General features: G+C 69.1%; 52 protein-coding genes and 1 tRNA gene (1 of these 53 running past the window's edge). 16 read left to right on the top strand and 37 right to left on the bottom strand.

The window, feature by feature from the left end; genetic code table 11:
• Positions 1-39 precede the first annotated feature (39 nt).
• The 3 genes from BM144_RS15740 to BM144_RS15730 form a co-directional block, all read right to left on the bottom strand.
• On the bottom strand, positions 40-714 hold the full coding sequence (locus tag BM144_RS15740; protein ID WP_092954098.1) for a secreted signal peptide protein: 675 nt from the start codon (positions 712-714) through the stop codon (positions 40-42).
• 47 nt (positions 715-761) lie between these two features.
• Positions 762-1,091: a hypothetical protein gene (locus BM144_RS15735; RefSeq protein ID WP_092954095.1), complete on the bottom strand. Its 330-nt coding sequence runs from the start codon at positions 1,089-1,091 to the stop codon at positions 762-764.
• 126 nt (positions 1,092-1,217) lie between these two features.
• Positions 1,218-1,700 carry an Lrp/AsnC ligand binding domain-containing protein gene (locus tag BM144_RS15730; RefSeq protein ID WP_092954092.1) on the bottom strand — a complete coding sequence of 161 codons (483 nt, stop codon included), beginning with the start codon at positions 1,698-1,700 and terminating at the stop codon, positions 1,218-1,220.
• Between the two features lie 140 nt (positions 1,701-1,840).
• Here BM144_RS15730 and putA point away from each other — a divergent pair, with 140 nt between their 5' ends.
• Positions 1,841-5,587 (top strand): trifunctional transcriptional regulator/proline dehydrogenase/L-glutamate gamma-semialdehyde dehydrogenase, encoded by a 3,747-nt coding sequence (putA, locus tag BM144_RS15725; RefSeq protein WP_217644347.1) that lies wholly within the window; start codon positions 1,841-1,843, stop codon positions 5,585-5,587.
• Positions 5,588-5,704: 117 nt separating this feature from the next.
• Here putA and BM144_RS15720 read toward each other — a convergent pair whose 3' ends face one another.
• The 9 genes from BM144_RS15720 to guaB form a co-directional block, all read right to left on the bottom strand.
• The gene (locus tag BM144_RS15720; protein ID WP_092954086.1) at positions 5,705-6,409 is read right to left on the bottom strand and encodes a DUF2325 domain-containing protein; all 705 of its coding nucleotides are present in this window, start codon (positions 6,407-6,409) and stop codon (positions 5,705-5,707) included.
• A 332-nt stretch (positions 6,410-6,741) separates the two neighbouring features.
• A complete protein-coding gene (locus BM144_RS15715; protein WP_245783687.1) occupies positions 6,742-7,827 on the bottom strand; it encodes a FecCD family ABC transporter permease in 1,086 nt (361 codons plus the stop codon).
• Positions 7,824-8,795 (bottom strand): ABC transporter substrate-binding protein, encoded by a 972-nt coding sequence (locus BM144_RS15710; RefSeq protein WP_092954083.1) that lies wholly within the window; start codon positions 8,793-8,795, stop codon positions 7,824-7,826. The genes BM144_RS15715 and BM144_RS15710 overlap by 4 nt, the downstream gene beginning before the upstream one ends.
• Positions 8,792-9,565, bottom strand: a complete 774-nt coding sequence (locus BM144_RS15705; protein ID WP_092954080.1) for an ABC transporter ATP-binding protein — start codon at positions 9,563-9,565, stop codon at positions 8,792-8,794. Before BM144_RS15705 ends, BM144_RS15710 begins: the two co-directional genes overlap by 4 nt.
• Positions 9,565-11,778: a TonB-dependent receptor gene (locus tag BM144_RS15700; protein ID WP_092954077.1), complete on the bottom strand. Its 2,214-nt coding sequence runs from the start codon at positions 11,776-11,778 to the stop codon at positions 9,565-9,567. The genes BM144_RS15705 and BM144_RS15700 overlap by 1 nt, the downstream gene beginning before the upstream one ends.
• A gap of 200 nt (positions 11,779-11,978) precedes the next feature.
• Complete coding sequence (gene guaA, locus BM144_RS15695; protein WP_092954074.1) at positions 11,979-13,598, bottom strand: glutamine-hydrolyzing GMP synthase; 1,620 nt, start codon at positions 13,596-13,598, stop codon at positions 11,979-11,981.
• A 40-nt stretch (positions 13,599-13,638) separates the two neighbouring features.
• On the bottom strand, positions 13,639-14,073 hold the full coding sequence (locus BM144_RS15690) for a type II toxin-antitoxin system VapC family toxin (RefSeq protein ID WP_092954071.1): 435 nt from the start codon (positions 14,071-14,073) through the stop codon (positions 13,639-13,641).
• Entirely contained in the window at positions 14,070-14,333 is a 264-nt protein-coding gene (locus tag BM144_RS15685; protein ID WP_092954068.1) for a type II toxin-antitoxin system Phd/YefM family antitoxin, read from the bottom strand. The genes BM144_RS15690 and BM144_RS15685 overlap by 4 nt, the downstream gene beginning before the upstream one ends.
• 113 nt (positions 14,334-14,446) lie before the next feature.
• Positions 14,447-15,916: an IMP dehydrogenase gene (guaB, locus tag BM144_RS15680; RefSeq protein WP_092954065.1), complete on the bottom strand. Its 1,470-nt coding sequence runs from the start codon at positions 15,914-15,916 to the stop codon at positions 14,447-14,449.
• A gap of 107 nt (positions 15,917-16,023) precedes the next feature.
• Between guaB and BM144_RS15675 the strand changes: the two genes are divergently transcribed.
• Both BM144_RS15675 and BM144_RS15670 read left to right on the top strand, forming a co-directional pair.
• The gene (locus tag BM144_RS15675) at positions 16,024-16,539 is read left to right on the top strand and encodes a DUF4124 domain-containing protein (RefSeq protein ID WP_092954213.1); all 516 of its coding nucleotides are present in this window, start codon (positions 16,024-16,026) and stop codon (positions 16,537-16,539) included.
• Between the two features lie 364 nt (positions 16,540-16,903).
• Positions 16,904-18,535, top strand: coding sequence for a hypothetical protein (locus tag BM144_RS15670; protein WP_092954062.1), 1,632 nt, complete (start codon positions 16,904-16,906; stop codon positions 18,533-18,535).
• A gap of 114 nt (positions 18,536-18,649) precedes the next feature.
• Here the strand turns inward: BM144_RS15670 and BM144_RS15665 are convergent, their stop codons facing one another.
• Both BM144_RS15665 and BM144_RS15660 read right to left on the bottom strand, forming a co-directional pair.
• A complete protein-coding gene (locus BM144_RS15665; protein WP_092954059.1) occupies positions 18,650-18,988 on the bottom strand; it encodes an RnfH family protein in 339 nt (112 codons plus the stop codon).
• Complete coding sequence (locus BM144_RS15660; protein ID WP_092954056.1) at positions 18,981-19,421, bottom strand: type II toxin-antitoxin system RatA family toxin; 441 nt, start codon at positions 19,419-19,421, stop codon at positions 18,981-18,983. The genes BM144_RS15665 and BM144_RS15660 overlap by 8 nt, the downstream gene beginning before the upstream one ends.
• Before the next feature lie 121 nt (positions 19,422-19,542).
• Between BM144_RS15660 and smpB the strand changes: the two genes are divergently transcribed.
• From smpB to BM144_RS15640, 4 genes are all read left to right on the top strand, one after another.
• Complete coding sequence (smpB, locus tag BM144_RS15655) at positions 19,543-20,016, top strand: SsrA-binding protein SmpB (protein WP_092954053.1); 474 nt, start codon at positions 19,543-19,545, stop codon at positions 20,014-20,016.
• 103 nt (positions 20,017-20,119) lie between these two features.
• The gene (locus BM144_RS15650; protein WP_092954051.1) at positions 20,120-20,500 is read left to right on the top strand and encodes a COG4315 family predicted lipoprotein; all 381 of its coding nucleotides are present in this window, start codon (positions 20,120-20,122) and stop codon (positions 20,498-20,500) included.
• A 45-nt stretch (positions 20,501-20,545) separates the two neighbouring features.
• Positions 20,546-21,082 carry an RNA polymerase sigma factor gene (locus BM144_RS15645; RefSeq protein WP_092954048.1) on the top strand — a complete coding sequence of 179 codons (537 nt, stop codon included), beginning with the start codon at positions 20,546-20,548 and terminating at the stop codon, positions 21,080-21,082.
• Between the two features lie 13 nt (positions 21,083-21,095).
• On the top strand, positions 21,096-21,959 hold the full coding sequence (locus tag BM144_RS15640; RefSeq protein WP_092954045.1) for an anti-sigma factor family protein: 864 nt from the start codon (positions 21,096-21,098) through the stop codon (positions 21,957-21,959).
• Between the two features lie 57 nt (positions 21,960-22,016).
• On the opposite strand, the gene BM144_RS15635 is transcribed toward BM144_RS15640, so the two are convergent.
• Entirely contained in the window at positions 22,017-23,108 is a 1,092-nt protein-coding gene (locus tag BM144_RS15635; RefSeq protein WP_092954042.1) for an enoyl-CoA hydratase/isomerase family protein, read from the bottom strand.
• A gap of 248 nt (positions 23,109-23,356) precedes the next feature.
• On the opposite strand from BM144_RS15635, the gene BM144_RS15630 reads away from it, so the two are divergent.
• On the top strand, positions 23,357-24,943 hold the full coding sequence (locus BM144_RS15630) for a TerC family protein (protein ID WP_092954209.1): 1,587 nt from the start codon (positions 23,357-23,359) through the stop codon (positions 24,941-24,943).
• 98 nt (positions 24,944-25,041) lie between these two features.
• Here the strand turns inward: BM144_RS15630 and typA are convergent, their stop codons facing one another.
• The 13 genes from typA to BM144_RS15565 all read right to left on the bottom strand — a co-directional run bounded on the left by typA (position 25,042) and on the right by BM144_RS15565 (position 41,979).
• The gene (gene typA / locus BM144_RS15625) at positions 25,042-26,871 is read right to left on the bottom strand and encodes a translational GTPase TypA (protein ID WP_092954039.1); all 1,830 of its coding nucleotides are present in this window, start codon (positions 26,869-26,871) and stop codon (positions 25,042-25,044) included.
• A complete protein-coding gene (gene truB / locus BM144_RS15620) occupies positions 26,868-27,866 on the bottom strand; it encodes a tRNA pseudouridine(55) synthase TruB (protein ID WP_092954036.1) in 999 nt (332 codons plus the stop codon). Before truB ends, typA begins: the two co-directional genes overlap by 4 nt.
• Complete coding sequence (gene rbfA, locus BM144_RS15615; protein WP_092954033.1) at positions 27,863-28,240, bottom strand: 30S ribosome-binding factor RbfA; 378 nt, start codon at positions 28,238-28,240, stop codon at positions 27,863-27,865. Before rbfA ends, truB begins: the two co-directional genes overlap by 4 nt.
• 163 nt (positions 28,241-28,403) lie before the next feature.
• Complete coding sequence (gene infB / locus BM144_RS15610; RefSeq protein WP_092954030.1) at positions 28,404-31,244, bottom strand: translation initiation factor IF-2; 2,841 nt, start codon at positions 31,242-31,244, stop codon at positions 28,404-28,406.
• 25 nt (positions 31,245-31,269) lie between these two features.
• On the bottom strand, positions 31,270-32,754 hold the full coding sequence (gene nusA / locus BM144_RS15605) for a transcription termination factor NusA (RefSeq protein WP_092954027.1): 1,485 nt from the start codon (positions 32,752-32,754) through the stop codon (positions 31,270-31,272).
• Between the two features lie 77 nt (positions 32,755-32,831).
• A complete protein-coding gene (rimP, locus tag BM144_RS15600; protein ID WP_092954023.1) occupies positions 32,832-33,449 on the bottom strand; it encodes a ribosome maturation factor RimP in 618 nt (205 codons plus the stop codon).
• 211 nt (positions 33,450-33,660) lie between these two features.
• Positions 33,661-34,071: a thioredoxin family protein gene (locus BM144_RS15595; RefSeq protein WP_092954020.1), complete on the bottom strand. Its 411-nt coding sequence runs from the start codon at positions 34,069-34,071 to the stop codon at positions 33,661-33,663.
• Between the two features lie 63 nt (positions 34,072-34,134).
• A complete protein-coding gene (locus BM144_RS15590; protein WP_092954017.1) occupies positions 34,135-35,460 on the bottom strand; it encodes a c-type cytochrome in 1,326 nt (441 codons plus the stop codon).
• A complete protein-coding gene (locus BM144_RS15585; protein ID WP_245783686.1) occupies positions 35,457-36,338 on the bottom strand; it encodes a c-type cytochrome in 882 nt (293 codons plus the stop codon). The genes BM144_RS15590 and BM144_RS15585 overlap by 4 nt, the downstream gene beginning before the upstream one ends.
• Positions 36,339-36,780: 442 nt before the next feature.
• Positions 36,781-38,958, bottom strand: coding sequence for an alpha/beta hydrolase domain-containing protein (locus BM144_RS15580; RefSeq protein WP_245783685.1), 2,178 nt, complete (start codon positions 38,956-38,958; stop codon positions 36,781-36,783).
• Positions 38,959-39,096: 138 nt separating this feature from the next.
• Complete coding sequence (locus BM144_RS15575) at positions 39,097-40,086, bottom strand: Bug family tripartite tricarboxylate transporter substrate binding protein (RefSeq protein WP_092954014.1); 990 nt, start codon at positions 40,084-40,086, stop codon at positions 39,097-39,099.
• Positions 40,087-40,150: 64 nt separating this feature from the next.
• Positions 40,151-40,555 carry an AtuA-related protein gene (locus tag BM144_RS15570; RefSeq protein ID WP_092954200.1) on the bottom strand — a complete coding sequence of 135 codons (405 nt, stop codon included), beginning with the start codon at positions 40,553-40,555 and terminating at the stop codon, positions 40,151-40,153.
• Positions 40,556-40,587: 32 nt separating this feature from the next.
• A complete protein-coding gene (locus tag BM144_RS15565; protein WP_092954011.1) occupies positions 40,588-41,979 on the bottom strand; it encodes an acyclic terpene utilization AtuA family protein in 1,392 nt (463 codons plus the stop codon).
• A 116-nt stretch (positions 41,980-42,095) separates the two neighbouring features.
• On the opposite strand from BM144_RS15565, the gene BM144_RS15560 reads away from it, so the two are divergent.
• Positions 42,096-42,992, top strand: coding sequence for a LysR family transcriptional regulator (locus BM144_RS15560; RefSeq protein WP_092954007.1), 897 nt, complete (start codon positions 42,096-42,098; stop codon positions 42,990-42,992).
• A gap of 61 nt (positions 42,993-43,053) precedes the next feature.
• Positions 43,054-44,694 (top strand): sensor domain-containing diguanylate cyclase, encoded by a 1,641-nt coding sequence (locus tag BM144_RS15555; RefSeq protein ID WP_092954197.1) that lies wholly within the window; start codon positions 43,054-43,056, stop codon positions 44,692-44,694.
• 48 nt (positions 44,695-44,742) lie between these two features.
• On the opposite strand, the gene BM144_RS15550 is transcribed toward BM144_RS15555, so the two are convergent.
• The 6 genes from BM144_RS15550 to BM144_RS15530 all read right to left on the bottom strand — a co-directional run bounded on the left by BM144_RS15550 (position 44,743) and on the right by BM144_RS15530 (position 49,076).
• Positions 44,743-45,108 carry a hypothetical protein gene (locus tag BM144_RS15550; protein ID WP_092954194.1) on the bottom strand — a complete coding sequence of 122 codons (366 nt, stop codon included), beginning with the start codon at positions 45,106-45,108 and terminating at the stop codon, positions 44,743-44,745.
• A gap of 186 nt (positions 45,109-45,294) precedes the next feature.
• On the bottom strand, positions 45,295-46,170 hold the full coding sequence (locus BM144_RS15545; RefSeq protein ID WP_245783684.1) for an expansin EXLX1 family cellulose-binding protein: 876 nt from the start codon (positions 46,168-46,170) through the stop codon (positions 45,295-45,297).
• 190 nt (positions 46,171-46,360) lie between these two features.
• Entirely contained in the window at positions 46,361-46,495 is a 135-nt protein-coding gene (locus BM144_RS23620) for a hypothetical protein (protein ID WP_271462652.1), read from the bottom strand.
• Between the two features lie 109 nt (positions 46,496-46,604).
• Positions 46,605-47,648 (bottom strand): phytanoyl-CoA dioxygenase family protein, encoded by a 1,044-nt coding sequence (locus tag BM144_RS15540; protein ID WP_245783683.1) that lies wholly within the window; start codon positions 47,646-47,648, stop codon positions 46,605-46,607.
• A 132-nt stretch (positions 47,649-47,780) separates the two neighbouring features.
• The gene (locus BM144_RS15535) at positions 47,781-48,065 is read right to left on the bottom strand and encodes a DUF2789 domain-containing protein (protein ID WP_092954001.1); all 285 of its coding nucleotides are present in this window, start codon (positions 48,063-48,065) and stop codon (positions 47,781-47,783) included.
• 120 nt (positions 48,066-48,185) lie between these two features.
• Entirely contained in the window at positions 48,186-49,076 is an 891-nt protein-coding gene (locus tag BM144_RS15530; RefSeq protein WP_092953998.1) for a LysR substrate-binding domain-containing protein, read from the bottom strand.
• A 114-nt stretch (positions 49,077-49,190) separates the two neighbouring features.
• Between BM144_RS15530 and BM144_RS15525 the strand changes: the two genes are divergently transcribed.
• The 6 genes from BM144_RS15525 to BM144_RS15500 all read left to right on the top strand — a co-directional run bounded on the left by BM144_RS15525 (position 49,191) and on the right by BM144_RS15500 (position 54,765).
• Positions 49,191-49,940, top strand: a complete 750-nt coding sequence (locus BM144_RS15525; RefSeq protein WP_092953995.1) for an SDR family NAD(P)-dependent oxidoreductase — start codon at positions 49,191-49,193, stop codon at positions 49,938-49,940.
• A gap of 67 nt (positions 49,941-50,007) precedes the next feature.
• Positions 50,008-51,000 (top strand): TRAP transporter substrate-binding protein, encoded by a 993-nt coding sequence (locus BM144_RS15520; protein WP_175526046.1) that lies wholly within the window; start codon positions 50,008-50,010, stop codon positions 50,998-51,000.
• Between the two features lie 55 nt (positions 51,001-51,055).
• A complete protein-coding gene (locus tag BM144_RS15515) occupies positions 51,056-51,580 on the top strand; it encodes a TRAP transporter small permease (RefSeq protein ID WP_092953992.1) in 525 nt (174 codons plus the stop codon).
• 14 nt (positions 51,581-51,594) lie between these two features.
• Positions 51,595-52,854, top strand: a complete 1,260-nt coding sequence (locus tag BM144_RS15510; RefSeq protein WP_092953989.1) for a TRAP transporter large permease — start codon at positions 51,595-51,597, stop codon at positions 52,852-52,854.
• 43 nt (positions 52,855-52,897) lie between these two features.
• Positions 52,898-53,761, top strand: coding sequence for a transketolase (locus BM144_RS15505; protein ID WP_092953986.1), 864 nt, complete (start codon positions 52,898-52,900; stop codon positions 53,759-53,761).
• Complete coding sequence (locus tag BM144_RS15500) at positions 53,758-54,765, top strand: transketolase family protein (protein ID WP_092953983.1); 1,008 nt, start codon at positions 53,758-53,760, stop codon at positions 54,763-54,765. The genes BM144_RS15505 and BM144_RS15500 overlap by 4 nt, the downstream gene beginning before the upstream one ends.
• A gap of 203 nt (positions 54,766-54,968) precedes the next feature.
• On the opposite strand, the gene BM144_RS15495 is transcribed toward BM144_RS15500, so the two are convergent.
• The 3 genes from BM144_RS15495 to BM144_RS15485 all read right to left on the bottom strand — a co-directional run.
• Positions 54,969-55,148, bottom strand: coding sequence for a CsbD family protein (locus BM144_RS15495; protein WP_092953980.1), 180 nt, complete (start codon positions 55,146-55,148; stop codon positions 54,969-54,971).
• Positions 55,149-55,474: 326 nt separating this feature from the next.
• Positions 55,475-55,550, bottom strand: a tRNA-Lys gene (locus BM144_RS15490).
• Between the two features lie 52 nt (positions 55,551-55,602).
• Positions 55,603-55,980, bottom strand: the end of a protein-coding gene (locus BM144_RS15485) for a tRNA threonylcarbamoyladenosine dehydratase (protein WP_092954186.1). Its footprint extends 459 nt past the window's final position; only the last 378 of its 837 coding nucleotides appear in the window; its start codon lies beyond the right edge, outside the window; its stop codon occupies positions 55,603-55,605.

Here is a 55,980-nt window from a genome sequence, read left to right as displayed (position 1 = left end):
TCCGGCCGCGCCCGCAAAAAGAAGGCGCGCGGGTTGGATTCAGTGCACGCCGCTCACGAGGCCGGTGTGCGCGTCCCTCGTCAGGCGCAGCGCGGGCAGGCCGAAGGTGTACAGGTCCTGCTTGCTGTCGGCGACGCCCAGCCCGATCACGCGCGAGGTGGCTGGATCGATGTCGATGCCCACCGGCATGGCGGCGAACTGCACGTAATCGCGGCTGGCGTTCCATTGCGGCTGGCCGCCGATCGCCTGTAGCACGGCACCGACCTGCGCGCCCGCAGCGTCGCCCAGCAGATCGAAGGGAAACGCCACTCCGGGAGGGGCGTAGGCCATGGCGTTCGTGACCCGGCCATCGCGGAAACGCAATGCCAGCTCGCCGTACCGGAACGCACCGGCCGGGCGGGGCCGGGCCGCCAGTTGCGCGTTGAGCCCGCGCGGGTATAGGTAGACCACCCTGACCGTGCCGGGGTGCGCGGCATCCGTGCGCACCACGTCCGGCGGGCCGAGCGCGGCAGACACCTCCTGGCGGCCCATGCCAAGCGCGACCGGGCCGATGTGCCGGCAGGTGGCGGGCAGGACGGACGCATCGCCGGACACGGCGAAGGCCGCGTGCAGGGCACCCGGACACGCGGCAGCATCGGCGCCTGCCGCGCAGGCCGGATTCAGGACCATGCCGAAGGCGAGCGTGCCGAACAGCGGAAGCGATCGAAAAAGCATCGGAATCCCCTCCATCGGCCGGCAGGGGCCGGCCTGTGCGGACCGGATCAGCTGCGCGCAGGGCGCACGAGGCGCGGCACGTTGTCGGACGGGGCCAGGCCCACGCGGGAGCCGGGCACCGAGGCGCCGGCGGGCAGCCGGTTGATCTCCAGCTGGCATTCGCTGGTGTCGAGCGAGAAGACCAGCGTCGCGCCGGGCGCGACGCGCGGCAGGGTCTGGTGCAGGGGCTGCGCCAGATCGACGGGCGGCGTCTGCGAGCGGTAGACCACCTGCTGGTTGGCCCCGTAGACGACATAGCAGGCGGCCGAAGCGGTGGAACTCCACAGGCCGCCGAACAGCGCGGCGGCGACGAACAGGGCAGGACGGCATGCAGGCATCGGCGGGGCTCCTGGGAAGGCGGACGTTACGGGTGGCCGCGGAGAGAAAGAACCCGGGCCCGGACTGGAAAGCCGCGGGCGGGCAACGGGACGGATTATTGCGGACTTTGCCCCGAAAAAGGCGCCTCAGCCGCGCCCGCCCCGCTCATCCAGCGCGAGGTGGAACGAGTGCTTGACCTCCTCCATCACCGCGTAGGTGCGGGTTTCGCGCACGCCCGGCAGCTGCCACAGCACCTCGCCCGCGAACTGCCGGTAGGCGTTCATGTCGGCCTGGCGGGTCTTGACCAGGTAGTCGAAACCGCCCGCGACCATGTGGCATTCCATGATGGAGGGATGCACCTGCACGGCCGCCTTGAACTGGTCGAACACGTTGGGCGTGGTGCGGTCGAGCAGCACTTCGACGAAGACCAGCATGCCGGCGCCCAGCTTCTGGGGATTGAGGCGGGCCTCGTAGCCGAGGATGTAGCCCTCGCGCGTGAGCCGCTGCACGCGCGCCAGCACAGCCGTGGGCGACAGCGCGACGCTCTCGGCGAGCTTCAGATTGGAAATGCGCCCGTCGTCCTGCAGGATCGCCAGGATCTTGCGGTCGATCCGATCCAGATCATCCATGGATTGCACCTTTCATGGCGAAAAACTCGCCGTCACCGCCAATTTTTACGCATTTATTCTTCACTGCTCGCGGGATGATCGCAGGCATTGCCGTTCTTTCCTCTCTCCTCTCTCTCTCTCTTCGCAGCGACCACACCGCCATGAACGCCCCCCTCCCCCACCTGCCCTTCGCGGCCTTCGCCCCCCGTGCCGGCGCTCCGGCCGACACCCCCCTGCGCGCCGCGATCACGGCGGCCTGCCGCGTGCCGGAGCCGGAGGCCATCGCCCCGCTGCTGGAGGAGGCGCGCATCGACGGCGCCATCGCGCAGCGCGTGCAGGCGCTGGCGCTGCGGCTGGCGGGCGGGCTGCGGCAGCGCAAGAGCGCCGGAGGGCGCGCGGGTCTCGTGCAGGGGCTGTTGCAGGAGTTCGCGCTGTCGTCGCAGGAGGGCGTGGCCCTCATGTGCCTGGCGGAAGCGCTGCTGCGCATCCCCGACAACGCCACGCGCGATGCGCTCATCCGCGACAAGATCGCCCGCGGCGACTGGGAGCCGCACCTGGGCAAGAGCCCGTCGCTGTTCGTGAACGCGGCCACCTGGGGCCTGCTGCTCACGGGCCGCCTCGTGGCCACGCACAGCGAGCAGGGCCTGGGCGCCGCGCTGCGCCGCATCACCGCGCGCGGGGGCGAACCGCTGGTGCGCAAGGGCGTCGATGTGGCGATGCGCATGATGGGCGAGCAATTCGTGACGGGCGAGACCATCGCGCAGGCACTGGCCAATGCCCGCCCGCGCGAGGCGCAGGGCTTCCGCTACTCCTACGACATGCTCGGCGAGGCCGCCCTCACCGCGGCCGATGCCGAGCGCTACCTGCAGTCGTACGTGGACGCGATCCATGCCATCGGCGCGGCATCGGCGGGGCGCGGCGTGTACGAGGGCCCGGGCATCTCGATCAAGCTCTCGGCGCTGCACCCGCGCTACAGCCGCGCACAGCATGCGCGGGTGATGCAGGAGCTGTTCCCCCGCGTGCTGCACCTGGCCGAACTGGCGCGGGGCCACGACATCGGGCTGAACATCGACGCCGAGGAAGCCGACCGGCTGGAGATCTCGCTCGACCTGCTCGAGGCGCTCTGCGAGGCACCGTCGCTCGCGGGCTGGAACGGCATCGGCTTCGTGATCCAGGCGTACCAGAAGCGCTGCCCCTTCGTGATCGACCACGTGATCGACCTGGGCCGCCGCACCGGCCACCGGCTGATGGTGCGCCTCGTCAAGGGCGCCTACTGGGACAGCGAGATCAAGCGCGCGCAGATCGACGGCCTCGAGGATTACCCCGTCTACACCCGCAAGGCCCACACCGACGTGTCGTACATCGCCTGCGCCCGGCGCCTGCTCGCGGCGCCGGACGCCGTGTACCCGCAGTTCGCGACCCACAACGCGCACACGCTGGCGGCCATCCACGAGCTGGCGGTGCCGGAGCGCTATACGCCCGGGCAGTACGAGTTCCAGTGCCTGCATGGCATGGGCGAGCCGCTGTACGAGCAGGTGGTGGGCGCGGCGGGGCTGAACCGGCCGTGCCGCGTGTACGCCCCCGTGGGCACGCACGAGACGCTGCTGGCCTACCTGGTGCGGCGCCTGCTGGAGAACGGCGCCAACACCTCGTTCGTCAATCGCGTGGCGGATGCCACCCTGCCCCTCGAAACGTTGGTGGCCGACCCCGTGGCCGCCGTGGCGGCCGAAACACCCCCCGGCCGGCCGCACCCGGGCATCGCGCTGCCGCCGGCGCTCTATGGCGCTGCACGCCGCAATTCCGCCGGGCTGGACCTGGCGAGCGACGCCGTCCTGGCGCCGCTGGCCGATGCCCTGCAGCAGCACGCGCACCAGCCCTGGGAGGCCGCCCCGCTGCTGGCCGGGTCGGTCCCTGACGGGCCGCGCGCGCCGGTGCGCAACCCCGCGTGGCATGCCGACACCGTGGGCAGCGTGCAGGAAGCCACCGAGGCCGACGCCGACAGCGCCCTGCGGTGGGCCTGCGAGGCCGCGCCCGCATGGGCCGCCACGCCTGCCGCGGAGCGGGCCGCCATCCTTTGCCGGGCCGCCGATGCGCTGGAAGCCCGCACGCCCGCCCTGCTCTCGCTGCTGATGCGCGAAGCGGGCAAGACCTGCGCGAATGCCGTGGCCGAGGTGCGCGAGGCGGTGGATTTCCTGCGCTTCTACGCGGCCCAGGTGGAAGCGCAGTGTTCCGCCGCAGGCTGGGCGCCGCTCGGCCCGGTGGTCTGCATCAGCCCCTGGAACTTCCCGCTCGCGATCTTCGCGGGCCAGGTGGCGGCCGCGCTCGCGGCCGGCAACACGGTGCTGGCCAAGCCCGCCGAACAGACGCCGCTGGTGGCCGCCGAGGCCGTGCGCATCCTGCACGGCGCGGGCGTGCCGCGCGGCGCGCTGCAACTGCTGCCGGGGCGCGGCGAGACCGTGGGCGCGCGGCTGGTGGGCGATGCGCGCGTGATGGGCGTGCTGTTCACCGGCTCCACCGAGGTCGCGCGCATCCTGCAGCGCAGCGTGGCGGGCCGGCTCGATCCCGCGGGGCGCCCGGTGCCCCTGATCGCCGAAACCGGCGGGCAGAACGCGATGGTGGTGGACTCATCGGCGCTGGTCGAGCAGGTGGTGACCGATGCGATCGCCTCGGCCTTCGACAGCGCCGGCCAGCGCTGCTCCGCGCTGCGCGTGCTCTGCGTGCAGGAAGACGTGGCGGACCGCGTACTGCAGATGCTGCGCGGCGCGATGGCGGAACTGCACGTGGGCCGGCCCGACCGCCTCGCGACGGACGTGGGCCCGGTCATCGACGCGGAGGCGCGCGAGGGCATCGTGCGCCACATCGCGGCGCTGCGCGAGCGCGGACGCGCCGTGCACCAGGGGCCGGTGCCGGCCGGCACCCAGGCCGAGGGCACCTACGTGCCGCCCACGCTCATCGAACTGCAAAGCCTGTCGGAGCTGCAGCGCGAGGTCTTCGGGCCGGTGCTGCACGTGGTGCGCTACGCGCGCTCCGACCTGGACAAGATGCTCGACCAGATCGCCGCCACCGGCTATGGGCTCACCCAGGGCCTGCACACGCGCATCGACGAAACGGTGGAGCGCGTGCTGCGCCGCGCACGCGCGGGCAACGTCTATGTGAACCGCAACATGGTGGGCGCGGTGGTCGGCGTCCAGCCGTTCGGCGGCGAGGGTCTCTCGGGCACCGGACCGAAGGCCGGCGGGCCGCTTTACCTGCTGCGGCTGGCCTCGCAGGCACCGTCCGGGGCGGCGCTGGCGGCCATCGCAGCGGCCGCCGAAGGCGCCACTGCGGCAATGGCCGAACCCGCCGCCCGCGGCACCGCCCCCTCGCCCGCCCTGCGCGCGCTGGCCGACTGGGCGCGTGCGGCCGGCAACGCGCCGCTGGAAGACGCCTGCGGCCAGTTCGCGCGGCTGTCACCGGCCGGGCGCTCGGCCACTCTGCCCGGCCCCACGGGCGAGCGCAACCAGTACACCGTGCTCGCGCGCGAACACGTCCTGTGCCTGGCGGATGCCGATGCCGACCGGCTGGTGCAGCTGGCCGCGGTGCTGGCCGTGGGCGGGCAGGCGCTCTGGCCGGCCACGGCGGCGCCTCTGCGCGCCACGCTGCCCGGTGCCGTGCAGGAGCGCATCGTGCTGGCGGCGGATTGGCAGGCCCCCGGCACGCCGCTCGACGCCGTGCTGCACCACGGCCCCGCCGACGCGCTGCGCGAGGTCTGCCGGGTGCTGGCGGCGCGGCCGGGTCCCATCGTGGGCGTCTCCGGGCACGCGCCCGGCGACACCCGCGTGGCGCTCGAACGGCTGGTGATCGAGCGCGCGGTCAGCATCAACACGGCCGCGGCGGGCGGCAACGCGAGCCTGATGACCATGGATTGACGGCACGGCGCGCCACAGGGGCCTCTGGGAGAGATTCGGTGCCCCAGGGGCTCCATGCCGCCGATTTCATTCAATAGTTTGCTATTAAAAACATAGCAAACTATTCAATTAGCCAGGTCAACCCGCCGGCTCCTGGACGGCCGTGCGGGCCAGGCCGCGCATGACATGCACCACCTGGGGCTGATCGACCAGCACGCAGGGCTTGCCCGTGCGGCGGCAGTGGTCCTGCACGCGCCAGTAATCGTCGTGGCCCACGCAGCCGGTCTGGCAGATCACGAAATCGGCGGCGCGCAGGCTCGCCTCGAAGGCGGCCGGATCGTCGTGCGAGCCCCCGGTTTCCGGCGGCGCCGGCACGATCCCGGACGGCGTCGCCGCCAAGGGCTCCGGCGCACCCAGTGCCCGCGCCACCAGCGCACCGCGCGGCCCCCGGGCAATGCACACCACCGACCGGGGCAGTTCGGGCAGCACCTGTGCGGCAACTGCGTCCGGAACGGCACGCGTGGCCGCACGCCACTGCCAGTGCAGCACCTCGCGCATCAGGCCCTGCAGCCGCTGCGTGAGGCCCTCGACCTGCCGCGCGAGCGCGCGGCGGCGGCGCAGCCCGGGAACGGCTTCCTCCTGCCGCTGGCGGTCTTCGCGCGAATAGGCCAGTGCCGTCTCGGCCACGATGGCGCGCGCGCGCAGCCGCACGGCTTCGGCCTGCAGGTCCTGGATGCGCCGCGCCTGCGCGGCCAGGTCGCGGCTGCAGCGCAGTTGCGCGCGGCCGTACTCGGCCAGCAGTGCGCAGTGCTCGTCCAGCAAAGGTTCCGGCAAACCTCTCATGCGATGTCCCTCCAGGTGGCTGCGGCGGTGCCCTGCGTCAGGCCTTGCCTGCCGGCAAAGTGCAGCGCCGATGCAAATTTACAATCCAATTGATTGATAACTATTCTCATTTAATGCTACACTGGCGTCAATCGCTGGTCACCGACGCCTCCCGACGAGGCAGCGTTGGCTCCAGAGAGGTTTCAGTTTCATCGTGGGGCGACTCAGGACCTGCTGCAGGTCCCGGGGTCGTTTTTGCCAGCCAACGGTTTTCCCGCGTAGCCAGGCTTTTTTTGCGATGCACTGACGCCCTCTTCCCTCCGGCCCGCCCTGCGTGCGGTCCGCCCGGGGGGTCAGGCGCCGCTGTCGCCGCGGCGCAGCAAGGCGATCACGAAGCACGCCCCCAGCCCCGACGTCACGATGCCCACGGGCAATTCCTGCGCGCCCAGCAGTGTGCGCGCGGCCAGGTCGCTGCCCAGCAGGAGCACCGCGCCGATCACCGCCGCCGCGGCGGTCGAAGCGCCATGCAGAGGCCCGGTCCAGCGCCGCGCGAGGTGCGGCACCATCAAGCCGACGAATCCGATCAGGCCGGTGAGCGCCACGCAGCACGCGGTGGCGAAGGCCGCCACCACGAAGGTCTGCGTGCGCAGCCGCCGCGGGTCCACGCCCAGGCTGTGGGCCGTGTCGTCACCGGCCAGCAGCGCATCGAGCGCGCGGTGGCGGCGCGCCACGAACAGTGCCGGCACCAGCAGGCCCGCCAGGGCGAGCCACAGGTTGTCCCAGCGCGCCAGGCCCAGCCCCCCGAGCGACCAGAAGACCACCGAATGCGCGGCGCGCTGGTCGCCCGCGAAGATGAGCGCATGCGTGAACGCGCCGAACAGGAACGACACCGATACGCCCGCCAGCACGATCCGGGCGGCGCCCTGCCCCTCGCCGCCGCGCACGATCAGCAGCACGGCGGCGGCCGCCACCAGCGCGCCGGCAAAGGTGGCCAGCGGCAGCGTCCAGGTGCCCAGCGCGGTCCCGGCGAGCGTGATCACCGCCACCGCGCCGGCCGAGGCACCCGAGGACAGGCCGAAGAGGAACGGATCCGCCAGGTCGTTGCGCGTGGTGGTCTGCAGCAGGCTGCCCACCATGGCGAGCGTGGCGCCCACCGCCAATGCCAACAGCACGCGGGGCAGCCGCAGGTCGCGCACGATGGCGGCGGCCATGGCGGGCGCGCCATCGGCCGGCGCGCCGCCTCCCGGGCCCGCCAGCGCAGCGATCACGTCCCGCCAACCGATGTCGGTGCTGCCGGCCAGCAACGAGAGCGCCACCAGCGCCGCCAGCAACCCGGCCAGCGCCCAGGGCAAGGCCCTGCGCAGCCGCCCCCACCCGCTCCACCGGCGACCTCCGTGCGCGGGGTGCGGCGTGGGGGGCTGAGCGGCCGGCAGGCTCACCGGGCGCTCCGCAGCGCGCGGGCGATCTTCTCGATCGCGGCGATGTTTGCGGGGCCGGGCGTGAGTTCGGCATAGCGCAGCACGATGAAACGCCCCCCGCGCACGGCGTCGGTCAGGCGCATCGCGGGGTGCGCGCGCAGCACGCGCTCCAGGTGGTCGGGCCCCTGGCCGTTCTGGTAATCGAGCAGCACCACGAACTGCGGATTGCGCCGGGCGACGGTCTCCCAGGCGGCCGTGCCCCAGCTCATGGGCAGATCGTCCAGCACGTTGCGGCCACCGGCCGCGTCGATGAGCGCGGTGGGCATGGCGGACCGGCCCGCCGTGAAGGGCTTGTCCTCGCCGGAGTCATAGACGAACACACCGGGCCGCCCGGGCAGCGCGGGCTGCGCCGCCGCGCGCACCCGCGCCTGCCAGGCGGCCACGAGCCGCTCGGCTTCCGTGCCGCGGCCGAAGACCGCACCCAGGCGGCGCATGTCGCCGTACAGCAGGTCCATGGTGGCACGCGGCTTGTCGGCCTGGTTCTGGGCGCAGCTCTCGCTGAGCACCAGGGTCTGGATGCCGTGGCGCGCCAGCGTGGCCGGGGTCACTTCGCCGCCCGGCTGCATGCCGTAGTACCAGCCCGCGAAGAACAGGTCGGGCCGCGCTGCCACCAGGGTTTCGAGGGTGGGGTATTTGGGTGCCAGTTCGGGCACGCCAGCCAGCGTCTCCAGCAGCTCGGCACCCGTCTGCTTGTACCAGCCGGTGATGCCCGTCACCCCCACCAGCGCAGGCCGCAGCCCGAGCGCCAGCGCCATCTCGGTCATGTTCAGGTCGTGCACGACAAGGCGCTGCGGCGGCTTGTCCACCCGCAGCGTCTCGCCGCAGTTGGGCACCGACACGGGAAAGCCAGGCGCGGCGGCCGACGCCGCCGCCACTGCCAAGGCCGCCAGCAGGGCAGCGCCCAGGCCCCGCCGCACCGCGCGCCTCATGCGGCCTCCCGCTCGAACGACCACAGCGTGCCTCCGTGGCGCGGGTGCTGCGTGCGCACCAGCTCCATGCCGAAAACGCGCGACACGCACTCCCGCCGCAGCGCTTGGGCCGGCGGTCCCTCGGCCACGAGCCGGCCCGCCTGCAGCACCCAGGCCCGGTCGGCGAACGACGGCACGAGCGACAGCTCGTGCAGCACCGCCACCACCGTGACCCCCAGCCCGCGCACCAGCGCCAGCACATCGGCACGGGCCGCCAGGTCGAGGTGGTTGGTGGGCTCGTCGAGCAGCAGCAGCGCAGGCTCCTGCGCTAGCGCGCGGGCCAGGTGCAGGCGCTGGCGCTCCCCGCCCGACAAGCTGCCGAGCCGCCGGCCCGCGAGCGCATCCACGCCGCAGGTGCGCAATGCCTCATCCACGGCCCGGGCGTGCTGGGCGGCTGCCACGCGGCCCTCGTGCGGCAGGCGGCCGAGCGCCACGTAGTCGCGCGCGCGCAGCCCGCTCTGGGCGGCATCGTCCTGGCCGAGCACGGCCACGCTGCGGGCGCGCTCCACGGCGGACCAGCGCGCCATGTCCTGCCCCTGCCAGCGCGCGGCGCCCTCCGTGGGGACGAGGCGGCCCGCCAGCAGCTTGAGCAGCGTGCTTTTGCCGGCACCGTTGGGGCCGGCCACGGCCACGCACTCGCCCTGCGCAGCCTCCACCGTGACGTTCTGCAGCAGCCAGCCCGCCCGGGGAGACCGCCATCCGAGCCCTTCGGCCTGCAGCCCGCCCGCCATCAGAGCGTCCAGCGCAGCGCCAGCTCGAAACTGCGCGGGGCCCCGAGCAGGATCTGGTCGGGGTAGAACGGATCGGCCCATGCCGCATAGACCTTGTTGGTCAGGTTGCGCCCGCGCAGCGTGAGTTGCGTACCGGGCGCGACGTCCACGCTCCACGACGCATCGAGCACGCGGTAGGCGGCAAGCCGCACCGTGTTGGCATCGCCGTGGAACCGCTCGCCCACATGCCGCAGCGACGCCGAAACCTGCATGGGCAGGCCCGCCGTGAAGCGGTATCCGGCGCCCACGCTGGCCAGCACGCGTGGCGTGTTGGGAGGCGTGTGGCCGGAGAACGACGTGCCGTTCGCGAGCGTGAAATCCTCGTAGCGCGCGCGGTTCACCGCCAGTTGCGTCCAGAGGCTCCAGGCCGCCGTGGGGCGCAGCGTGAGCGACATCTCGGCGCCGCGCGACTGCAGCGCGCCGGCCTGCGCGAGCGACTGCCCGCCCTGCGCCGCATAGACATTGCGGCGCGTGGCGTCGTACAGCGCCAGCGTCCATTCGCCGCGGTCCTGCCAGAAGGCCTGCTTCACGCCGACCTCGGCATTGCGTGCCCGGGTCAGCTCCAGGGGTTGCGTGGGGCCCAGCAGGAAGATGTTGTTGGCAGCCACATCGGCGCCCGTGGCCGCCTGGGCATACAGCATGGTGCCCGCGGCGGGCTCCCAGGTGAGGCCCAGCCGGCCCGTGGTGGGGTGCCAGGTCTTGCCGTACGGGAATCCCGTGCGCGCCGCGCCAGCCGCATTCGTGGAGGTGCGGTCGAGTTCGATCGACTCATGGCGCAGACCGCCGATCAGCGCCACGGCAGGCGTGATGCGCACCCGGTCTTCCAGCGCAAGCGCGGCATTGCGCAGCTGCGTCGTCTGCCGCTGCTGCACCAGCAGGCCATAGAGGCCGCGGTCCGGAGCGACCAGCGACACGCTGTCTCCGGGGAAGTTGGCGGCGCCAGGGCGGGAGAGATCGGTCTCGCTCAGTTCCAGCGCGGCGACGAAGCGGTTCTCGCGCCCGGCCAGCTGGCCGTCCCACTGCAACTCGGTCTTGTTGCCGGTCGTGGACTGGTCCTGGGCGACGAAGAAGCGCTCGCGGTCCACGCGCCCCGTGCCGGCGTTGAAAGCCAGCACCTCGTTGTTCAGCCACGATCGCGTGGCCGTGTAGCGGTAGAACTGGCTGCGCAGCGTCCAGGACGCATCGAGGCGCCAATCCAGGCCCGCGCGCAGCCACGTCTCGCGCGCCTCGTTGCGGTTGTCCAGCACGTTGTAGTTGGTGCGCAGCGTGCGCCGGTCGATCGCCACCGGCCCGAGCACGCTGCCGTTGAAGCCCGAGGTGTACGTGCCCGACACCACGCCCGCCTGCGGCTCGATGCCCGCAGCCCCGGCCGACACCAGCGGCGTGCCCCAATACGGGTGCCCGCGGTCGCGCTTGACCTCCGCCGCCGCGAACAGCTTGAGCCCCGGCTGCAGATACCAGTCGAGGCCGCCCGAGAGGTGCCACAGGCGCTGCGCGGTGTCGTGCACATAGCCGTCGGTGTCCGAGCCGCTCGCGTCGATGCGGAAATCGACATCCTTCCAGGCCGTGGTGCCGCCGGCGCCCACGGACAGGCGGCGCTCGCCGAAGGAGCCCACGGCGGTGGTCACCTCGGTCTCGACCGGCCCGCGGTGCGGCGCGCGCGTGACGAAGTTCACCGCGCCACCGGCGGCGCCCTCGCCCGACATCAGCGACGCGGGGCCCTTGAGGAATTCGACCCGGTCCAGGTTCGCCGTGCCCATCACGCGCGAAGTCATGTTCGGCGGGCCGATCTTGATGCCGTTGTAGAGCGTGTTGATCTGGCTGTTGGCAAAGCCGCGCATCGAGAACGCCGCAGGCTCCGCCGGAAAATCGCCGGCCAGCACGCCCACGGCCGCCTGCGCGGCTTCGGACACGGTGCGCAGGCCGCGCTCGGCGAGCATGTCGCGCGGCACGACATCGATGGAGGCAGGCGTTTCGCGCACGGACAGCCCCAGGCGCGATGAAGCCCCGGCAGGCTGCGAAAGGCGCGGCACTTCGGAGCGCTCTTTCACCTCCACCGGCGGCAGCACGGCCGGCGAAGCATCAGGCACGGAAGACTGCGCGAGCGCCGCCATGGGCACGGAACCCAGCAGGAGGGCCCACGCACGGGGACTGGAGAGCAATGGAGAAGGCATGGAGGAAAGGTCGGCGCGGTCTTGCGGCCGTCAATGGATGCCGCCGCTGCGACACCAGCGGCGGACGGGGCAGCCATATTAACGCAATTGTGTTGCATTAACAAAAGCAATCCGAGCCCGCTGCAGGGGCCGCGGGTCCGAATGGCGGAATCGGCCCATGCCAGGGCCATGCGACGGCTAAAACGACAGGGCGGCGGCGATCACTCCCACTCGATCGTCGCCGGCGGCTTGCTCGATACGTCGTACGTCACCCGGTTGATGCCGCGCACTTCGTTGATGATCCGCCCGGACACCTTCTTGAGCAGCGCATACGGCAGTTCGGCCCAGTCGGCCGTCATGAAGTCGCTGGTCTGCACGGCGCGCAGGGCCACCACATAGTCGTAGGTGCGGCCGTCGCCCATCACGCCCACGCTCTTGACGGGCAGGAACACGGTGAAGGCCTGGCTGGTGAGGTCGTACCAGGTCTTGCCCGTGGCTTCGTCGCGGAAGTTGCGCAACTCCTCGATGAAGATCGCGTCGGCGCGGCGCAGCAGGTCGGCGTATTCCTGCTTCACTTCACCCAGGATGCGCACACCCAGGCCGGGGCCGGGGAACGGGTGGCGGTAGACCATGTCGTGCGGCAGGCCCAGGGCCACGCCGAGTTCACGCACCTCGTCCTTGAACAGGTCACGCAGGGGCTCCAGCAGCTTCAGGCCCAGTTGCTCCGGCAGGCCACCCACGTTGTGGTGGCTCTTGATCGTGACGGCCTTTTTGCTCTTTGCACCGCCGGACTCGATCACGTCGGGGTAGATGGTGCCCTGGGCCAGGAAGGTCGCGCCCTTCTTGGAGGCACCGGAGGCGGTCAGCTTGCCGGCCTCGGCCTTGAAGACGTCCACGAACAGGCGGCCGATGATCTTGCGCTTCTGCTCGGGATCGCTCACGCCCGCCAATTCGCGCAGGAAGAGTTCGCTCGCGTCCACGCGCACGACCTTGGCATGCAGCTTGCCCGCGAACATGTCCATGACCATGTCGCCTTCGTTCAGGCGCAGGAGGCCGTGGTCCACGAACACGCAGGTGAGCTGGTCGCCGATGGCGCGGTGGATCAGCGCCGCGGCCACGCTGGAGTCCACGCCGCCGGACAGGCCGAGGATCACCTCCTCGTCGCCCACCTGGGCGCGGATGGATGCCACGGCTTCGGCGATGTGGTCCTTCATGACCCAGTCGGGCTGCACGCCGCAGATGTTCAGCACGAAGCGGTCGAGCAGCGCGCGGCCCTGCACGGTGTGCGTGACCTCGGGATGGAACTGCACGGCGTAGAAGCGGCGCGCCTCGTCGGCCATGCCGGCGATGGGGCAGCTCGGCGTGGACGCCATGAGCTTGAAGCCCGGCGGCATCTCGGCCACCTTGTCGCCGTGGCTCATCCAGACCTTGAGCATGCCGTGGCCTTCGGCCGTGGTGAAGTCGGCGATGTCGGTGAGCAGGGCCGTGTGGCCATGCGCGCGCACTTCGGCATAGCCGAACTCGCGCTTGTGGCCGCCCTCGACCTTGCCGCCGAGCTGCTGCGCCATGGTCTGCATGCCGTAGCAGATGCCCAGCACCGGCACCCCCAGTTCGAACACGGCCTGCGGAGCGCGGTCGGTGGTTTCCTCGTACACGCTGGCGTGGCTGCCGGACAGGATCACGCCCTTGAGCGCGCCATCGGCGGCGTATTCGCGCACCCACGCATCGCTCACGTCGCAGGGGTGCACCTCGCAGTACACGTGGGCCTCGCGCACGCGGCGCGCGATGAGCTGGGTGACCTGGGAGCCGAAGTCGAGGATGAGGATCTTCTGGTGTTGCATGGTGTGGGAGGTCAAAAAGAAGGGCGGAAAACGTGACGGATCAGAACGTGGACAGGTCGAGCAGCGCGACACCGGACCGCCTGGCCGCTTCGGCCTGGGCCGTGTCGAAAGTGGCCAGCGGCAGGCGCAGCGACCGCGCGAGCCACAGGTAGGCCGCGTCGTAGACCGGCAGGCCGGTATCGAGTGCGACGCCGAGCACGGCCTTGTGCTGGGCGGGGGCGAGATCGTGCAATTCGACGCGGTGGCGGATGGCTTCGAGAACGCTCCACAGGCCTTCGACGGAGGCCGCGGGAACACGGCCGCTGTGCACACCGCTCGCGATGAGGTTGCCGCATTCCCATTGCCAGAGGTTGGGCGCCTGAGGCTCGACCTCGTCGCGGCGGATGCGCGTGTAGAGGCGCCGCGTGTCGTCGCTGGCCGCATCGGGCAACAGCCAGGCGGCCGTCACGGAGGCATCGAGGACGAAGGCCGTCATGGCGCGGTGCTCCGGCCGTCGCGGCGCAAGACGGAGGCCGATGATTCGGGCACCGCCGCGCGGATCGTGGCGTGCAGCGCGGCGATCTGGCTCAGCTCGCGCGCGATCTGCTCGTCGGTGATCACTGGGCGGCGGCGCACCGGCAGCATGCGCACCACCTCCTTGCCGTGCCGGGTGATGCGCACTTCCTCGCCCTGCTCTACGAGCTCGATCAGCGCGGAGAAACGGCTCTTGGCCTCATAGATACCGACGGATTGCATGGGGCTTCGCAAGGCAGAAAAAAAGTCTGGCCTGAATCTGAATTCAGACCAGACTTTATCAGTCTGACCAGATTCTGGCAATCAGGCCAGAATCTGCCGCAACAGGTGGAGGATCAGTCGGCGCGGTAGTTCGGCGCTTCCTTGGTGATCTGCACGTCGTGCACGTGGCTCTCGCGGATGCCGGCCGTGGTGATCTCTACGAACTCCGCCTTGTTGTTCATGTCCTCGATCGTGGCGCATCCGCAGTAGCCCATGGACGCGCGCACACCGCCCGCCATCTGGAAGACGATGGAAACCATGGAGCCCTTGTAGGGCACGCGCCCCTCGATGCCCTCGGGCACGAGCTTGTCGGCATTCGGGTTACCGGTGCTGGACTCCTGGAAGTAGCGGTCGGCCGAGCCCTGCTGCATGGCTCCGATGGAGCCCATGCCGCGGTAGCTCTTGTAGCTGCGGCCCTGGAACAGGATCACCTCGCCCGGCGCCTCTTCGGTGCCGGCGAACATGCCGCCCATCATGACGGTGCTGGCCCCGGCGGCGAGCGCCTTGGCGATGTCGCCGGAGTAGCGGATACCGCCGTCCGCGATCAATGGCACGCCCGTGCCCTTGAGTGCCGTGGCGACGCTGTCGATGGCCATGATCTGCGGCACGCCCACGCCGGCGACGATCCGCGTCGTGCAGATGGAGCCGGGCCCGATACCGACCTTGACGCCATCCGCGCCCGCCTCGACCAGCGCGAGGGCGGCCGCACCGGTGGCGATGTTGCCGCCGATCACGTCCACCTGCGGGTAGTTCTGCTTGACCCAGCGCACGCGGTCGATCACGCCCTTGCTGTGGCCGTGCGCGGTGTCCACCACGATGGCATCGACACCGGCCTTGACCAGCGCTTCCACGCGCTCCTCGGTGCCCTCGCCCACGCCGACGGCCGCACCGACGCGCAAACGGCCGGAGGCATCGCGTGCGGCGTTGGGGAAGCTGGTCTGCTTGGTGATGTCCTTCACCGTGATGAGGCCCTTGAGCTCGAAGGCTTCATTCACCACGAGCAGGCGTTCGAGCTTGTGCTTGTTGAGCAGGCCCTTCGCTTCGGAGAGCGTGGCGCCCTCCTTCACGGTGATGAGCTTTTCGCGCGGCGTCATGATGTCGCGCACCTTGACGTCGTAGCGGGTCTCGAAGCGCAGATCGCGCCCGGTGACCAGGCCCACGACCTTGCCCGCATCGCACACCGGGAAGCCCGAGATGCCGAGCTGCTCGGACAGTTGCAGGACCTGCAGCACCGTGTGCTCGGGCGTGATCACGACCGGGTCGCGCACCACGCCGGACTCGTAGCGCTTGACCTTGGCCACGTGCGCTGCCTGTTCCTTTGCGGTGAGGTTCTTGTGGACGATGCCGATTCCCCCCTCCTGCGCGATGGCGATGGCCAACCGGGCTTCGGTGACGGTGTCCATGGCGGCGGACACCAACGGGAGATTCAGGGAGATATTGCGGGAGAGTCGCGTCGCGAGGGACGTGTCTTTCGGCAGGACCTGGGAGTACGCTGGCACCAGCAACACGTCGTCGAAGGTGAGCGCTTTTCCAAGAAGGCGCATGAGATTCGCTCCAAAAAAACAATTGTACCCGCCGGGCCGCATCCACCGCCGCGCCGGGTCTTGCCGGCCCCATGGCGCGGCCGGGGGGCGGGCGCTACACTGCCCGCATGAAACTCCACCGGCTTCTCGTGCTCGCCTGCGCCTGCTCCTGGGCGCTGGGGGCTTCAGCGCAATGGCAATGGATCGACAAGGATGGCCGCAAGGTGTTCAGCGACCGCCCTCCCCCGACCGACGTGCCCGCGAAGAACATTCTGAAGCAGCCGGGGGGCGCCGCCCCGCCCCCGCCCCGCACGCAGGCGGCCAATGCCGCAACCGATGCACCCGGCACACCGGCATCCGCCGCGGCGGCGCCGCGGCTGCCGGCCTCCGACCCGGAACTGCAACAGCGCAAGGCGCAGGCGGACGCCGCCGAGGCCGCCCGCAAGAAAGCCGACGAGGAACGCCAGGCCAAGGCCCGTGCCGAGAACTGCCTGCGCGCGCGCCAGCAGCAGGCCATGCTGTCGTCGGGCCAGCTCGTGAGCCAAGTGAACGTCCAGGGCGAACGGTCCTTCATGGACGATGCGACCCGCGCCGCGGAGATGCGGCGTGCGGAAGCGGCGATTGCCTCCGACTGCGCACGTTGATTGAAAACAGGCGGCAGAAGCCGTCTGGCGCCATTGGCAGCACTGTCACCAGCATCGCGCGCTGCCGCATGGCTACGCGTGAAGGTGATTCGCGTCCCACCAACCTCGCTTCATGACCAAGCCACGGCGGTCGTACACGAGCGCCAAAACGACGCGCCCCGAAACGGTGAGGCTGGATTTCCACAGCCCGGCGTCCTGCGGGCGAAGGGGCGTTGAAACAACGGCGAGCAGCAAGGCAAGCCACGACGGATTGCGATCGCTATTTGCTCGCGATCCGGACATCGGTCCTCTTTCTTGTCACAAAATGATACATTGATCGGTTCCCGGCCGAGCATGCGCGGCCGAATCACGCCAGGCACCAACCATGAAGTTTCTTATAAACGCTTTCTGCGGCATTCTTTTTCTTTACGCCAGCGCAATGGGCGCGTCTGCGACACCGGTTTTCATCCAGAGCGGTACCTGGATCGTGGATTCCGAGTTGAATGGCAAACCTGGGAGGGGAATGGCCATCGACATACAGAACCAGCAACTGGTGATGCAGGTCTACAACTACACCGCCGCGGGACAACCTACCTTTCACTTGGCTTCCGGCCCGCTGGATGGAATGCAATTCCAGGCCCCACTGAAGCAGTACAGGGGTGGCCGATTCTTTGGCAGCGGCGACCGAACAGCCCGGGAGGAGCAATCTCTTGGTGATGTCCGCATCCGCTTCGAAAGCTCTACATCGGGGTTCATACGGTTTCCAGGGGAACCCGAGGTCGCCATGTCCCGCCTCAAGTTCGACGAGGCGCCGCAAGGCTCATTGCTCAAGCCGAACTTTCGGGAAAGCTGGATAGTTGCAGAGTTTGATGAAAGATACCCTCTCAAGCCTATGCGGAAAATTGAGATATACAGAGACCCCAACAATGGGAACAAGGAATCTCTGCAAGTGATTGGCAGTCACGCTTATGAATCCACTTTTCAATTCTCCGCCCCCTGTTCCGCTATGGAAGCAGATGGATGGATACGATGCGATGCCACCTTCGACAGCGTGCCCCCTGAAAAGGCGGTCTTTGAAATACGTAGATCATTGAATGGTCTTGAGGGTTTCATCACCCGGCAGGATGCGCCAGGCAGACGGAACAAACTGCGCGGAAGCAAATATTCAAACTTCAACAAGTCGAACTTCACGTCTTACAGAATGGCGAATATTGGCGACGACAGAATCACCGACTATAGAGGGGTCTTATACGAGAATGGCATCAATGTATATACCCCCGAGCCCGGAACATGGGTGATAAGCCAGGAGCTGAATGGGAAACCAGGGCGTGGCATGGCCATCGATGTGCAAAATGATGTGCTCGTCATGCAAGTATTCAACTACGAAAGCAATGGAGACCCGACCTTCCATCTTGCAGTGGGAAAAATGGAATACGGCACCTCCAACGTCGTCGCTCAACTCAAACGCTATGCGGGAGGGCGTTATTTTGGCGGCCCGCCATTGACTGGGCATGAAGCCGCTGATTCTGGCAAAGTGGAATTGGCTTTCGACTCGACTTTGTCAGGCTGGATAAAGTTTCCGGGTGAAGAGTGGCTCGCGATCGAAAAATTTCAATTTGGTTATGGAAAGAAGAATCCAGAGGCACTTCTGGGGGAGTGGAGCTTTGGAGCGTTTGATGATTGGGACTATGGAGTAACTCTGGACAGGGTGGAAGGCACTGAGGCCAAAGGCAAAAATGCGAGCTGCCACTACACTGAAGGCAAAATCAATCGATATTTAGAGTACAACGGAACTATATTCTGTAGTCTTTATGTTTTTGGCAGCGGCAGCACCGCGTTTCAGGCCGTGTCATTCGATGCAACTTCAGAAATTCGAGGGGTTCCCGCCATGTCACGCACCGTGGATAAACCAGATCTCTACAGATGGAGAAGAGGATTCGCCATACAAATCCGCGACAAAAATGGAACCCCCGTAGGTTTGGGACAGCTTCCCAAAACAGGAGGAGATGCCGACTGATCCAGTTGAGTCGCCTTGTACGATGATGGTCACGGATATGGCGAGGCAAAACCTTCTTATGACAGGGTTTTCTTGAGTACACAAAACCCGCCCACCAGCCCCCGTTGAGGATTCTCAGTACCCGGCCTTCGCGCCCGGCCGGCGCGCGGCGAACAACCCGGTGGAGCGCGCGCCCTGGCGGGCGAACCGCTCCCGCCGTGCCTTCTTCGGATCGACCAGCAGTGGCCGGTACCACTCGACGCGGTCCCCGGCCTTGAGCACCTGGTCCAGTTCCACGGCCCGTCCCCAGATGCCGCACGGCGCCGATCCATCGTCGGGCCCGCCGCAAGCGCGCAGGGCCGTCCGCACGGTCGAGCCCGACGCAAGATGCAGGGTCACCTCGCGCACCTCGCGCGGCCCGGGGGACCAAGCGACCGTGACCTCCATCAGGCCACCGGGGCCTTCTTCACCCATACACCTGCTCCGCCCGCTGGATGAAGGCATCCACCATGCTGCCTGCGATGCGGTCGAACACCGGCCCCACCAGCGCGGCCAGCGCGAGGTTGTCGAAGCCGTAGTTGAGCTGCAGTTCGACCTTGCACGCCCGTTGGCTGCCATCGCCCACGGGGTGGAAGCGCCAGTCGCCGTCCAGTTGAGAGAAAGGCCCCTTGACGAGGCGCATCTGCACACGCCGGCCGGCCTCGTGGGTGTTGCGCGTGACGAAGGATTTGCGCAGCCCGCCGAAGGAGATGCCGACTTCCGCGGTCATGCCCTGCGCGTCTTGCTCCAGCACCTTGGCATGGTCGCACCACGGGAGGAATTCAGGGTACTGGGCCACATCGGTGACGAGGGCGAACATCTCTTCGGGGCTGTACCAGATCAGGACGGACTTGTTGACGTTTTTCATGGGTGGGCGAGGACGGCGGGCCGCACGGAGGCAGCACACTAGAATCCCCCGAGGCGCGCGGACGATCGACCGATTGTAGGGAGGGCTTTCAAACTTCCCCAGGCGCCGCATCTGATCACCCATGGCCAAGAAACCCGAGACACAGTCCCGCATCGCCGACAACAAGAAGGCGGCCTTCAATTATTTCTTCGAGGAACGCCACGAGGCGGGCCTGGTGCTGCATGGCTGGGAGGTGAAGGCCCTGCGCGAGGGCAAGGTGCAGCTGACGGACGGCTACGTCGTGATCCGCGAAGGCGAGCTTTTTCTCATCGGCTGCCAGATCAACCCGCTCAAGACCGCCTCCACGCACGTGAGCCCGGATGCCGTGCGCACCAAGAAACTGCTGCTGCACAAGGAAGAGATCCGCCGCCTGACCATCAAGGTGGAGCAGAAGGGCTACACGCTGGTGCCCCTCAACCTGCACTGGACCAACGGCCGTGTGAAGTGCGATTTCGCGCTGGCCAAGGGCAAGGCCGAGCACGACAAGCGCGACACCATCAAGGACCGCGAGGGCAAGCGCGAGGTCGAGCGGGCGATGAAGAGCCGCAACCGCTGATCCTGTTTTTTCGGGCGGCACGGAATAAATCCGCCGCGCCCGGTGTTCATCCCTTCGCAGGCCGTGCATGTCGCACCGGCCCGCGCCACCAGGAGTACCACCGATGTCCCGATTCCCTTCCCTTCTCGCTGCCTCCGCACTGGCCCTGACGCTCGCCGGCTGCGCCACGTCCAGCATGCCCGGCGGCGTTGCCGCAAAGGACGGCGTGCTCGTGGGACCGAACGGCATGACCCTCTACACCTTCGACCGCGACCCGGTGGGCGGCGGCAAATCGGTCTGCAATGGCCCCTGCGCCAGGAACTGGCCGCCGCTGCTGGCCGGCACCGCCACCCCCACGGGCGACTTCAGCACCGTGCAGCGCGACGAAGGCGGCGCCCAGTTGGCCTACAAGGGCAAGCCGCTCTACTACTGGGTCAAGGACACGCAGCCCGGCGAGCGCACGGGCGACGGCGTCAACCAGGTGTGGCGCACGGCCAAGCCCTGATCCGGCGCTGCTTCCGCCCGGCGCCCCCGCCACCTTCCACGCCGCATGGACGACATCGCGCCGCACCTGCCGGGCCTGCGGCGCTACGCGCGGGCGCTCACAGGCAACGCCTGGGCGGCGGACGACCTGGTCCAGGACACGCTGGAGCGCGCCTGCCGCAAGTGGCTGCTGTGGCGTCCCGGCACCGATCTGCGCGCCTGGCTGTTCACGCTCATGCACCACCTCTACCTGAACCAGTTGCGCGCCCTGCCGCCGCAGCCGCCGCTGGATCTGGAGGACGTGCAGCACGAGCTGCCGGCGCCCCCCGCGCGGACGGACGATGCCATCGATCTCGACCGCTGCCTGCAGCGCCTGCCCGCCGACCAGCGCGCCGTGCTGCTGCTGGTCACCCTGGAGGACATGGATTACGCCACCGCCGCGCGCGTGCTGTGCGTGCCGGTGGGCACGGTCATGTCGCGGCTCTCCCGCGCACGCCAGCGGCTGCGCGCACTGATGCTGGCGTGCGGACCCGCGGACCCTGCGCAGACCGCGGCACCCGTCCCTGCCCCGCCCGGTGCCGCACGGCTGACGCGGCTCAAATGACGCCTGCCTTGCCATGACCGCGCCACACGCACCACCGCCCGGCACCGCCCCGGAGGCGATCGACGACGAGATGCTGCACGCACTCGTGGATGGCCGCCTGCCTCCCGATGCGGCGCAGGCACTGCGCGCGCGGCTGGCCAACGACGACGGAAATCACCCACCACACCGGCAGGACTGGCAGGACTGGGAAGAGCAGCGCGCGCTGCTACGTGCCCTGCATGCGGACTGGGAGCACGCGCCGGTACCGCCACTGCTGGCGCAGGCCGCCCAGGCCTGGCGCGAGCGCCGTGCCCGGCAGGCCCGGACGTGGCGCATGGCGGGCATGGCGGCGTCCTGGGTGCTTGCGTTCGGGCTGGGATGGACCCTGCAGGGCGCCGTCCCGCCACCGCCCTCCCCGGCCCCCCTGGAGGCACTGCCGCAGCGGTTCGCGCTGCAGGCCGCCGCAGCCCATGCGGTCTACCAGCCCGAGCAGCGGCACCCGGTGGAAGTGGGAGCGGCACAGCAGGAGCACCTCGTCCAATGGCTTTCCAAGCGGCTGGAGCGGCCCCTCAAGGTGCCGCAACTGCAGGCCCTGGGATATGAGCTGGTGGGCGGGCGGCTGCTGCCCGGCGATGCGGCTGCCGCGTCTACCGCCCCGAATGCCTCCACCGGCGCCCGGGCGCAGTTCATGTACCAGAACGCCGCGGGCCAGCGCATCACGCTGTACCTGGGCTCGCTGGCCGGCGCGAACCCGGCGGAAACCGCTTTCCGCTACGAGGACGAAGGGCCTGTCCCGAGCTTCTACTGGGTGGATGGGGGCTTCGGCTACGCGCTGAGCGGGCCGCTGCCGCGCGAAGCCCTGCTCGCGCTCGCGACGGCCGTGCACGCCCAGCTTTGAAGCGGCAGTAAAGAAGAAAGAAAGCCAGAAAGGCGCCGATCGCCCGGGCCGGTTTGCCTACTTCAACGCCGCGAGCGGATGCGCATGCGCGGGCCAGGGGCTGTCGAAGAACGGCTGCCATTGCGCGGGCGTGACGTCTTCGATGCGTGCCGGGTTCCAGCGTGGCGCGTGGTCCTTGTCCACCGCCAGCGCGCGGATCCCTTCCACGGTTTCGCTTTGCCCGGGCCGCAGGAAAAAGCAGTGGCGCACCATGTCGCGCTCCATGCGCAGGTCGTCCGCCAGGTCCATGCCCCGGGCGCGCCGGATCTGCTCCAGCACGACGTGCAGCATCAGGGGCGAGCGCTTGCGCAGCGTCTGCGCCGTGGCGCGCGCCCAGTCGCTGCCGGAGGACTCCAGCGCCGCCAGGATGGCCGGAACGCTGGCCTGCCCGAATGCAGCATCGATGGGGCCCGGTGCCGCTGAGAACATTGGCTCTTCTGCTATGAAATTTGTAGCAATCCAGGTTTCGACCGCAGCACCGTTGGTGAATGTGCGCGCACCCAGTTCCTGCCAGAGCCCGGCCTGTTGCTGCGCCGGCAGGCAACCGTCGGCCAGGCCCAGGGCCACGGCATCGCCCGCGCCGATGGTGTCTCCGGTCAGGGCCAGCCACTCGCCCGTGTGCCCGGGGCAGCGCGAGAGGAAATAGCCGCCCCCCACATCGGGGAACAGGCCGATGGCCGTCTCCGGCATGGCCATCTTGGTGCGCTCCGTCACGATCCGCACGGTGCCACCCTGGCTGATGCCCATGCCGCCGCCCATGACGATGCCGTCCATGAAAGCGATATAGGGCTTGCCGAAATGGTGGATGAGGTGGTTGAGCGCGTATTCCTCGGTGAAGAAGTCCTCCAGCCGCGGATCGCCCGTGCTGCCGGCCTGGTGCAGGAAGCGGATGTCGCCGCCCGCGCAGAAGGCGCCGAACGGCCCTTCCTTGTTGCTGCCGCGGATCGCCACAGCCAGGATGGCCGGATCGGCCTGCCATTGCAGCAGCAGGGCCATGAGGTCGCGGACCATGCCCAGCGACAGCGCGTTCAGCGCGCGCGGGCGGTTGAGCGTGATGAAGCCCACCTGCCCGCGCACCTCGGCCAGCACGTCGCGTTGCGTCTCATCCATTCGAAAGTCTCCTCGGGTTCTGTAAGGGGGAAAACGGTGCGCGGGAATTGTGCCGCAGGCGACGCGGTGTGCCCGGTCTCCTACAAGACCTGCGGAAACCGCTCCCTAGAATGCGCTGGCATGCCTCTTCCCCCGGTGGCACCGCACCGCTCCCCCTCCCCGACCCCCCCAACGCGCGCCCGCAGCGCACCGGCGCGCAGCTGCGCACGCGCGGCGGCCCGCCCGTCCAGCCCCTGGGAGGCCCCGCCATGGAATGGCTGAGCGATCCTTCTGCCTGGGCCGGCCTGCTCACGCTGGTGGTGCTGGAGATCGTCCTCGGCATCGACAACCTGGTCTTCATCGCGATCCTGGCCGACAAGCTGCCGCCGCACCAGCGGGACCGCGCGCGCATGATCGGCCTGTCGCTCGCGCTCGTTTTGCGCCTGTGCCTGCTGGCCGCCATAGCGCACCTCGTGCGGCTGACCACGCCGGTCTTCGAATGGGGATGGCTCTCGCTGTCGTGGCGCGACGTGATCCTGCTGGCCGGCGGGATCTTCCTGCTGTGGAAGGCCACCACCGAACTGCACGAGCGGCTGGAGGGCATCGACCATTCCGGGCCGGAGCGCAAGGAGCACGCGGCCTTCGGCGTCGTGCTGGTGCAGATCGTGGCGCTGGATGCGGTCTTCTCGCTCGACTCCATCATCACCGCCGTGGGCATGGTGCAGCACCTGCCCGTGATGATGGCCGCCGTGGTGAGCGCCATGGCGGTGATGATGCTGGCCTCGCGCCCGCTCACCGCCTTCGTGAACCGGCACCCTACCGTAGTGGTGCTGTGCCTGAGCTTCCTGCTCATGATCGGCCTCAGCCTCGTGGCGGACGGCATGGGTTTCCACATGCCCAAGGGCTACCTCTACGCGGCCATCGGGTTCTCGATCCTCATCGAATTCTTCAACCAGTGGAGGCTGCGCAACATCGCGCGGCATGCGGCGCGCATCCCGCTGCGGGAACGCACGGCGCGCACGGTGCTGAGGCTGCTGGGAGGCCAGGAGGCCGGCGGCGCGGGCGCGTCCGGCAGCCCTGCCTCGGCCGCGGTGTCCGCGGGCGCCGGAGCCGCGCTGCACGCCGGTTTCCGCCAGGAGGAGCGGGCCATGGTGCGCGGCGTGCTGTCGCTGGCCGAGCAGTCGGTGCTGTCGATCATGACGCCCCGCGCCGATGTCGACTGGCTGGACATCAGCCAGGACAAGGCCTCGCTCTACCGCCAGCTCCAGGCCCAGCCGCATGGCCTGTTCCCCGTGTGCGACCGGGGCGGCCTGGACGCGGTGATCGGTGTCGGCCGCGCCAAGGACCTGATGGCGGACCTCATCGGCCGCGGCACGATCGACCGCCACCAGAGCCTGCAGCCGCCGCTGATCGTGCCCGAGACGGTGAGCATCCTGCGGTTGATGGAAAACCTGCGCCGCTCGCGCAACCACCTGGCGCTGGTGAGCGACGAGTACGGCACCATCCTGGGCCTCGTCACGCCGATGGACGTGCTCGAAGCCATCGCCGGCGAGTTCCCCGATGCGGGCGAGGACCTGCTGGTGCAGCCCGTGGGCCCGGACCGCTGGCTGGTGGACGGCCTGGTGGATCTGCACACCCTCGCGCGCGCCGTGCGCGTGGAACGGCTGGCCCGCAGCGCGCAGGACGCGAGCACGCTGGGGGGCCTGCTGCTCGAACAGTTCGGCGAACTGCCGGAGCCCGGGCGCGCCACGGTGCTGCACGGGCTGCGCTTCGAGGTCATCGCCGTGGACGGCCGCCGCATCGCGCGGGTGGACGTGCGCCGCGATGCGCCTGCCGTGCCCGCGCCCCCGGCCTGAAACTCGCGCTGACGCAGTGGGCCGGCCCACGAAGCACAACGCGCCCCGTAGGGCGCGTCGTGCGGGCACCGCGAAACGCGGTGTGTGCGGGGCGGGGCTTATGCGCCGTCGCGGCTGGCGCGCTTGCGCTCGTTTTCCGTCAGGTGGCGCTTGCGCAGGCGCACGCTCTTGGGCGTGATCTCGACCAGTTCGTCGTCCTCGATGAACTCGACGCCGTATTCGAGCGTGAGGTCGATCGGGGGCGTGATCTTGACCGCGTCTTCCTTGCCGCTCACGCGGAAGTTGGTCAGCTGCTTGGTGCGCGTGGCGTTCACGACCAGATCGTTGTCGCGGCTGTGGATGCCGACGATCATGCCTTCGTACACGGGATCGTTGGCCTTCACGAACATGCGGCCGCGGTCGTCCAGCTTGCCCAGGGCGTAGGTGAAGATTTCACCGTCGTCCATGGAGATCAGCACGCCGTTCTTGCGGCCGCCGATGGCGCCCTTGTGCGGCTCGTAGCTGTCGAAGATGTTGGAGATGAGGCCCGAGCCCCGCGTCAGGTTCAGGAACTCGTTGGTGAAACCGATCAGGCCACGGGCCGGGATGCGGTATTCCAGGCGCACGCGGCCACGGCCGTCGGACTCCATGTTCACCAGTTCGCCCTTGCGCTCGCCCAGGGCCTGCATCACGCCGCCCTGGTGGCCTTCCTCGATGTCGGCCGTGACCAGCTCGATTGGCTCGTGGCGCACGCCGTCGATGTCGCGGAACACCACGCGCGGCTTGGAGACGGCCAGCTCGTAGCCTTCGCGGCGCATGTTTTCCAGCAGGATGGTCAGGTGCAGTTCGCCGCGGCCCATGACTTCGAAGATGCCTTCTTCATCGGTCTCGTTCACGCGCAGGGCCACGTTGTGCTGCAGTTCCTTCTGCAGGCGGTCCCAGATCTGGCGGCTGGTCACGAACTTGCCTTCGCGGCCTGCCAGGGGCGAGGTGTTCACGCAGAAGTTCATGGTCAGCGTGGGCTCGTCCACCTTCAGCATGGGCAGCGGAGCGGGGTTGGCGGCATCGGTCACGGTCACGCCGATGCCGATGTCCTCGATGCCGTTGATCAGCACGATGTCGCCCGGGCCGGCCAGCGGCGTCTGCATGCGGTCCAGGCCCTGGAAGGTCAGGACCTGGTTCACGCGGCCCTTGAAGCTCTTGCCGTCCGGGCCTTCCATGACGAGCACGTCCTGGTTGGGCTTGATAGTGCCCTGGCTGATGCGGCCCACGCCGATGCGGCCCACGAACGTGGAGAAGTCCAGCGCCGAGATCTGCAGTTGCAGGGGCGCCGAAGCGTCGCCCGAATTCGGCGGCACGTGCTTCAGGATGGTGTTGAACAGGGCCGACATGTCCGGGCCCCACTGCTCGCCCGGAGCGCCTTCTTCGAGCGACGACCAGCCGTTGATGCCCGAGGCGTACACCACCGGGAAGTCGAGCTGTTCATCCGTCGCGCCGAGCTTGTCGAACAGGTCGAACGCGGCGTTCACCACCTTGTCGGGGTTGGCGCCGGGCTTGTCCACCTTGTTCACGACCAGGATCGGGCGCAGGCCGAGGGCCAGGGCCTTCTTGGTCACGAAACGCGTCTGGGGCATGGGGCCTTCCTGCGCATCGATCAGCAGCACCACGCTGTCGACCATGGAGAGGGCACGTTCCACTTCGCCGCCGAAGTCCGCGTGGCCCGGGGTGTCGACGATGTTGATGTGCGTGCCTTCCCAGCTCACGGCGCAGTTCTTGGCCAGGATGGTGATGCCGCGCTCTTTTTCGATCGCGTTGTTGTCCATGACGGTATCGACGACCTTCTCGTGGTCGGCGAAGGTGCCCGACTGCCGCAGCAGTTGGTCCACCATGGTGGTCTTGCCATGGTCGACGTGCGCGATGATGGCGATGTTGCGGATTTGTTTGCTCATAGTGCTTCCAATGTGCCGCGCTCTGCCGGCGGCGTGTTGATTTCCAGAATCTGATCGATCTCCAGCGGGCTCAGCAGCCGCCCCGGCACCAGTTCGCCGCCGACGGTGTGCGCCACGCCCAGCAGCGCGCGGGGCGCTTCGCCGAACACGGCCACCTGCGGCGCATCGGGCCAGGATCCGCGGCGGCGCACGCCGGAGAGAAAGCGCGCCGCATTGTCGCGGTCCAACGTGACAGGCACGTGCCGTGCCAGCAGGGTCTCCACCGGCTGCACGCACGCCAGGCGCGCGGCCTCGTCCATGGCTTCGAGCGCTGCCAGCGTCACGCAGCGCTCCACACCCAGCCCGCCCGTATCGATGCGGCGCAGAAAGGTGAGGTGCGCTCCGCAGCCCAGCGCGGCGCCGATGTCCTCGCCCAGCGTGCGGATGTAGGTGCCCTTGCTGCAGGTCACTATCATTTTGATAGCGAACTCTTCAATGTTTCCGGCGGCAAGGGACAGTTCCAGGGCATGGATCACCACGTCGCGCGCGTCGCGCTCCACGGCGATGCCCGCCCGGGCGTATTCATAGAGTGCCTTGCCGTCCTTCTTGAGGGCGCTGTGCATGGGCGGCACCTGCCGGATCGGCCCGGTGAACTGCCGCTGCACTTCGGCAAGGCGCTCGGGCACGAGCCGTGCCGGGTCCACGTCGCAGCGTGCGACCACGTCGCCTTCGGCATCGCCCGTGGTGGTGGTCACGCCCAGCCGCGCCACGGCCTCGTAGGTCTTGGGGGCGTCGAGCTGCAACTGGCTGAATTTGGTCGCCGCGCCGAAGCACAGCGGCAGCACACCCGATGCCAGCGGATCGAGCGTGCCGGTATGGCCGGCCTTCTCCGCGCGCAGCAGCCATTTGGCTTTCTGCAGCGCGTCGTTGCTGGACAGGCCCAGGGGTTTGTCGAGCAGCAGCACTCCGTGCACCGGACGCCGCTGCACCCGGATGCGGGGAGCGCGTGCGGTCATGCTTCCTCGTCGTCTTTGGAGCGGGAGGCCACGGCACGCGCGATCAGAGCGTTCATGTCCGATGCACGCTCGGTGGTGCGGTCGAACATGAAATGCAGCGTGGGCACGGTGTGGATGTGCAGGCGCTTGAAGAGGCCGTTGCGCAGGAAGCCCGCCGCCTGGTTCAAGGCGTCCTGCGTGGTGTCGGCGTCGCCCACGAGCACGCTGAAGAACACCTTCGCATGCGCGTAGTCGGGCGTCACCTCCACGGCCTGCAGCGTGACCATGCCGATGCGCGGGTCCTTCAACTCGCGGATCAGCTCGGTCAGATCCCGCTGGATCTGGTCCGCAACCTTGAAGCTGCGGTTGGGCGTGGATGATTTCTTGGCAGCCATAGTTAGAACTCCGCAGGATCACCGCACCTCGCCAGCACCCCGCCCGTACCCTTCGAAGGGCCGCGGACCAAGCCATGCCAGCGGACGCCGTGGAACTGGCTTTGCCAGGCCACCGGCGTCGTCCCCCTCGAGGGGGAAGGCGCGAAGCGACGCAGGGGGTGCATCACAAGGTTCTCGCGATTTCCTTGATCTCGAAGAACTCCAGCTGATCACCTTCCTTGATGTCGCTGTAGTTCTTGAGCTTGATACCGCACTCGAAGCCTTCCTTGACTTCCTTGACGTCGTCCTTGAGGCGGCGGACCGACTCGACTTCGCCCGTGTAGATGACCACGTTTTCGCGCAGCAGGCGGAAACGGCAATTGCGCGTGACCTGGCCCGAGGTGACGTACGAACCCGCCACGGTGCCGATCTTGGAGGCCACGAACACGGTGCGGATCTCGGCGGTACCGATTTCCTCTTCGCGCTGCTCGGGAGCCAGCATGCCGGACATGGCTGCCTTCAACTCATCCACGGCGTCGTAGATGATGTTGTAGTAGTGCAGATCGACGTCGTTGGTCTCGGCCGTCTTGCGCGCGCCGGCATCGGCACGCACGTTGAAGCCGATCACGATCGCCTTCGAGGCGATGGCCAGGTTGACGTCGCTTTCGCTGATGCCGCCCACACCCGCATACACGAGCTGGACCTTGATCTCGTCGGTCGAGAGCTTGAGCAGCGAGGCGGCCAGCGCTTCCTGCGAGCCCTGCACGTCGGCCTTGATGATGATGGGCAGGTTCTTCACCTCGCCCGCCGTCATGTCGGCGAACACGTTCTCCAGCTTCGCGGCCTGCTGCTTGGCGAGCTTCGTGTTGCGGAACTTGCCGGCACGGTAGGTCGCGATCTCGCGGGCACGGCGTTCGTCGGAGAGCACCATGAACTCGTCGCCGGCCTGCGGCACGTCGGAGAGGCCCTGGATTTCCACCGGAATGGACGGTCCCGCCGACTTGGTGGGCTTGCCGTTCTCGTCGAGCATGGCGCGCACGCGGCCCGAGGTCTGGCCCGCGAGCACCACATCGCCCACCTTGAGCGTGCCGGACTGCACCAGCACCGTCGCCACCGGGCCGCGGCCCTTGTCGAGCTGCGCTTCGATGACGAGGCCCTTGGCCATCGCTTCGACGGGTGCCTTCAGTTCCAGCACTTCGGCCTGCAGCAGCACCTGTTCGAGCAGGTCGTCGATGCCCATGCCGGTCTTGGAGGACACGGGCACGAAAGGCGATTCGCCGCCGTACTCTTCAGGCACGACCTCCTCCACCACCAGTTCCTGCTTGACGCGGTCGGGGTTGGCATCGGGCTTGTCGGCCTTGGTGATGGCCACGACGATCGGCACCTTGGCAGCCTTGGCGTGCTTGATGGCTTCCTTCGTCTGGGGCATGACGCCGTCGTCCGCCGCCACCACCAGGATGACGATGTCGGTGGCCTGCGCACCGCGGGCCCGCATGGCCGTGAAGGCCTCGTGACCGGGGGTGTCGAGGAACGAGACCATACCGCGCGGCGTTTCCACGTGGTAGGCACCGATGTGCTGCGTGATGCCGCCGGCCTCGCCCGCCGCCACCTTGGCACGGCGGATGTAGTCCAGCAGCGAGGTCTTGCCGTGGTCCACGTGGCCCATGACGGTCACCACGGGAGCGCGCGGCAGCGCCTCGGCCTGCTGGCCGGACACGTCCTCGTCGGGGAAGGCTTCCGGATCGTCCAGCGCGGCCACGACGGCTTTGTGGCCCATTTCCTCGACCACGATCATGGCCGTGTCCTGGTCCAGCGGCTGGTTGATGGTGACCATCTGGCCCATCTTCATCAGCGACTTGATGACCTCGGACGCCTTGATCGACATCTTGTGCGCCAGCTCGGCCACGGTGATGGTCTCGGGCACGTGCACTTCGATGATGCGCGCCTCCACCGGCGCGGCGGCCTGGTGCGGATGGTCGTCGCGGTCGCCGCGGCGGCCACGCGGGCCACTGCGCCAGTTGTTGCGGCCAACGCCGCCGCTGGCATCGCCGCGGGTCTTGATTTCCTTCTTCTTGCCGGCAGGATCGCCCGCCCAGCTCGACGAGAGCTTGGCCGACTTCACTTCCTTGCCGCCGCCGGCGGCCGGAGCGCCCGCTGGAGGACGTGCCCCCGGCGTGGCTGCGGGCTTGTGCAGCGTGCCCTTCTTGGCATCGGCGGCCACTGCCGGCTTGGGCGCGGGCTTCGGCTCTTCGGGCTTCTTGGCGACCAGCACCTTCTTGGGCGCGGCCATCATGGCGCGGATCGCCTCGGCTTCGGCGAGGGCCTTGCGGCGGCGATCGTCCAGATCGGCGGCGCGGGCGGTTTCCTCGGCCGTGCGGGCCTTGGATTCTGCTTCGGCCTTGGCACGGGCTTCTGCCTGCGCGGCAGTGCGGGCCGCAGCCTCGGCAGCGGCCTCGCGGGTGGCTTCTTCGCGCACGGCGGATTCCTGGGCCTTGCGCTCGGCCTGCTGCATCGCGTAGGCGGCTGCACGCTCCTCGGCTTCGCGCTCGCGGCGTTCACGCTCTTCGCGTTCACGGCGCTTCGCGTTCAGCTCCTGCTCCTGCTGGCTGATCAGGTCGGCCTGGTGGCGGGCTTCTTCCTCGCGGCGGGCCAGGTCCTGCTCTTCGGCGGAAACCGGGGCCGGCATCTCGGCCTCCGGGCCGTCGGTCTGGCCTTCGGCCACGTCGTCGCGCTTGATGAAGGTGCGCTTCTTGCGCACTTCCACCTGGATGGTGCGGGCCTTGCCCGTGGCATCGACCTGCTTGATCTCGCTGGTGGACTTCTTCATCAGCGTGATCTTCTTGCGGTCACCGGTGGCCGTGCCGTGGCTGGCCTGCAGGAAAGCGAGCAGCTTCTGCTTGTCCGTCTCGGTGAGTGCGTCGGTCGGGGCAGCCTTGGACACGCCAGCGGACTTGAGCTGGTCGAGCAGGGTTTCCGGCGATTTCTTGAGTTCGCTTGCGAACTCGGCGACAGTGTTACTGGACATATTCGGTTCGTACCTCCCCTGACCCTTACTCTTGCCCCGCGAACCAGTGTTCGCGTGCTTTCATGATCAAGGCCTTGGCCTCTTCCTCGGACTGGCCGGTCAGGGCGGTCAGTTCATCGATGGCCAGGTCGGCCAGATCATCGCGGGTGTGGACACCGCCCTCGGCCAGCTTGCCGATGAGCTCGGGCGTCGTGCCTTCGAGGTCGCGCAGATTCTGCGAGACGCCTTCCACGCTTTCCTCGCGGGCGATTTCCATGGTGAGCAGCGCGTCCTTGGCCCGGGCACGCAGCTCGTTCACGGTGTCTTCGTCGAAGCTCTCGATCTCGAGCATCTCCTGCAGCGGCACGTAGGCCACTTCTTCGAGGCTCGCGAAACCTTCTTCGATCAGGATGTTGGCGATCTCCTCGTCCACATCGAGCTTTTCCATGAACAGGCGGCGGGACGTGTCGGTCTCGTTCGCCTGCTTCTGGGCCGATTCGGCCGCGTCCATGATGTTGATCTTCCAGCCCGTGAGGTCGGACGCGAGGCGCACGTTCTGGCCGCCGCGGCCGATGGCGATTGCGAGGTTCTCCTCGTCCACCACCACGTCCATCGCGTGCTTTTCCTCGTCGACGACGATGGAGGACACGTTGGCGGGCGCGAGCGCGCCGATCACGAACTGCGCCGGGTCTTCGGACCACAGCACGATGTCCACGCGCTCACCGGCCAGCTCGTTCGTGACGGCGTTGACGCGGGTGCCGCGCACGCCGACGCAGGTGCCGATCGGGTCCACGCGCTTGTCGTGCGAGAGCACGGCGATCTTGGCGCGGCTGCCGGGGTCGCGGGCGCAGCTCTTGATCTCCAGCAGGCCCTGCTCGATCTCGGGCACTTCGTTGCGGAACAGCTCGATCATGAACTCGGGCGCGGAGCGCGAGAGGATGATGGGCGCGCCGCGCAGCGTGAGGTCGACCTCCATGATCATGGCGCGCACACGGTCGCCGTTGCGGAGGTTTTCCTTGGGGATCATCTCGCCGCGGCGCAGGCGGCCTTCGACGCGCCCGCTCTCCACGATGATGTCGCCCTTGTCCATGCGCTTGACGGTGCCGGTGTAGATCTTCTCGCCGCGCGACATGAAGTCGTTCAGCAGCATCTCGCGCTCGGCGTCGCGGATCTTCTGCAGGATGACCTGCTTGGCCGCCATGGCGCCGATGCGGCCGATGGGCACGGACTCGATGCCTTCCTCGATGTACTCGCCCACCTCGATGTCGGCGATGCGCTCCTGCGCGTCCATGAGCAGTTCTTCGGCGTCGGGGTTCTGCAGGCCGGCGTCATCGGGCACGACGAGCCAGCGGCGGAAAGTCTCGTAGTTGCCGCTGTCGCGATCGATCGCCACACGGATGTCCACCTCGCCGGGATAGAGTTTCTTGGTGGCCTGGGCCAGGGCCAGTTCCACGGCGCCGAACACCACGTCGCGCTCCACGTTCTTCTCGCGCGAAATGGCTTCGACCAACATCAACAGTTCGCGATTCATCGACGACTCTCCTATTTTTCAATCCCTTGGAGGCCCGCGCCCGGCGCGGCGGCCCTTGCTTCGTATGCGCTCTCGGCTCAGCCCGGGGCCGGCCCGCCCTTCGAGCCACGCCCCTTGAAGTCCACGATCGGCGCCAGGCGGGCATCGCGCAGTTCATCCAGCGTGAAGCCAAGGGCCTGCAGCGGCGCGGGCACCCTCTTCTTGCTGACCTTCTGGCCGGGCTTCACCGGCGGCTCGTCGCTCCAGACGATCTGCCAGCCACCGGACTCGGCACGCTCGAGCGTGCCGCGGAATTTCTTGCGGTTGGCGTTCACCTGCCCGGCGGCGGCCTCGCCGATGGGGGCCTTGAGCGTGATGTCGATCACCTCGCCGGCGAAACGCTGGAAATCCTGTTCGTGGCGCAGCGGGCGGTCGATACCGGGCGAGGACACTTCGAGGCGCTTGTAGTCGACACCGTCGACCTCCAGCGCGAACTGCAGCTGCCGCGTGACCTTCTCGCAGTCTTCGACCGTGACGAACTGCTCTGTGCCGGGCAGCGGAGCGGGGGCATCGGCCCCGGCGTCGGCGATGGCGGCGGGCGCCTGCCACGGCAGATCGATGGTGATGCGCAGCAGGCCGCCGGCGGAGCGATCGATCTCCACCAGGTCGTAACCCAGGCCCGCGACGGTTTGTTCAACGATCTGCTGCAATGCCACGTGTCGTTCAGCTCAGTTCCAGAAGTACAAAAAACCCGATAACCACCGAGGATCTCCCCGGCAGCTTCGAGCTCGAAGAAAAGCAAACGGCCAAAAAAAACGGGCGGTGGGGACCCGCCCGTTTGGCCGTGAAGCACGCATTGTAGCCTGCTGCGTAACGCTTTGCCAAGATGGCGGCATGCAATTTGCATTGCATCGGCGCCACAGTCCGTCAGGCCGCGGGCCCTCCCCGGGCCTGGAGGACGCGCCCGAAAACCCCCTGCGCCTCGGGATCCACCGGGGCGGCCGGGCCGCTGTCCCGCAGGCCCGACAGCAGCCGGGCCAGCACGCCGGCCTGGGGCAGCAACGGGCCCAGGAAGCGCGCCTGCGCGCCGTCGGCGATCAGCACCGTGGGGAAGGTTTCCACGTCGAGATCGCCGGCCAGGCCCTCCTCGTCCTCCACATCGACCCATTCGAAGCGGGTCTCCGGGTGGGCGGCCCGCAGTGCGTCGAACGCGGCTCGGTATTCGCGGCAGACGCCGCACCACTCGGCGCAGAGGCACACGACCCACCAGCCCGGGGCCGGGGCCGCGGAGGCGTCCCCGGCGGAGAGCGGTGCGTCGGAAGAAACGATGTCCGGCATGGATGCAACAACCTCGGAAAGACAGGATCGGGAGGACGGCGGCTACCGCAGCCGCCGCCCGCCTCAGCGGCCACGGCGCTCGCGGGCGCGATAGACGTCGATGGTAGCGACCCCGGGCGCCTGGTTGCCCCACGCGTTGCGCACGAAGGTGGCCACGGCCGCCACGTCCTCGTCGCCCAGCACCTGGGTGAAAGGGGGCATGCCATGCGGGCGGGGGTTGCCGGGGGTCACGGGGGCGTAGCCGCCCTGCAGGATGGCGCGCACCAGGTTGACCGGCGTGTCGAGCAGCACGGCCCGGTTGCCCGCCAGCGCGGGGAAGGCCCCGGGGCGCCCTTCGCCGCCATCGCCATGGCACTGGGCGCAGTGCCGGGTATAGACCGCCGCCCCGCGCTCCATCGACGCGCGGGGTGGCTCCGGGCGGGGGGCGCGTCCGGCAGCTTCGGTGGACGCTCCGGGAAGGGCGCGCAGGTAGGCGGCGATGGCGTGCAGATCCGCGCCGTCCAGGTACTGCGTGCTGCGGAAGACCACCTCGGCCATCGGCCCCGTGACCGTGGCGCGCGGCGTGGCGCCATCGCGCAACAGCGCGACCACCTCCTCGGCCGGCCAGTCGGCCACGCCGGCCTCGTGCACGGTGTCCAGGGCCGGCGCGTACCAGTTCTGCACGGGGATGAGCCCGCCGCGCAGCGCCCCGGCGTCCTGCGTGGCGCCCAGGGCGTTGCGCGGGCTGTGGCAGGCCGCGCAATGGCCCAGCCCCTGCACGAGGTAGCGCCCGCGGTTCCATTCGGCCGGGCGGTCGGGCTCGGGCTCCAGGCCGCCCGGCCGGAAGAAGAGCGCCCGCCACACCGCGAGCGCGGCCTGGGTGCCGTAGGGGAACTCCAGCGCGTGCGGGCGCGCCGGCTGGCGCACCGGCGGCAGGCTGCGCAGGTAGGCGTAGATCGCGTCGGAATCCTCGCGCGTCACATGGGTGTAGCTGGGGTACGGGAACGCCGGGTAGAGCAGCCGCCCGTCGCGCGAACGCCCGTGGTGCAGCGCGCGCCAGAAGGCGGCCGCGGACCAGCCGCCCAGCCCGGTGCCGGCATCGGGCGTGAGGTTGGTGCTGTACACGGTGCCGAACGGCGTCTCGATCCCGCGGCCGCCCGCGAACGGCACGCCGCCCACGTCGGTGTGGCAGGCCATGCAGTTGCCGGCCCGCGCCAGGTATTCGCCGCGCGCGATGGCCTGCGGGGCGGCGGCGCTGGCCGGCGGGCGGTCGTCGGCCGGCAGGGGGGCCTCTCCCCAGCGGTTCAGCACCGCGACCGACGCCGCGCACGCGCCCAGCAGCGCCGCGGCGGCGATGGCCGCAATCCGCCATCCCCGGCGCCGGCGCGCCTGCGGACGTGCCCCGCTCATGGCGCCACCCCGCGGGCAGCGGCATCCACGCCGCCGCACGGCATGGGCAGCGGCGCGCCCGCCGTGGCCGCGGGCTTGCCGGAGCCGGGCACGGGCTGGGCCGCCAGCCAGGCCGAGATGGCGCTCACGTCGTCGGCGGTGAGTTGGCGCGCCACGCGGGCCATGCAGTCGGGCGCATGCGAGCGCCGCTGGCCGGTCTGCCAGGCGCCGATCTGGCTGTTGAGGTAGTCGCGCGGCAGGCCGACGAGGCCGGGGATGGCCGGCTGCACGCCGGTCATGGCACCGCCGTGGCATTGCACGCAGGCGGGGATGCCGCGCGCCGCGTCGCCCTCGCGCACCAGCCGCCGGCCGCGTTCCAGCGCCTCGGGCGGGGCCTGGGGCGGCGGAGGCGGCGCATAGGGCAGGTCCAGCGCCGCGAAATGGCCGGCGATCTCGCGCAGGTAGGCGTCGGTCATGTGCTCCAGCAGGTACGACATCTGCGGATAGCTGCGGCGGCTGTCGCGGAAATGCAGGAGCTGGTGGTACAGGTAGCCGGCCGGCTTGCCGGCGATGCGCGGGAAATAGCCCTGCTGCGTGGCGCGCCCCTCGCGGCCATGGCAGGCGGTGCAGGCGATCACGCGGTCGGCCATGCCGGACATGCCGGAGGGCACGGGCTGCTCCGATGGCGCGGCGGGCGCCGCGGCCGCCCCCTGCTGCGGGGCGGAAGGCTGCGCGCGGGCGATGCCCGCTCCCCCCAGCGCGCCGGTCAGCACGCCGGCCAGCAGCAGGAGGCAGGCCCGGGGCCAGCGCGGACGGCAGCCGGTGGCGGCGGCAAGGCCGTGGGCCGGGGAAAGGCAAGGCGGGGCCGCCCGGGGGGCGCAGTCCTGCGAAAGGGGCATGGGCTTTGTCTCGTTGTTCTGGGAAGCCGGGCGCGCGCGGCGCCCTGCCCCACTCTACGCAGCCCGCGCCGGCACGTACAGCCCGCAGGCGGGCGCCCGCCGCGCCGCCCTGCTGCTACGCTATAAAAAACATAGCAAACTATTCAATGGAATCGGCGGCATGGAGCACAAAACACCCCAACAGCCGGTGGGCGCACGCGGAGAGCCCCCGGGCAAGGCACGCAGAGCCGCTGGAGGCCGGAGGGAGGCGCGCCCGGCGCAGCACCGGGCCCGGGTACTGCGCCACTCCGCTCCATTCACTATCAAAACCATAGCAAACTATTGAATGGAACCGGCGGCATGGAGCATGAAACGCTCTGAACCCACTCTGCAGATCCCGAGGGCCGGGTGCAGAGGCGGCGCGGCAGGGGCCCGCTCCCGCCGGTCGCCGCCCCGCGCACCGTCACGGCAGGATGTTGGCGGCGCGGGCCTTGGCCACGATGGCGTCGGCGTCGCGGCGCAGCAGCAGCCGCTGGGCCACCAGATCGTCCGCGGCGCGCGAGACGGCGGCCACATAGCCGGCCTGCGAGCCGTACAGCTCTTCGAGCGACGGCCGCCCATCCCCCGCCGCCAGGCGCGCGGACCGCGTCTTGTGGAACGGGATGAAGCTGCCGGTCAGGTTCACCAGATCGACGATGCCCGGCGTGGCGACATCGTTGAACTCGATGCTGGTGCCCAGGGGCGCCCGGGCTTCCACGCTCTGGATGCCGGCGCGCGCCAGGCCCGTGGACGGGTCCACCTGCGGCACCAGGATGGCGTAGTCCCGGCCCACCACGCGCGGGGGCAGCACGGAGGCGATGCCGGACTCGTCCTGCGGCTGGTACTGCGGCCCGAAGTCGAGCAGCGTGAAGCCGTTGTAGCGCCCGAGGTAGCGGAACTCCGGGATCGGCGTCTGCACGCCGCCCACGCTCCACGTGAGGCCCCGCATGGCCGGGAAGGCGAGCTGCGCCGGGCGCACGAGCGTGCCGTCGGCCACGCGCGGCACCTGGCTGGCCGGCGGCTCGGTCCCGCGCACGACCCAGTCCTCCAGCGCCAGGAAGAGCGCGCGGAAGGTGTCGTTGAAGTGCACCACCGTGCCCGTGGGGTAGACCGCGCGCGACGGCGCGTAGGCGATGCTCTCCACGCCGCCCGCGCCGCCGTGCTGGGTGCTGGCGTAGTAGTAGATGCGCGCGTTGGCGGGCTGGGCGATGTCGCGCTGGCCCAGCGCGTCGGTGAGCACGGGCGAGCCCTGCAGCTGCCAGAACTCGGTCCCTGACAGGCCCAGGAAGAAGCGCGGGCAGGTGGACGACGCGCTGCAGCGCCGCATCACGCCACCCTCGCGGCCGCTCACGGCGTCCACGTAGTCCGCCGCCAGGCCGCGCGGCGCGGTCTGGCCGAAGGCGGTGTGGTCGGTGCGCAGGCCACCGCCCCCGCCCGGCACGGCGAAGCGGGTGTTGACGTGGGTCTGGCGCGCGGCCACGTGGGCATAGAGGCCGTCGAACACGCGCCCGCCCTCCAGCCGCTGGTTGAAGCCCAGGTGCAGGAAGGTCTTCATCGCATTGCCGGATTGCGAGGTGCCCTGCCCGATCACGTGCGCGATGCGCCCCGCGAGCGGGTTGGCCCGGCCGTCCGCATCGGCGGCGCGGCCGCGGAAGAAGCCCACGGTGTCGCGCAGCGCGGCCAGGCCCACGCCCATGACCTTCGGATCCTTGGCCACGTAGACCAGCTCGTAGAGGTACTGCGGATCGAAGCCGCCCCTCAGGCACACGCTGGTGGGGCTGGGGGTGCCGGGGAACGCGTTGCCGGCGCCGTCGCAGGTGGCGAACTTCCATTCCGAGGCGGCCACGGGCTCGCGCGGGTCGGTTTCGTTGCGGCGGCGCGTGAGCGAGGTGCCCGGCTGCGTGTTGTCCAGGCTGGCCGGCTCGTACGGGACCATGGTGCCGTTGAAGACCCCGCCCGGCAGCGACATCGCGGGCACGGCGGCGGCGGGCACCAGTTCCGTGCGGTAGGGCCCGGTGATGCTGCTGCCGTCGGCGTTGCGGGCCACCGGCACGGTGGCCGTGAGCCGCGCGGGCGAGCTCTTGGGCACGTCGCCCTGCCAGGCCGAGTAGAGGAAGGTGTAGCCGCGCTCGAAGTACACCGCGTCGCCGGGCGTGGCGGCGGGGTTGGGCAGCGTCAGGATGTTGCCGCGGTTGGGCGCGTCGTAGCGCAGCACGCCGCTGGCCTTGGACATGTCCTTGGGCTTGAGGAGAACGAAGTCGGCGCTGTATTCCACCAAGCCGCGCGCGTTGCGCGGCGCGAGCTGCAGGTCCTGGATGACGGCGTTGCGCGGGTCGGCGGGGTCGAGTTCGCCGCGCAGGGTGCCGCTGACCTTTTCATAGGCGCCCACGCTGCCGTAGCTGCCGGGGAAATCTTCGGTGGCGGAAATCTCCATGCGCATGCGCGGGGTGCCGCTGCTGCCGCTGCCGCCGTCCCCGCCGCCGCAGGCCGCGAGCAACAGGGAGGTCGCCGCGGCCAGGGCACCGCCCCAGGCCCGCGTCCGGGTGAACGGCGGGCGGCCGCGCGCAGGAGAAAGAAGGGAATCCGATCGGGTCCGGTACATGGCATGTCTCCTCGAAAAGGACAAGGGCGGGAGCGGCGCGCGGGCGTGCGCCCGCGGCCCGCGCGCAGACGGGGAAGGAAAGGGAAAGCAGGGGAACGGGAGGAAAGGAGGCGGGAGGCCGCAGGTCCGCCCCGCCGTTCACTCGGGCTCGATGCCGGCGGCCTTGATGACCTTGCCCCACTTCTGGGTTTCGGCGGCCTGGAAGCTCGCCAGTTCCTGCGGCGTGGTCACCCAGGGCTCGGAGCCGGCCATGTCGTAGAACGACTTCGCGGCGGCGCTGCGGGTCGCCTGGCCGAGCAGTTGGTTCAGGCGTGCGACCACGGGTGCGGGCGTGCCAGCCGGCACGTAGGCGGCGAACCAGTAGCCCATGTCGTAGCCCTTCACGCCGGCCTCGTCGATGGTCGGCACATCGGGCAGCTGCGCGCCGCGCTTTTGCGTGGAATAGCCCAGCGCGCGCAGCTTGCCGGCCTTGATCTGCGGCACGCCGGTGGAGGTGTCGGTGATCATGAGGTCGATCTGCCCGCCCAGCAGGTCGGTGATGGCGAGCGGGTTGCTCTTGTAGGGAACGTGGAGGATGTCCACGCCGCCGAGCTGCTTGAGCATCTCACCGGCCACGCGGCTGGACGAGCTGCCGCTGCCGAAGCTGAGCTTACCGGGCGCCTTCCTCGCGGCGGCCAGCAGGTCGCCCACCGATTTGTAGGGCGAGGCGGCGTTCACCACCAGCACCTGCCCGCCCTTGCCCAGGCCCGTCACGGGCACGAAATCCTTCACCGGGTCGTACGAGAGCTTCTTGTAGAGATGCTCGTTGGCCGCGTGCGTGGTGTTGGTGGTGATGAGCACCGTGTAGCCGTCCGCGGGCGCCTTGGCCACGAACTGGGCGGCGATCATGCCGCTCGCCCCCGCGCGGTTGTCCACCACCACGGGCTGCTGGGTGTCGGTGGTGACCGACTGCCCCACGGCGCGCGCGAGCTGGTCGGTGGCGCTGCCGGCCGCGAAGGGCACGACGAAGGTGATGGCCTTCGATGGATAGGCCGGCGCGGTCTGCGCGCCCGCGAGGGCCGTCCAGGCCAGGCAGGCGGCCGCGGCCAGCGCGTGGCGGCGTCGGGGAAGGGGGAAGGCGGGGTTCATGTTGTCTCCTGTCGTTGCTGTCGTTGGTATGGGAAAAGCGGAAGGGGCCGCCCGGGCAGGCCGGCTATGCCTGCGGCCCCGGGCCGGCGAGGTGGCCGGCCAGGTCGGCGGGCACGCGCACGGGCATGTCGAGCAGCAGGTAGGCCAGGGTCTTGCCGTGGCTGTCGAGGTTGAGCGCGTCGTTCACGCCGCCGTCGAGCACGTCGTCGATGACCACGTTCATCGCGTGCAGCAGCGGCAGCAGGTGCCGCGCCACGCGCGCCGGCGCCCGGTGCGCGAACTGCCGGGCGATGGCCTCTTCGGTCACCTGCGCCTGCAGCACCGGCCAGAGCGCTGGATGCCACGCGATGACGCTGATGTTGGACCGGTTGCCCTTGTCGCCCGTGCGGCCGTGCGCCAGCCGGTACAGGGGCACCGTGAGGGTGCCGGTGGCCGGCGGTGTGCGATCCGGCGGGGTGTGCGTTGGCATGCCGTGGGTCTCCATGTCGGCGGTCCTGGGGGTCATTGCGGGGTGTCCTCGTCCTCGCCCAGCATCCGGTAGCCGGTGGCCACGGCCCCGCGCGGCACGAAGCCAGAGGCCATGCCCAGGCGCGGGCGTATCGCCGTGCGCACGCCGCCGCCGCCCGCCGGGCCGCAGGTGTAGAGCGCGGTGACCTCGCGCGCGAGCCGCTCGGCCACGGCGGGGTCGCGGTGCTGCAGCGACAGGCGCAGCCGCACGTCCTGCGCGGCGCGCGCCTCCATGCCGGCGGCGAGCGCATCGACCGTGCGGCCCGCATCGTCGGCCCAGGCGCTCGCCACGCCGATCAGGTCGGCGCGCAGCTCGGCACCGCAGCCCTGCAGGCGCTCGCGCACCACGGCCGCGGCCAGGCGCGCGCGGGCCTCGGCGCGGGCACCTGCATAGGAGATCTCGCCCTCGGCGAACCAGCCCGACTCGGCGCAGACGTTCACCTTGAGCGTGTCCGGCCGCGGGTGGCCGCGCACGCCTTCGAGCCGCACGCGGTCGGGCCCCACGGCGAACACGCGCGCCTGGGTGATGTCGGCCACCACGTCCGGCGTGAGGTAGGCGGCGGGGTCGTGCAGCTCGTACAGCAGTTGCTCCTTGACCGTGCGCTCGTCGATGCGGCCGCCCGTGCCGGCGGGCTTGGTGACGGTGCAGTGGCCTTCGGCATCGATCTCCGCGATGGGGTAGCCCAGGTGCGCCATGCCCGGCACGTCCTTGAAACCCGGATCGGCGAAGTAGCCTCCCGAGACCTGCGCGCCGCACTCGAGCAGGTGGCCCGCCATGGTCGCGCGCGCCAGCCGGTCCCAGTCCTGCAGGGACCAGCCGAAGTGCGCGAGCGCCGGCCCCAGCACCAGCGAGGGATCGGCCACGCGGCCGCAGACCACGATGTCGGCGCCGGCCTGCAGCGCTTCGGCGATGGGCTGCGCCCCGATATAGGCATTGGCGCTCACGACGGGCTCGGCCGGCCAGCGCCCTCCGAGCGCGGCCTGCAGCACGGGCAGGTGCTGCGCGCCGCCCAGGTCGTCGCCCCAGACGATGGCGATGCGCGGCGCGCGCGCGCCCAGCTCGCGGGCCAGCGCACGGATGCGCCGCGCCGCTCCGGCCGGATGGGCCGCGCCGAAGTTGCTCACGATGCGGATGCGGTGCTGCAGGCACAGCGCCAGCACCGGGCGCAGCAGATCGTCCAGCAGGGGCTCGTAGCCGGCCTCGGGGCGGGTGCGGCGGGCGAGCTGGGCCAGTGCCAGCGTGCGCTCGGCCAGCGTCTCGAAGATGAGCACGGACGGGCCGCCGCTCTCGATCAGGGCCTGCACCACGGGCAGCGCGGCATCGGTGCGGTCGCCCGAGAAGCCGGCCGCACATCCCACGCGCAAGATCTCTGCTGCGTTCGCCATCGTTGTTTGTCTCCTGCCGCCGAATGTAGGAGCGCGGGCCTGTTTCGTGAAATAGATTGTTAAGATCAATTGATCGGTTTTCCAGATCAATCGGCCCGCGGGCCCGGAGGCCTCGCATGCACCTGTCCAGCCGCCACATCGATGCCTTCCTGGCGCTGGCCCAGCAGCGCAGCTTCACGCGTGCCGCGGCCGCATGCCACCTGTCGCAACCGGCCTTCAGCGCGCTGGTGCGCTCGCTGGAGGACGGGCTGGGCCTGAAGCTGTTCGACCGCAGCACGCGGCATGTGGACCTCACGCCCGAGGGCCAGCATTTCCTGGAATCCGCCCGGCGCATCCGCGCGGAGATCGACAGCGCCCTGGGGGCCGCGCGCGACGCGGCGCAACTGCGCCGCGGCCGGGTGTCGCTGGCGCTGCTGCCCTCGCTGGCCGCGGGCTGGCTGCCCGGCCTGCTGGCGGGCTTTCGCGCGGACCATCCGCACATCGAGCTGGACATCGCCGACGTGCTCTCCGAACCCTGCATCGAACGCGTGGCGTCGGGCCGCGCGGACTTCGCGCTGGCCGCGATCCGCGCCGACACGCCCTCGCTGCAGGCGGAACCGTTCTGCACCGATGGCTTCCACCTGGTCTGCCGCGCCGACCATCCGCTCGCGCGGCGGCGCCGCAAGGGCGGCCTGCAGGTGGCCGATCTCGCGCCCTGGCCCTTCGTGCACCTGGCGCGCACGAGCAGCGTGCGCCAGTACCTGGAGGCCGCCATCCATCCCCATGCCATGAACACGCTGATGGAGGTCGAGCAGCTCGCCACGGTGACCGGGATGGTGCGCGCGGGGCTCGGCATCAGCGTGGTGCCCACGCTCACGCTGTTCCACTTCTCGCACCCCGACCTCGTCACGCGCCCGCTGGCGCTGCCGGGCCTCACGCGGCAGATCTACCTCGTGCGGCGGCGGGGCCGCGGCTTGTCCGTCGCCGCGCGGGGACTCTACGAACGTGTGCTGGCGAACCGCCCTCCGGTGTGAGAATGGGTCGCATCGCATGAAGGCAGCCGGCCCCTCCGGCACGCCGCACACTCCTGAATCCATGTCCTCAGTGCCCCCGGAACCCTCCGCCTCCGGCCCCTCCCTGCCCTTCGGCAAAGACCGCTCCGTGCGCTCCACCATCGGCTTCGTCGTGCTGGTGGCGTTGCTGCTCGTCAGTTCGAACATCTGGCTGGCCTGGCGCGCGCGCCAGGCCGAGTGGCAGCAGGCGCAGACCTTCGCCCAGAACCTGGCCCGCGCGGTGGCCCAGCAGATGGACAGCATGATTTCCGAGATCGACCGCGTGCTGGTCGGCATCGGCTACGAACTGGAGCGCGGCGAGATGTCGCCCGCCACGCTGGAAGCCCTGCAGCCCGTGCTGGTGAACCACATCTCCCAGGCCGACCACCTGCACGGGCTGTTCGTGTACGGCCGGGACGGCAGCTGGCTGGTCAACACCCAGCCGGTGCAGAACCCGGGCGCCAACAATTCCGACCGCGAATACTTCATCCACCACCGCGACAACCCGAGCATGCGCACGCTCATCGGCAAGCCCATCGTGAGCCGCTCGACCGGGGCGTGGATCATTCCCGTGTCCCGCCGCGTCAACGACGCCGAGGGCCGCTTCGCGGGCGTGGTGCTCGCCACCGTCCGGCTGAACTACGTGCTCGACATCCTCGACGGTTTCGACGTGGGGCAGAAAGGGGCCATCGCGCTGCTGCAGGCCGACGGCAGCATCCTCACCCGGCGCCCGTTCTATGTCGAAGACCTGGGTCGCAGCATCGCCGGCACGCCGCTGCACGCGCAGATCACGCAGAACCGCTCGGGCGTCATCACCACGCCGTCGCCCATCGACGGGGTCACGCGCCTCATCAGTTTCGAGCATGCGCGCAACAACCCGCTCGCGGTGGCTGTGGCGCTTGCGCAGGACGAGATCCTCGCGCAGTGGAGAGAGGCCACCTCGGTGCAGGCCGCGGGCATCCTGATGCTGCTCGGCGTGATCGGGGTGGCCGGCGGCTTCATGGTCCGGTCGGTGAAGCACCGGCGCGACGCCGAGCAGCGCCTGCGCGCGGCGCACGAGGCGCTGATGCAGGCGCACGTGCGGGCGGAGCACATGGCCGAGCACGACGGCCTGACCGGCGTGCACAACCGCCGCGCCTACGACCGGCGCATCGCCGACGTCATGGCCCAGTGCCGGCGCAACCGGCGGCCCGTGTCGGTGATGATGTTCGACGTCGATTTTTTCAAGCGCTACAACGACGAGCGCGGCCATCTGCAGGGCGACGAGTGCCTGCGGCAGGTGGCCGCCGCCCTCGCGGGTGCGATCCGCCGGCCGGGCGACTTCATCGCGCGCTACGGGGGCGAGGAATTCGCCATCGTGCTGCCCGAAACCGACGCTGCCGGGGCCTACCTGGTGGCATCGGCTGCCCGCTCGGCGGTGAGCGCACTGCAACTGCCGCACCCGGGCAGCCCGTTCGGCCACGTGACCGTGAGCGGCGGACTGGCCTGCTGCACCTGGGAGCCGCTGGCGCAGACGCCGTCCGACCTGATGGGCCGGGCCGACGCGGCGCTGTATGCCGCCAAGCAGGAAGGACGCAACCGCGTGGTGGCTGCTGCGGATCCGCTTCCGGGGCCGCCCACGAACTCCGGCGAAGGCACTGGTGAGGGCGAAGCGCCACCGAGGGCCGGCACGGATCGCGGCTGACGGCACGAAGCCCCGGCGGCAGGACCACCTGCCGCGGATATCGAACAGTCAGCGCGTGGCAGAGGCCGGCTGCGCCGCAGGCGCAGCGCCTGCCGGTGCGCCCATGGCCTCACGCCCAGCCGGCGTGGGCGTGTCGGAGCGCTGCGGCGCGGCGCCGTCCACCGACCCGCTGGGCGGCGGGCCGCCCGACTGCGCGGCACCTTGCGATGCGGGCGTGCCGGTGCCCTCCCCCGGAGAGCGCGTGGGCATCTTCGGCCCCATCGCGTTGAAGGCGATCACGGCCAGCAGCACGATGACCGCGGCCCCCACGGCCATCCACCAGACGCGGCGGTTGTCCCGGTTGCTGGCCGACGGCAGAGGCGTTCCGCCCGGTGCGGTCTGCGATGGGGAGGGATGCTGTTTCGATGGCTCCATGGCGCTGGCTCCGGTTTGCGATGCCTTCAAGGTAGGCAGTCGCATGCCCGCGCCTTGTCGGACAACGGGCCTTCCTCGCGTGCAATGGTCCGCGCCCCAGCTGTGCCGGGGGCACGGAGGGGCCGGATCTCAGCGGTTGGCGCAGAACCCGAACCGGGCGGTGGCCCCGGCCTGCAGCGTCTGGTTTTACGGGTCTCCGGCTGCCGAGAGCACCGCGCCGGTTTGCGAGACCTGCGCGTTCCAAGCCGTGTAGACGGTCCCTTCCACGGGAATGCGCACGGACCAGTTCAGCGGCACGGCATTGGGGTTGGCCACGGTCACGTCGAGGCAATAGCCCTGGCCCCAATCGCTGTTGCCCTGCGTGGAGAACGTGGCGGGCAAGGACGCTGTCGGCTGGTCGGGCCCGGCGGAACCCGGCGCGGGGAGGCCTGCGGGAAACTGCGCTCCCAGGGGAATTTCCGGGCCCACGTCCAGCGGCACGCCGGACACCTCCAGCACCTGTCCCAGGGTGTCGGTGATCCTCAGATCGAACGGCCCCGGCCCCATGCCGCCCGGGGCGACGAAATAGTTGTACATCTCGCGGGAGAGCACGGTGTAGTCGCCCGTGGAGCCGCTCGCGCGGTAGGCCAGCGAGGCCACCGGATTGCGGTGGTTGCGCACCTGCACGGCACTCCACCAGGCGCTCGACCCCTCCTTGAACACCACCGCGGCCTGCGCGTCCGGGCCCGACACATAGCGCCAGCGGATCGGGATCTCGCCCGCGGCCAGCGGCGAGATCTGCGCAAAGGCAGGCTCTGCCAGATCGACATCGCCAGGCGCGCACTCGGGGCACCGGTTGTCGATGCGCACCAGCACGGTCTGCGCGGTATTGAGGTTGGTCACTTCGATGTAGGCGCCGCAGGCCTGCGACCCCTGGTAGTCCGCATGGTTCATCGCCGCCGTGAGCACATGGGTCGGCATGGGCAGGCTGCAATTGCCCCCGCCGTCGTAGCCGTAGAACGTGCCACGGCCGGCGTGCACGCCCTCCCCGCTCTGCGCCGCCGCCGGCAGCGCTGTCGCCATCAGCAACCCACCCAGGGCACACGCAACGCGCCCACCCGATCCCCTGGCAGAAAGTATCGACATCCGAGCCTCCCCTGTGACTGGCGGTGCGGGGCGACCATCGCCGGCATCCGCGACGTGCCCCGGCGCACCGGACGCAAAAACGCCCGGGAAACCGAAGCCTCCCGGGCGTGTTGTACCCGACAGTGGCCTACCAGGGAATGACGAAAGCGACCAGCAGCACCGCCAGGACGATGCCGGCCACCCAGAGGGTGCGGGCGCTGGCGAACCGGTTGCGGCTCGAAGAGGTGGGGACGGCGCCGGAAGAGTCTCGCGGTGCATTCATGGTGGGGCTCCAATCGACGTAGAAGATAAACCCCGAAGGTACCGAGAGCCGGCGCCCCACCGCGTCGGACAACGTCACGCCCGGGGGTACAGGAACGCGCCGCCGCGCGCTACACCCACCCTTCGTGGACCGGCGCGTCGGCAGGGAAAAGGTTGATGTACTGGACCAGGCGCGGCTGGTCGGTGGTGTTGGGGCGGCTGCCGTGCGGCAGGGCGTGGTGCCAGATGATGAGGTCGCCGGCCCGGCCTGCGATCGGTTCGGCGCCCAGGGAATCCAGGTCCTGCTGGCGTGCGCTGGAGGGGCCGCCCGGCAGGCTGTCCAGCCACGCACCGAGCCGGCGGTGGAATCCCGGCACCAGCGTGAACGCGCCTTGCTGCGCTTGCGTATCGGTGAGGTAGAGGATGCCCTGCGTGCCGAGCGGCACCGGAGTCTGCAGGCTGACGTCCCAGTGCAGGTGCGGGCCGCGGAAGCGGTGCGAGGCGGTCTCCGGCGCATTGAAACCCACGCGGTCCGTCGTGCTCCACAGGTCGGCGGTGCCCCACAACTGCGAGAAGGCCTTGCGAATGCGCGGGCTCTGCCGGTTGCGCTCCAGCACCGCGTCGTGGAAGAGCTGCACCATGATCCCGTGCTCGTTGGGCGGGTACCACGTCGCAGGATCGTCGGGGCGCGCCCCGATGAATTTCCACACCACCGACGCGGTGTCCTGCGCGGCCTGGGGCGTGATGGCGTCGTGCAGCACGACATAGCCGTTCTCGTCCCAGAAGGCCAGATCTTCGCCAGAAAGTACCGGTGGCATGGCTTCGATGGCAGCCTGGGCTTCCTGGGCCGCACGCGGCGGCGGGGCCCCGGCCAGCGCGGCATTGAGCCGCTCTGCGCGGTCAGCGGGGGGGATGCCGATCCGGTCCACCACCCACCGCTCGAAGGCGTCGAAACTTCCGCCGTGTTTTCCGAACCAGGCATAGAAAGGCTCCAGGCCGATGCCGGCCGCATGCAGCACCCAGTGGTCCTGCTGTGCCTGCCGCATCGTCACCGAAGCCGCACGGCCCGTGTGTGCCGCCGCCATGCGGGACCACACCTGCTCCAGTGCGGGTATGCCCAGCGCGGATGTCGCGCGAGCCGCGGTGCCCACCGCGTTGTCTGCAATTTCTGTCATTCGCTCCGTCCTTGGTGCACCGCCCCGGCCGGGCGGCATGCGCATTGTGGCCAAGTGACGGCCGCCGAGCGGGAAATCCGCGCCGGAGACACCGGCGCATGGGCGGAGTGCGGTGCCCGAGGCGGCCGGGGTTTACTGCGCTGCGGTTCCCTGGGCGACCTCGGTCTCGGTGCGCTCGCGGACATCCTCCGCGTGCAGGGCTTCGTTGAACTGGTCCACCACCATCGCCCAGGGCGCATCGGCCTTGAGTTGCTCGGCAAGGAACTGCCGCTGCGCGTCGCTCCAGAAAGGCGCATCGGCCACGCGCACTTCATTGGCCAGCTGGTGGGTCCGGATGAATTCGGCGATGGCTTCGGGGCTCTCGTCCAGGCCCAGTTGCAGGAACAGGTTGGTCATCGTCGGCTCGGTGGTGATCATGGCGTTTTCCTGTGGAATCAAGGGATGCAGCGACGGTAGCGTGCATCGCGGGCACCGCGCGTCAGACAACGCAGCATGGGGCGGTCAGGCCCCCGGGGCGCGTGCGCGCGGCGCCATCGATCAGGCGCCGGTCTTTGCTGCTTCACTGTGGACCCAGGCGAGGAATGCCGCCACCGCGGGACGGTGCGCGTGGTGCGGCGGGTAGACCACGAAATGCGCCTTCACCTTGATGGAAGGATCGATACCGAACGGCGGCACCAGCTTGCCTTCCGCAAGATGCCCGCCGGCGTTGGTCGCGCTTTCGAGTGCCACACCGAGCCCCTGGGTGGCCGCATCCAGCGACATCTGCGCGCGGTCGAAACGCACGGCGAAGCGGTCAGGCGCCCGCAGGCGCGTGAACGACCGGAACCAGTCCGCCCACTGCACGACGCTCACATTGCTCTGGATGAGCGGAACATCCAGCAACTGCTCCACCCGCCGCAGGCCGTGCTCGGCGATGAATGCCGGGCTTGCCAGGGGCAGGACACGCTCTTCGAACAGGGGCTCTACTTCGAGTTCGGGCCATTGCGGGACCCCGTAGCGGATGTCGATGTCGGCCTGTCCCAGGGCGAAGTCGCTGTGCGAGTGCGCCGCCGAGAGGTTCAGGGAAATCTCGGGATGCGCCTGCGCGAAGGCACGCAGGCGGGGCATGAGCCACAGGCTGGCGATGCTGGGTGCGCAATGCACATACAGGCTGTTGCTCACGCTGTGGCGCAGGTCCTCGGTGGCCGAGACGATGGCCGACAGCGCGCCCGCCACCCTCTGCAGGTAGGTGTTGCCCGCCATGCTGAGGCGTACGCCATGGGCGCTGCGCTCGAAGAGGCGGATGCCGAGCTGCCCTTCGAGCTTGGCCACCTGGTGGCTGACCGCCGAGGCCGTGAGATGCAGTTCGGCAGCCGCCAGCGCGAAGCTGCGCCGCCGGGCCACGGCCTCGAACGCCAGCAGATGGGCACTGGAAGGAATGGACGGCATAGGGTGACCCCGCATCTAAACTGAAGGACCATCATGTTAGGCTGAGAAAACATCGTTTGTCTTCATGTTCGACGTGGCCGAAGATCGGTCAACGATTCACAAGGAGACACAAGGATGCTGCTCAAAGACAAGGTCGCCATCGTCACCGGCGGTGCGGGAGCCAACGGCCTGGGGTATGCCACGGCACGGCAACTGGCCGCGCAAGGCGCGCGGGTGGCCATCATCGATCTGGAGCGCGCCGACCCGGCGGGCGCTGCAGCCCGCCTCGGCAATGCGCACCTGGGACTGGTGGGCGACGTGACCGACAAGGCATCGTGCGAAGCCGCCGCCGCCACGGTCATCGGTGCTTTCGGCCGCATCGACGTGCTGATCAACAACGCGGGCATCACGCAGCCGGTCAAGACCCTGGACATTTCCGGCGCCGACTACGACCGCATTCTCGACGTGAGCCTGCGCGGCACGCTCTACATGTCGCAGGCGGCCCTGCCCGCCATGCGCGACCAGCAGTCGGGCTCGATCGTCTGCATCTCGTCGGTGTCGGCACAGCGCGGCGGCGGCATTTTCGGAGGGCCCCACTACTCCGCGGCCAAGGCCGGCGTGCTCGGGCTGGCCCGTGCGATGGCGCGCGAATTCGGCACCGAAGGCATCCGCGTGAACTGCATCACGCCCGGCCTGATCGAGACGGACATCACCCAGGGCAAGCTCACCCCCGACCGCAAGCGGGAGATCTCCGACACCATCCCGCTCGCGCGCCTCGGACGCGCCGACGACGTGGCAGGTGCGTGCGTCTTCCTGGCAAGCGATCTATCGGCCTATTGCACGGGCATCACCCTCGACGTCAACGGAGGCATGCTCATCCACTGAAGCGCTTCGCCGGCGATGCCATGCAGGACAGGACATGGCCACACAACAAAACGAAGGAGACAAAACCATGCAACGCAAGACATTTTTCGCAGGGGCTGCCGCCCTGGCACTGGGCATGCTGACCGCGTCCCCAGCCGCCTGGGCCCAGACCGTCAGGCTGACCCTCGGCCACGGCGCCGCCCCGGACAACCCGCGCCACCTGGCATCGGTGAGATTCGCGGAGCAGGTGAAGGCCGCCAGCGGTGGCCGCATCGAAGTGCAGGTCGCACCGTCCGCCCAATTGGGCGACGACGCGGCCATGGTCACGGCCCTGCGCACGGGCGCGCTGGACATCTCCGCCAACTCACAGGGCGCCGTGGCCGCTGCGGTTCCGGAATATGCGGCGTACGGCATGCCTTTCCTGTTCTCGACATCGGCACAGGCCTTCGCAGTCCTGGACGGTCCGCTTGGCAAGGAGCTGGCAGACAAGTCGGCCGCCAAAGGCATGGTAGTCCTGGGGTACTGGGACAACGGCATCCGCCACATGACCAACAGCCGCAAGCCCATCCGCACGGTCGAGGATCTGAGGGGACTGAAGATGCGCACGCCTCCCGATGCCGTGCTGGTGGACATCATGCAGGCCCTCGGCGCCGAGGCGCAGCAGATCAAATTCGCGGAGTTGTACGTGGCCCTGCAGCAGGGCGTGGTGGACGGGCAGGAGAACCCGCTGGCCAACTTCCATGCCAGCAAGCTCTATGAAGTCCAGAAGCACCTGGCCTTGACCGGCCACATGTTCCAGATGACGCCGCTCGTCATGAGCAAGCGCAGCTGGGACCGCCTCGCTCCCGCGGACCGCACGGCCATCACCCAGGCCGCACAGGAAGCCACGGCCTACCAGCGGCAGCTGTCCCGGGAAATGGACGAGAAGCTGCTGGGCGACATCAAGGCCAAGGGCGTCGAAGTCACCACGATCGACCCTAAGGCGTTCGCCCAGGCCACGGGCAAGGTGCAGGAGAAATGGCAATCCGGCCCCATCGGCCCGTACCTCAGCAAAGTGGTGAAGGCCGCCGCCGGCCGATAGACGCATTCCCCAGCGATACACAGACCGCGCCGCCGGCGCGGCGAGGAGAACCCTGATGAATATTCTCGAACGCATGGTCGTCGGCACCTGCCGCACCGTGCTGTGGATCAGCACACTCGTCATCTTCGTGATCCTGGTGTGCAACACGGCCTTGCGGTATGCCACCGGCGCCAGCCTGCAGTGGGCCAACGAAGTCCCTGAACTGCTTTTCCCCTGGCTCGTGATGTCGGGCGTGGTGCTGGCAGCGGCCCACGGAGCGCACATCACCACGACCTTTCTCGTGGAGACCCTGCCGGCAGGCATCCAGCGGGTGGTGGCCACGCTGAGCTGGCTGATCGTCGCCGGCCTCTACGCCACGCTGGCGTGGGCCACGGCCAACATGCTGGAGATCGTGCATGACGAACGCAGCCAGATCCTGAACATTCCCGGGTCGGTGACGTACGCATGCGTGATGGTGGGCATGGCCATGCTCAGCCTCCTCGCCCTGCAATCGGCAGCGCGCGCATGGCTGGCGGGTGACCCGCAGCGCGCAGCGGATGGCGACGCGCCCGCCCGCCCGGTGGCCGGCGCCCACTGGTAGACGGAGGCACGCTGATGTCCATCCTCATGCTCTTCGTCTTCATGGCTGGCGCCGTGGTCGCCATGCCCATCGCGCATGCCCTGCTGATGGGCGCCATGGCCGCTGCAGCCAGCTCCGACCGCATTCCACTGGACCTGCTCGTACAGCAGATGGTGGCCCAGGTGCAGAGCTTTCCGCTCATCGCCATTCCGTTCTTCATGCTCACGGGCTCCCTCATGATGGGAGGCAAGCTGGGCGAAGCCCTGGTGGGCGTGCTCTCTGCACTGATCGGGCGCTTCCACGGGGGCCCGGCCCAGGTGGGCGTGATGTCTTCGACCCTCTTCGGGGGCGTGTCGGGCTCGGCCGTGGCGGACGCATCGGCGATCGGCTCGCTCATGATCCCGTGGCACAAGCGGTTGGGCTACCCCGCGGCCTTCTCCGCGGCCACGCTCGCCTCGGCCGCCACGATCGACATCCTGATCCCGCCGTCGATCCCGATGATCCTGTTCGCCTTGAGCGCGAACGCATCCATCGCCGCGCTGTTCGTGGCCGGCGTACTGCCCGGTCTGCTGATGTGCGCAGGCTTCATGGCGGTGTGCTGGTGGGTGGGCAAGCGCCGCGGCTTCCCCCGCGACACCACGCCGTTCCAATGGCCCGCCTTCCGCCGCCACCTGGCCTATGCCTCGCCGGCGCTGCTGCTGCCAGTGCTGATCATCGTCTTCCTGCGGTTCGGCATCGCAACCCCGACGGAAGTGGCGGTCCTGTCGACGCTGTATGCCGGCGTGGTTTCGGCCGCCATCTACCGCGACCTCGGCTGGCGCCGGCTCAACGACGCCGTGGTCCACGCAGGTTTGGCAACGGGCGTGGTGCTGCTCGTGATCATGGCCTCTGCGGCCATCGGATGGCTGCTGACCTACGACCAGATGCCCACCGGCATCGTGCACTGGGTGCAATCGCACGTCGAATCGCCCTGGATGGTGATCCTGCTGATGAACGGGCTGATGCTTTTCATCGGCATGTTCATCGATCTGCCCGCGGCCGTGCTGCTGCTCACGCCGGTGTTCGTGCCGCTGGCGCAGAGCATCGGCATGGACATGACGCAACTCGGAATCATGATGGTGGTGAACCTGGCTCTCGGCCTCTATACGCCGCCCGTCGGAACCACGCTCTTCATCACCAGTTCGCTGGCCAAGGTCAAGGTGGGGCAGACCGTGCGCGAACTCATTCCCTTCTATGTCGTGGCGCTGGCAGTGCTGATGCTGGTGTCCTACGTACCCGCCAGCATCCTGCGCTGACGCGGCGGCTGCCGGCACCCCGAGACACTACAGGAGACCTTCAATGAACCATGACCTGCAGCACCACCGGCTGGACAGGCTGTCCCGATGCGCATACCGCATCCGCCGCTACGCGTTGCGGATGGGTGAAGTCCAGGGCCAGGGCTATATCGGCCAGGCCCTGGGCTGGGCCGATGTGCTGGCGGTGGCCTACGGCCATGCGCTGAACCTGCGTCCCGACGATCCGCAATGGGAAGGCCGCGATCGCTTTCTGCTCTCCCACGGGCACTACGCGATCGCCTTCTACGCCGCCCTGGCAGAGGCCGGCATCCTTGCGGAAAGCGAGCTGGAAACCTACGGCAGCGACGACAGCAGGCTGCCGATGTCCGGCATGGCGACCTATACGCCGGGCATGGAAATCTCCGGCGGCTCCTTGGGCCAGGGACTGCCGATTGCCGTGGGCATGGCACTCGCGCTGCGGCACAAGGGCAGCCCGGCATTCGTCTACAACTCCATGTCGGACGGCGAACTCGACGAAGGATCGACGTGGGAGGCGGCCATGTCGGCCGCGCACCATGGGCTGGGCAACCTGATCTGCCTCGTCGACGTGAACAACCAACAGGCCGACGGTCCCTCCAGGCAGGTGCTCGGCTTCGAGCCACTGGCCGACAAATGGTCCGCATTCGGCTGGCACGTGCAGCGGGTGGACGGCAACGACCTGGCCCGCGTGCTGGAGGCGTTCGATACCGCGCGCCATGCCAGCGAACCCCGGCCGCGGGTCATCCTCTTCGATACCCTCATGGGCAAGGGCGTGCCGTTCCTGGAGCAGCGCGAGAAGAACCACTTCATCCGTGTCGATCCCCCCGAATGGCAGAAAGCCATCGAGATCCTGGACCAGTCCCAGCCCCCAGAGGAGGCCATGCCATGAACACCCCCGTCACCGAGAAAAAACCCCGCCTCACGACCTCCGCCATGATTGCCTCCATCGCCGGCGAAGGCCAGCGGGTCAGGGCCGCACCGTTCGGCAAGGCATTGCTGGAACTTGCTGCGCACCGCGCCGAAGTCGTGGGCATGACCGCGGACCTGGCCAAATACACCGACCTGCACCTGTTCGCCCAGGCCCACCCGGACCGCTACTTCCAGATGGGCATGGCAGAACAACTCCTGATGGCTGCTGCAGGCGGCATGGCGAAAGAAGGGCTGATGCCCTTCGCCACGACCTATGCGGTGTTCGGCACCCGCAGGGCCTACGACTTCATCCACCAGGTCATCGCCGAAGAAAACCTCAACGTCAAGATCTGCTGTGCCTTGCCGGGCCTGACCACGGGATACGGCCCCAGTCACCAAGCCACCGACGATCTCGCGATGATGCGCGCGGTACCCGGGCTCACCATCGTCGACCCCTGCGATGCGCTCGATATCGAGCAGGCGGTTCCTCAGATTGCAGCGCACGGCGGCCCTGTCTACATGCGCCTGCTGAGGGGCAACGTACCCCTGGTCCTCGACGAATACGACTACCGGTTCGAACTCGGCAAAGCCAAGCTGCTGCGCGAAGGCCACGACGTGCTCATCATCTCCAGTGGGTTCATGACGATGCGTGCCCTGGAAGTGGCCGATACGCTCGCCCTGGACCACCTGGGCGTTGCCGTACTGCACTGCCCGACCATCAAGCCGCTGGACGTCCAGGCCATCGCCCACGCGGCCGGCAACGGACCGCGCCTGGTCGTCGTTGCCGAGAATCACTCGGTGGTCGGCGGCCTGGGAGAGGCCGTCGCGAGCGCCTTATTGCAGGAGAACATCCGCCCCGCTGCATTCAGGCTGGCCGGACTGCCGGATGCCTTCCTGGAGGCAGGCGCATTGCCCACACTGCACGATCGATACGAAATCAGCCGTGACACCCTGGCCAGCAGGATCCGGCGCTGGCTGGCTTGAATCCAGAGGACAGAGCAACGAGGCTCAGGGCGCAGAGGCAGGCGAGGCACTGCATGCATGCAGCCGTGCCTGCTCCATGCAGCACAGCCATCATGTAGCGATGTGCCTCATCCGCTCAGCATCGCTGGCACCATGGAAAAAGCCCGCCGGGCAAGCCGTGCGGGCTTTTGTTTTCACGGGGACCGGCGCCTGCGCGCCGCCACTCAACGGGTGGCGTCCTTGATCGTTTCCTTGGCATCGCCGTAGTTCTTCTGGGCATTGCCTTCCACTTGCTTCGCGACGCCCTTGACCTGTTGCTCGGGGCTGTTGAACACTTCGCCGGTCTTTTGTTGGACCTTGCCAACGACTTCCTTTGCAGCGCCCTTGATTTGATCGGTGTTCATGGTGAGTCCTTTCGGTGATGGGTTTGCGGGTATGGCGAAAAGCCGTTCCTCACCGAAAAATAGTACGCCCGGAGCATTCCCGCCACGGCCGGGCAATGCCTTCCGAATCCGTAAGGCCGAGCCTACAGACAAGGGCGTTGCCAGAGGAGTTCCTCAGCCATCCCCTGTGCCCAGGGACAAATGGGTGCGGTTGCGCACAGGTGCTGCTCATCCATCAACGGCTGCCAGCCAGCTATGCGTAGGGTGCAACGCGTTGAAAGATCGCTGGCCAAAGCCAGAAACAAGAAAGCCGCTACAGCGATCAACGCTGTAGCGGCCCATGTTCATGGTGGGACGTGCGGGGGTCGAACCCACGACAAACGGATTAAAAGTCCGCTGCTCTACCAACTGAGCTAACGTCCCTCCACTGCAAAGCACGTTTCAGTACATTGCAGCAAAGCCTAAGATTATAGTGCTATTTTGGTGTGCGGACAGCTTTGGAGATCTGATCGAGCACCCAGCCCGCAGCACACTGGCCGAACGTCGCGGTGACGGACACCACCGAGCCATAGCCATGGCAGTTCAGGCTGCCATCGCCGCCCTCTTCCATTGCGCAGGATGCGTGGGGCGGGGCCACGGCCTCCCGGCTGAATACACAGGCGAGACCGATGCGCCGTCCTTCCCGTGGCGCTCCATGGTGCTTGCGCAGCCGGTAGCGAAGTTGTGCCAACAGGGGGTCGTGCGTGGTGCGGGACAGGTCATCGATATCCACCTGGTGCGCCAGGCGCTTGCCGCCTGCGGCCCCCACGCTGATGAAGCACGGCTGGTTGGTTCTGGTGGCCCATGCGGCCAT

The sequence above is a fragment of the Paracidovorax konjaci genome (assembly GCF_900112675.1).
Taxonomy (GTDB): Bacteria; Pseudomonadota; Gammaproteobacteria; order Burkholderiales; family Burkholderiaceae_C; genus Paracidovorax; species Paracidovorax konjaci.
This window is presented reverse-complemented; position numbering and strand designations above follow the sequence as displayed.

What these genes read in the sequence shown, in the direction of transcription:
- BM144_RS15740 (WP_092954098.1), bottom strand. Translation starts at nt 714, where the DNA reads ATGCTTTTTCGATCGCTTCCGCTGTTCGGCACGCTCGCCTTCGGCATG.
- BM144_RS15735 (WP_092954095.1), bottom strand. Translation starts at nt 1,091, where the DNA reads ATGCCTGCATGCCGTCCTGCCCTGTTCGTCGCCGCCGCGCTGTTCGGC.
- BM144_RS15730 (WP_092954092.1), bottom strand. Translation starts at nt 1,700, where the DNA reads ATGGATGATCTGGATCGGATCGACCGCAAGATCCTGGCGATCCTGCAG.
- putA (WP_217644347.1), top strand. Translation starts at nt 1,841, where the DNA reads ATGAACGCCCCCCTCCCCCACCTGCCCTTCGCGGCCTTCGCCCCCCGT.
- BM144_RS15720 (WP_092954086.1), bottom strand. Translation starts at nt 6,409, where the DNA reads ATGAGAGGTTTGCCGGAACCTTTGCTGGACGAGCACTGCGCACTGCTG.
- BM144_RS15710 (WP_092954083.1), bottom strand. Translation starts at nt 8,795, where the DNA reads ATGAGGCGCGCGGTGCGGCGGGGCCTGGGCGCTGCCCTGCTGGCGGCC.
- BM144_RS15705 (WP_092954080.1), bottom strand. Translation starts at nt 9,565, where the DNA reads ATGGCGGGCGGGCTGCAGGCCGAAGGGCTCGGATGGCGGTCTCCCCGG.
- BM144_RS15700 (WP_092954077.1), bottom strand. Translation starts at nt 11,778, where the DNA reads ATGCCTTCTCCATTGCTCTCCAGTCCCCGTGCGTGGGCCCTCCTGCTG.
- guaA (WP_092954074.1), bottom strand. Translation starts at nt 13,598, where the DNA reads ATGCAACACCAGAAGATCCTCATCCTCGACTTCGGCTCCCAGGTCACC.
- BM144_RS15690 (WP_092954071.1), bottom strand. Translation starts at nt 14,073, where the DNA reads ATGACGGCCTTCGTCCTCGATGCCTCCGTGACGGCCGCCTGGCTGTTG.
- BM144_RS15685 (WP_092954068.1), bottom strand. Translation starts at nt 14,333, where the DNA reads ATGCAATCCGTCGGTATCTATGAGGCCAAGAGCCGTTTCTCCGCGCTG.
- guaB (WP_092954065.1), bottom strand. Translation starts at nt 15,916, where the DNA reads ATGCGCCTTCTTGGAAAAGCGCTCACCTTCGACGACGTGTTGCTGGTG.
- BM144_RS15675 (WP_092954213.1), top strand. Translation starts at nt 16,024, where the DNA reads ATGAAACTCCACCGGCTTCTCGTGCTCGCCTGCGCCTGCTCCTGGGCG.
- BM144_RS15670 (WP_092954062.1), top strand. Translation starts at nt 16,904, where the DNA reads ATGAAGTTTCTTATAAACGCTTTCTGCGGCATTCTTTTTCTTTACGCC.
- BM144_RS15665 (WP_092954059.1), bottom strand. Translation starts at nt 18,988, where the DNA reads ATGGGTGAAGAAGGCCCCGGTGGCCTGATGGAGGTCACGGTCGCTTGG.
- BM144_RS15660 (WP_092954056.1), bottom strand. Translation starts at nt 19,421, where the DNA reads ATGAAAAACGTCAACAAGTCCGTCCTGATCTGGTACAGCCCCGAAGAG.
- smpB (WP_092954053.1), top strand. Translation starts at nt 19,543, where the DNA reads ATGGCCAAGAAACCCGAGACACAGTCCCGCATCGCCGACAACAAGAAG.
- BM144_RS15650 (WP_092954051.1), top strand. Translation starts at nt 20,120, where the DNA reads ATGTCCCGATTCCCTTCCCTTCTCGCTGCCTCCGCACTGGCCCTGACG.
- BM144_RS15645 (WP_092954048.1), top strand. Translation starts at nt 20,546, where the DNA reads ATGGACGACATCGCGCCGCACCTGCCGGGCCTGCGGCGCTACGCGCGG.
- BM144_RS15640 (WP_092954045.1), top strand. Translation starts at nt 21,096, where the DNA reads ATGACCGCGCCACACGCACCACCGCCCGGCACCGCCCCGGAGGCGATC.
- BM144_RS15635 (WP_092954042.1), bottom strand. Translation starts at nt 23,108, where the DNA reads ATGGATGAGACGCAACGCGACGTGCTGGCCGAGGTGCGCGGGCAGGTG.
- BM144_RS15630 (WP_092954209.1), top strand. Translation starts at nt 23,357, where the DNA reads ATGGAATGGCTGAGCGATCCTTCTGCCTGGGCCGGCCTGCTCACGCTG.
- typA (WP_092954039.1), bottom strand. Translation starts at nt 26,871, where the DNA reads ATGAGCAAACAAATCCGCAACATCGCCATCATCGCGCACGTCGACCAT.
- truB (WP_092954036.1), bottom strand. Translation starts at nt 27,866, where the DNA reads ATGACCGCACGCGCTCCCCGCATCCGGGTGCAGCGGCGTCCGGTGCAC.
- rbfA (WP_092954033.1), bottom strand. Translation starts at nt 28,240, where the DNA reads ATGGCTGCCAAGAAATCATCCACGCCCAACCGCAGCTTCAAGGTTGCG.
- infB (WP_092954030.1), bottom strand. Translation starts at nt 31,244, where the DNA reads ATGTCCAGTAACACTGTCGCCGAGTTCGCAAGCGAACTCAAGAAATCG.
- nusA (WP_092954027.1), bottom strand. Translation starts at nt 32,754, where the DNA reads ATGAATCGCGAACTGTTGATGTTGGTCGAAGCCATTTCGCGCGAGAAG.
- BM144_RS15595 (WP_092954020.1), bottom strand. Translation starts at nt 34,071, where the DNA reads ATGCCGGACATCGTTTCTTCCGACGCACCGCTCTCCGCCGGGGACGCC.
- BM144_RS15590 (WP_092954017.1), bottom strand. Translation starts at nt 35,460, where the DNA reads ATGAGCGGGGCACGTCCGCAGGCGCGCCGGCGCCGGGGATGGCGGATT.
- BM144_RS15585 (WP_245783686.1), bottom strand. Translation starts at nt 36,338, where the DNA reads ATGCCCCTTTCGCAGGACTGCGCCCCCCGGGCGGCCCCGCCTTGCCTT.
- BM144_RS15580 (WP_245783685.1), bottom strand. Translation starts at nt 38,958, where the DNA reads ATGTACCGGACCCGATCGGATTCCCTTCTTTCTCCTGCGCGCGGCCGC.
- BM144_RS15575 (WP_092954014.1), bottom strand. Translation starts at nt 40,086, where the DNA reads ATGAACCCCGCCTTCCCCCTTCCCCGACGCCGCCACGCGCTGGCCGCG.
- BM144_RS15570 (WP_092954200.1), bottom strand. Translation starts at nt 40,555, where the DNA reads ATGCCAACGCACACCCCGCCGGATCGCACACCGCCGGCCACCGGCACC.
- BM144_RS15565 (WP_092954011.1), bottom strand. Translation starts at nt 41,979, where the DNA reads ATGGCGAACGCAGCAGAGATCTTGCGCGTGGGATGTGCGGCCGGCTTC.
- BM144_RS15560 (WP_092954007.1), top strand. Translation starts at nt 42,096, where the DNA reads ATGCACCTGTCCAGCCGCCACATCGATGCCTTCCTGGCGCTGGCCCAG.
- BM144_RS15555 (WP_092954197.1), top strand. Translation starts at nt 43,054, where the DNA reads ATGTCCTCAGTGCCCCCGGAACCCTCCGCCTCCGGCCCCTCCCTGCCC.
- BM144_RS15550 (WP_092954194.1), bottom strand. Translation starts at nt 45,108, where the DNA reads ATGGAGCCATCGAAACAGCATCCCTCCCCATCGCAGACCGCACCGGGC.
- BM144_RS15545 (WP_245783684.1), bottom strand. Translation starts at nt 46,170, where the DNA reads ATGGCGACAGCGCTGCCGGCGGCGGCGCAGAGCGGGGAGGGCGTGCAC.
- BM144_RS23620 (WP_271462652.1), bottom strand. Translation starts at nt 46,495, where the DNA reads ATGAATGCACCGCGAGACTCTTCCGGCGCCGTCCCCACCTCTTCGAGC.
- BM144_RS15540 (WP_245783683.1), bottom strand. Translation starts at nt 47,648, where the DNA reads ATGACAGAAATTGCAGACAACGCGGTGGGCACCGCGGCTCGCGCGACA.
- BM144_RS15535 (WP_092954001.1), bottom strand. Translation starts at nt 48,065, where the DNA reads ATGATCACCACCGAGCCGACGATGACCAACCTGTTCCTGCAACTGGGC.
- BM144_RS15530 (WP_092953998.1), bottom strand. Translation starts at nt 49,076, where the DNA reads ATGCCGTCCATTCCTTCCAGTGCCCATCTGCTGGCGTTCGAGGCCGTG.
- BM144_RS15525 (WP_092953995.1), top strand. Translation starts at nt 49,191, where the DNA reads ATGCTGCTCAAAGACAAGGTCGCCATCGTCACCGGCGGTGCGGGAGCC.
- BM144_RS15520 (WP_175526046.1), top strand. Translation starts at nt 50,008, where the DNA reads ATGCAACGCAAGACATTTTTCGCAGGGGCTGCCGCCCTGGCACTGGGC.
- BM144_RS15515 (WP_092953992.1), top strand. Translation starts at nt 51,056, where the DNA reads ATGAATATTCTCGAACGCATGGTCGTCGGCACCTGCCGCACCGTGCTG.
- BM144_RS15510 (WP_092953989.1), top strand. Translation starts at nt 51,595, where the DNA reads ATGTCCATCCTCATGCTCTTCGTCTTCATGGCTGGCGCCGTGGTCGCC.
- BM144_RS15505 (WP_092953986.1), top strand. Translation starts at nt 52,898, where the DNA reads ATGAACCATGACCTGCAGCACCACCGGCTGGACAGGCTGTCCCGATGC.
- BM144_RS15500 (WP_092953983.1), top strand. Translation starts at nt 53,758, where the DNA reads ATGAACACCCCCGTCACCGAGAAAAAACCCCGCCTCACGACCTCCGCC.
- BM144_RS15495 (WP_092953980.1), bottom strand. Translation starts at nt 55,148, where the DNA reads ATGAACACCGATCAAATCAAGGGCGCTGCAAAGGAAGTCGTTGGCAAG.